Raw genomic sequence first — 54819 nt, forward strand, 5'->3', positions numbered from 1 at the left:
CGTCCAGCTCGGCATCGGCAATTGCCAGCGCATGCTCAACGCCGGGCGCTGCGCTGCCTTCGCCGACAGCAACGGCACCACGATCTGTTCCATGGCGGACCGCATCAACGGCACGGGCGCATCGACGGGATCCGGCACCGGCAGCGGCGGCAGCACGGGAGGGACCGGTTCCACCGGCGGCGGCTCACAACCCGTGGAGATCAGCGCGACCTGCATTCGCGACGCATCTGGCGCCTGCGTGCCGATTTCCGAGGCGCTTCGCAACGGCTTTCTGCGCGGCTCGGGCGTCAAGATGGAAACACTGCGCTTCGCCATCCAGGGCCTGACCTTCGCGATCACGCTGCTGATCATCGGCTGGATGAGTCTGGGCTTGTGGCAGGAGTACGCGGCCGGCAGGATCGTCAAGGCCGAACTGCTGATCGCCAGCAAGGGCCTTGGCGTGATCGCCATCGCTGTATTGATCGCGATGTCGCTCACGTAGGTGGGCCTCGCGTCGCCCCTACTAAACGCAAGGTATTTGCATGGACCCGCCTCTCGACGACCAGGAACTGCAAGCATGGAGCGTGACTGCCCGGCTCGCAGCTGTGCCTCATATCGTCATCGAGCAATTGCCCGAGGAAGTCCGTCTGCTGATTCAAGAAGCAAAAGATATCCACCCACAAATGGCGGCTGGTGCTGCTGCGCGAGAAGCGCCGACGATCAATGCAGTCGCACCCGCCCGCTGACGCTCCAATTCGGCCAGATGTCGGCATCCTCTCCGACATCAGAGTCCATGGTGCTGCCTTGAGCTTGAACCTTCAAACCGTTCAACAGGCCCTCGATCGTTGCATGCGTGCGCACCCGCCCTCGGGTATGGAACGACGGCTTCACGTCGATGCCAACGCCATGGCCGAACTTTGGGCTCGGATGCTGGTGACACGCACGACCTCCGTGGTGATCAACGATGTCGACCCGGATACTTTGGCCGCGCTGAATCGGTGGAGCACAGTCCAGGGGACCTGATCGAGTGCCCACACCGCCAGCGGCACAGGGCAGCCAAGGTCACAACCTTCGCCCGCCAATGCGCACCGATGGACCGTCGATCGAATCTCGGCGTTCAATCCAATGTGAGCCCGCGCCGTATGTACGCAGCGCGATGTCCAGGATGACCTTGAGCCGATGCCAGCGCTCGGGCGTTGCCTCCTCCCATTCGTTGTAGGCGGCCATGAGGCTGCCCGAGAGGTACACGACATCGGAATGCCGGGCGAGACGGATCATGTGTTGCATGGCGTTCAAGTGCCCCCAGGCGGATGAGTAGCCCCGAGTTCGCATGCGCAGCGTTTGTTGGATCCCCCGGTGCGAGTGCACGGCCTGCTGTTGCGCTGACCCGCAGTACCCGGAGCGGCTCGGGCTGGATGTTACGGCGCGCCCATAAGAAAGAACCCGCCGAAGCGGGTTTCAAGGGCAGCCCGAAGGGAGGGAGAGTCAGCGGAACGTTGGGCTGCCTGCTGCCAATGTAGCAGACGCCAGTGACGTAGGGCCATCGATTTGAGCTGCTCGCAGCGCTTTCAATCCCCCTACACCAGATTTCCATCGCATGCAACCGGAAACCGTTCGCCACGTCGCGAGCGGTTTCCGATTGAGGGCGGCGTCGGGCCAACGAACACTGCCTGCCACGGACGACGCAGTTTCGCGTTGCCGGGGTCCGGCGTGAGCACCGGGCATGTTTCTGTTGCCGAGGGAGTTCGAATGCACCTGGTCCATCGCCATCCCATCCTGCTTGCAGCGGGAGCGCTGCTGTGGGGCCTGGTCGGCCCTTTGTGGGCTCAATCGCAGTTCGACCCCATCGTTGTCGACGGCGCCGCCGCCAGGCCCGAATTGCGAATCGGCCGCTACACCACGCAGAGCGCCGAGCCGGCCGTCGATGCAAGCGATCCGCTCGCCGTGGTCGCGCAGATCAGCTTTCCGCGCGCCACCATACGCACCATCGGAGACGCCGTGCAGCACACGCTGCTGCGCACCGGCTACACCCTTGCCGACCCCACGGGTCTCTCGCCCGAGGCAAGCAGCTTCCTGAATCTGTCGCTGCCAGAGTCGCAGCGCGAGATCGGACCCTACCGGGTCAGAGCAATCCTGGACGTGCTGCTCGGAAGCACCTGGAAGTGGCAGCTTGATCCCGTACGGCGGCGCCTCTGGTTCACGGTCGATGCGGCCTATGCCGACCTGCTGCCGCCATCAACGCCGATATCTGCCAAGCCAGTCTCTTCCGACGCGGGTGAGGCCATGGTGACGCTCGAGCCTGTGCGATCCCCCTCCCCCCAATTCCAGACCGAAGCCATCGTCCCCGGGTCGTTGCCGGCGAAGCTCTCGCCGGCAACGACTGTCACCACAGCATCCGGGACAGCGCAAGCGATAACAGCCAAGGCGCCGGCGATGCCAGCTACCGCGGTCGTCGCATCGCCCGTGGTGCCGCCATCGACTGGCAGATCCGCTGCGGATTCAAACACCGAGCCTGCCACCAGCACGGTTGCGCCTTCGAACTGGACCGTCGCAGATGAGCCCACCTTGCGCGACGTGGTCTCGCGGTGGGCGTCTCTTGGCGGCATCCAGCTTCACTGGGTCAGCCCGCGAAACCTGCCCATCGACACCGAGATTCGCGGCACGTACTCGGGCAGCTTCAAGCAGGCCCTGGTTCAGTTGGCGGACAAGTTCGGTGCGCTGGAAGCGCCATTCGGTTTTCGCTTCCTGGACAACGGGACAGTGTTGAGGGTCTATGACCTGGCCGACCTCACCGCGACCGGCAAGTGATGCCGTGCGCATCGGTCATTCCTTACACGAAACGCACGGAGATTCAATGAAACAGACGCTTGCCATGCCCCTCACCGTCGGCATGTTCATGCTGATATCGGCCGCCACCGCTTTCGCCGCGCCACCGGCAAAGACGCCCACACGACAAGACGAGCCGGACGTTGTCCTCGGCAGCTCGTCCAGGGCCATGGCGATCGGCCTTAAGAACAAGGCGGCCGGCACGCCAGCGACGGCGGACGGTCCACAGCGCTGGACCGTGGAAATCAAGGACGTCAACCTGGCCAACACATTTCAGCGCTGGGCTGGTTCAGCCGGCTGGAAGGTTCGGTGGGATGCCGCCAAGCACGTCATGGTCGAGGCCCCCGACACCGTGACAGGGACCTTCGAGGAAGCCATCGAAGCGCAACTGTCCTCTCCCGGCATTGCCACGAGCAGCTACCCGCTTGAAGTCTGCTTCTACCCCAACACCCCTCCGCTGGCCCGCATCACGCGCAAGGGCGAACAAACCCAGGAATGCAAATGAACAGCAAGAACCGCCAGTTCGTCCCCCTGTCTCGACTCGGGCGTTTCGCTCTTTCGTGCGTCGGCGTGATCGCTATCCCGGTCATTGTGGCTGGCTGCGCATCGTCGGGCCAGGTCTTCAAGGAAGGCGCTGTCGTGCGCGAGCAGACATCGGCCGTCAATCGCGGGACTCGCCAGGAGCCCATGGTGTTCGATGAACGTTCCGTGGGCTCCACGGGCTACGCGGACGCCAAGGCCGCCTACGCGCAGAACATGCCCGTGGCGCGGCGCGCCAAGCGCGCCTGGATCGGCGCACGGATGATGGCAGTGCAAAGCGACGAGGTGCTGCCGCCGATCTTCTCCGAGTCGTTCAAGATGAACTTCGACGACCGGGCGAACGGCGGGCGTGTTTCCATCGCCGTCATCGCCGAGCGGCTCAGTCGAATGACGAATGTGCCGGTGCGGGTCAAGGCCGATGTCTATGCGCAGCTGCCAGGGAATAGCAATGGCGCGGCCGCGGACACACCAGGCATACAGCAACTGGGCATCGCGCCGTTGCCGGGTGCGCCACTTGCCTTGCCCCCGCCACTGCCCCTGCCTCTGGCACTGCCGCCATCGGGCGGTGGGAAAGCGCCGGCGGCCGCGTTGGGCACATCAGGTGCTCCGGGCGCCTCGCCATTGACGCCCCTGCCTCCGGGTCTACCAGGGTTTGCTGCAGCGCCCGGCACGAATCCGTTCCAGCCGAATTTCCGGCAGCCCGTCACTGACGTGAACAGCGTCGACATGCAGTGGAACGGTTCGCTGGCCTCCTTTCTGGACCATGTGACCGGGCGGCTGAATCTGAGCTGGTCCTATCGCGATGGCGCCGTGGTCATCGAACGCTACATCACCGAGAACTTCGAGCTCTCGGCGTTCGTGGGTTCCCAGGACTTCAAGATGACCATCGGCAGCACCACGTCCGGCCAGACCGGCAACGAGGGCAACAGCGGTGGCGCGAACACCGCGATGGATGTGAACGAGTCTGGAAAAATCGCCATCCTCGAATCGTTGCGCAAGTCGATCGAGGCCATGGTCAAACCCTCGGGCGGCGATGTCTTCCTGAGCGAAGGCTCCGGCCGCTTCACTGTCACAGCCACTCGCGATGTCATGGGACGCGTGCGCGAAGTACTCAAGCACGAGGACGCATCGATGATGCGCCAGGCGCACATCCAGTTCGACATTTACAGCGTCACCACGAAGAACTCGGACGAGCGAGGCGTGGACTGGGCGCTGGTCATGAACAACGTGGCCAAAACCTGGGGCGCCAGCATCAAGTCGCCGACCGCCCTGGGCGGGAACCTGGGCGGCAACATGAGCTACACGATCCTCGCACCAGCCGAAGGCACCGCGGGCTCCGACTCGCAGCGGCGCTTCGGCGGCAGCTCGGCGATGCTCAAGATGCTCCATGACCTGAGCGACACCGCACAGTACCGCCCGGTCTCGATGATCGCGTTGAACAGGCAGTGGGCGCGCAAGACCAACCTCAAGAGCGATGGCTACCTGTCGGAGACGACGCCGGCTACCGCGTCCTCCGTCGGCTCGGGGGCCCCTGGTCTGAAGACCTCTTCCATCGTCACCGGCGACAAGTTCATGGTGCAGCCGGCCATCCTGGACAACGGCGCCATCTTGCTGAAGTTCGGCATCTCGTTGACCGAGCTGCTGAGCCTGTTCGAGGTCACGGCCGGTACCGGGCAAACCTTCCAGCGCGTGCAGGTTCCCGTGACCTCCGGTACCGACGATCAGACGACTGTGCGCCTGAACCCTGGCGAGCTGATGGTGGTCACGGGCCTGTCGCGCCGCTTGTCTTCCGGCGGCACCAGAACCCTAGCGGACGGCGTGCCGATCGCCGCTGGTGGCAGTCGCACGGCGGGCTACACGCGCGAGGACTTCTTGATCGTCGTGCGCGCCGTGCAACTCTGAGCGGAACCGCAGCATGTCCAGCAACGTTGTCTACACGGCTCCGGGGGGCAAGCCGATTTTGATTGGCGGCCTCGAGTGGCGGCTGCTGCCCGCCGTGGTCAAAACCGGGGAGCTCGACGCGAGCATCCGGGAACTGGCGGGCGACATCGCGGCCCGGCACCTGGCACAAGCGGTGTCGAGCGTTCCCGAGGAGTTGCGCGAGCGTGGTAAAACCATCCTCGTCAAACGCGGCAAGGTCGGCTTCTATCTTCCGCCCGAGGGCGAATCGCTTCCCCGCGGTGCGCATTCCCTGGCAAGCGCATTCGCCACCTGGAGCGCAGAGCACAGCAAGGCGCTCCTGAGCGTGCGCCTGGCCGACGGCCGATGTGCCGTCGTAGTCGTGATCAACGGCTTGCCGGTGCTCGACAAAGTCGAGACCGACCACAACGCGGCATTCGATCTTGCATCGGCGTACCTTAAAGACGACATCTCCGTCTTCAGCGACGACGTGGTGAGATATCCGGGCGCCCTGGTCCACCAGGATCTGCTGGAGGCGATCGGCCATGCCGCCGGCAAGGACAGCGTCATCAAGGCCGTCCCCGTCAACGTGCGCAGGCTGGCCATCGCTGCATTCCTGGTCGCAGGCTTACTGGGCGGTTTGCAGTACTGGATGCAATGGAAGAAGGAACAGGAGCGCCTGGCCCTTCTCGAGCGTCAGCGCGAAGCCGATCCAGTGCCCAAGTACCTCAATGCTTTGGCGGCGGCGCGTCAGGACGTCGGCATCCAGCGCGAGGCCATCAAGGCGGGGATCGATTTCGCCATGCGCGTGCCATTGAGCCCCGAAGGGTGGAATGCCTCGCGCATTGGATGTGCGGCCCATGCTGGCTGCGAAGTTCTCTACGCCCGCACCACCGGAACCTTTGAGGGTTTGGCCAAGGCCGTCCCGTTCCTCACGCTGGTGCCGGCCGAGGCCATCGACCTGAACCAAGCACGCATGACGTGGAACCAGCCGCTGGCCACGGCCGCCCTGAATCCGGAGACGCAACTGCCGGCGATGACCGCCTTCGTGCAGGGCCCCGAGGCTTCGAAGCTGCAGGACTGGCTGGTCGCGGGTCTGTCGATCCAGCTCACACCGCAGCAGTTGTGGCCACAGGCCGAAGGGGTGCCGGCGAGTTTCAAGCACCCCGCTGCTCTCGCCACGGGCAAGTTCGATCTCGATGCGATCCCCCTGCCCCAACTTCAGGAAGCCGTGGCAACGGCGCCCACCAACGTGAGCTGGACGGCCTGGAGCATCGAGATCGGCGATGCCAAGCAAGAACCTCTCGCGCGTGCCAAGGGGCGCATGACCGGAAACTACTATGTCACCAGCAATTAACCAGCACCACGATAACCCTCACCGGGTGCCATCGGGCGTCATTGCCACGATCGCTGCGGCCATGGCCTGCGCGGCACTGCTCGCATGCCCCGCCGCCGGCGCGCAAACGCTCGGCGAACTCGCGGCCGTGCAACGCGCCAAGCAACAGGCCGAGTTGCTCAAGAGCCAGAAGGACCTGGCCGACGCCCAGGCCGCCGCGACCCCGAAACCCGAACGGCTCGAGCCGACGAAGGTGGAAGCAGAGGAGACGAAAGCCGCGACACGTCGCGCGGCGCTTGCCGCGAGACCCAAGATCGTCCTGCACGCGCTGTACGCGCGCAACGGAGTCTGGGTCGCGGAACTTGCGTCGGGCCAAGGACTTGCGCTCGCACTCGTCGGCATGCAGGTCTATGGCAATCGCATCTCCGCGATCGACCAACGCGGATTGGTACTGTTCAAGCCCTGCACCGCGCAAGACGCGAGCGAGAAGTCGCGTTGCGGCCAGCGCATCCTTGTCCTTGGCGAAGCCGTCTGATCATGCGCTGGTTCTCTAGAAGAGACTCTTCCCCACACTCGCACGACGAGGCCAGGGGCGATGCACGCAGCGTGCCCGCTACGAAAGTACGCGCGCATGCCAAGGCCCCGCCTCCCGCGAATCGCGATGCCCCTGGCGAAAGTCTTGCTGCTGACGTCGATCATCGCGTCGTGCAACTGCGTGAATCGCGCGGACCCGGCGAACCATCCGATGCTGCTCGCGCGATAGCCAAAGGGAAAGCCGATGAGGCGCCCGGAAGTTATCGCACTTACGCCGATGTCCCCAAGTTCCTCGGCGTGATGACGCTCGGGGAGCGACCTGTCGTGCAACTGGTCAAGGCCGATCACGATCAGGTGGTCGTGATCGAGCTGGCCGGTCGCAGCGCGGTGATCGTGCACGCCGGCGCGCAGCAGGCACTGCTGGAATCCATCAAGGGAACGCTGCGGGGCAAGGCCTATACGGTGGCGTTGCGTTCCGCGCCCGCATCCGTGATCAAGGAAATCCATGTGGCCGGCGGCAAGGCGACAAGCGTACCCGCGGCCGCGCGCCATTTGAGCCCGTACATGCAGGCGGCCGACGAGTGGATCCGCTACGCCGTGGACAACCGCGCATCCGACATCCACCTGGAGACGCACGGCTCCAATGGCGAAGTGCGGTTTCGGATCGACGGCGAGGTGGAGCCCATGCGCACGGCCAACGGTGGCCACTATCCGGCCAACTTCATCCTGGAGTGCATGGCCTCGCTCTACAACAACGATCAGGAAAAGAAGTCGGGTTCGGATTCACTCTTCGACGCGGAGAAAAACCTGTACTGCATGGTGCCCTACAAAGAGATCCCAGGGCATTCCCTCAAGCTGCGATTCCAGTCCACCAAGGGCAACGAAGGTCCCAAGGCGGTGCTTCGGATTCTTCCCGTGGGAGACGATCAACCCACACGAACGTTCGTGGAACTGGGCTTCGCGCCCTCCCAGATCGCGTTGCTGGAAAGCGCGATGGAGACGCCCAGCGGCCTGATCTGCGTGGCCGGCGTCACGAACTCGGGAAAGACCACGATGTTCAAGAGCTTCATCGAGCTCAATCCCGCCACGCCGACAAGCAATGTGATGACGATCGAGGATCCGGTCGAGTATCCCATCCGGGGCGCGCACCAGTATCCGATCCAGCGCGATCTGTCCAACCCGCAGGAATCCGCCAAGCGCTTCTCCGAAGTCATCTCGGCGTACATGCGCATGGACCCCGATGTGGTGATGGTGGGCGAGATCCGCGACAGGCACTCGGCGAACGCCGCCCGCCAGATAGCCCAGAGCGGGCACATGGGCTTGGGCACCGTCCACGCGCACTTGCTCTCAGGGATCGTTCCGCGTCTTGTCGATCCGGAGATCGGCATGACCCGCTCGGTCCTCACCGCCCCCAACATGTTGACGCTGCTGGTCTACCAGGCCCTGGTGCCGCTGCTGTGCCCGCATTGCGCGATGACCAGCGTCGAGGTCGAGAAGGATCGACGCGTCACGCAGATCATGGCGAACGTGCGAACGCTGGGTCAGAGCGCGGGTGCGCTTCGCTGGAAGAGACCGGGTGGATGCCCCGCATGTCAGGGCAGGGGGACTCTCGGACGCACGGTGGTCGCGGAGATGCTGATGCCCGACGAAGACTGGCTCAAGCACATCCGCGAGGAGCGGGACACCGAGGCGATGGAGGTCTACCGCGCCAGTCGCACCAGCCGCGACCTGATGGACCCCGACATGACCGGCAAGACCATCTTCGAGCACACGCTGCACAAGGCCCTTCACGGCCTGGTCGACGCCCGCAATTGCTCTGCATTCGATACATGGCCTCGCGTGATGTCCAGACACGAAGTGAACGTGCGTCGTTTAGGCACGTAAGGACAAGAAGCATCATGAACTTCAACCGACTGCTCTTCAGGCTCTATTGTTTTCTCTGGTCTTTCGAGCGGGCCAATTTTTACCGTGACCTGGCCGACGCCCTGAAACGAAAGGTCGGCATCCGCGACTTCTTCGAGCGCCAGGCCTCCAATGCACGTTTGCTGCGAAACACGACATCGTTGCGCGTCTATCAGGCCATGTCCAAGCGTCTGGCCAGCGGCCAAGGCAGCTCGCTCTCGGACCTGATGCGCGGCATCGCTCCGGCATCGGACCAGCTGCTCATGCGGGCCGTCGACGATGCGGGTGCCAGGAAGGTCGAGGCCCTGAACGTCAGTGCCGATGCCGTGGAGTTTCAGCTGCGTACCCTCAAGACCGTTCGCTTCGAACTGATGGTTCCCCTCATCGCCATTCCGCTCGTCGGCGCCCTGTGCGGCACCACCTCGACCATCGTGGTCGGCATCGCAAAAGAATCGCCCCCCGAGATCTGGCACGGCTACAACGGACTCGTCCGCTGGCTGGCCGAGACCATCAACGCGTATGCGCTAGTCATCGGCATCGCGACAGTCGCGGCCGTTGCAGTGTTCATGAACATGCTGCCGCGGTGGATCGGAAGCGGGCGACTGCGAGTGGAGTCGTGGCCTGGATTTTCTCTCTACCGCGACTACAACGCGGCGGTCGTCCTCACTTCGATGTCCATGATGATCCGATCGGGCAAGACGCTGCGCGAAGCGCTGGAGGCCATGCGCGCGAGCGCCAGTCCTTGGTTGAGATGGCATCTCGCGCGGATCGTCCGCTCGATCGAAGACAACCCGACGGACTACATCGCGGCATTCGGTCGTGGGCTGATGCCACCGACCGTGAGGGCCAGGCTGGCGAGCCTGCTCGACTCATCGAGTTCGTTTGGCGAAGCCCTCGTGATGCTGGGAACCAGCGAGATCGCGACGCTCGAAAACCGTGTCTCCGTCTCCGCCAAAACCGTGAACTGGTCGCTCACGGGCTTCTTCCTGTCCATCGCTGTGGTTCTCTCCCTCGGGACGATGACCATAGCTTCGGCGCTTTCCGAAGAAGCCTCGCCCACGCGCATGTTGCAGCGAAGTACGCAGCACTGATCCTTGATTCATACAGCTTTCTTTTTGTTCATGCCGATCGGGGAATCGTCCCCATTTTTTAACCTAGTGGAGTCATCCCAATGTTCTCGAAGACCAAATCCTCTGCTCAAAACAAGCAGCCACCCACTCGCCAATTCGCCCGCCGCATCGGCTCGGCCGCCCGCCAACGCGGCGCCAGCATCATCGGGGTGTTGCTGGGCCTGGTCATCACGGCCGCCGTCTCGGCCGTGCTCTACAACCTGTACACCGATTCACAGCGCAAGGCCCGCATCGAAGCCGCCCAGGCCGAGATGACATCCATGATCGCCGGCTCGCAAAAGCTCTACGGCAATGCCAACCAGTACGGCGCGGTCACGACGGCCATCGCGATTCAGTCCGGCGTGGTGCCCGGGCGCCTGCGCGTGCCGGGAACCAACACGGCGCAGAACCGCTACAACGGCGCCATCACCTTCACCCCGACCACGATCACGACCGCCAATGACGGGCTGATCCTCGGGTATGCAAACGTGAACCGCGAGGATTGCCAGGACCTGGTGCTCGGCATCGACACCCTCGCCCGTCGGATCGCCGTGGGCGCAACGACGGTCAAGCCCAACGACGCGCCAGTGAACGTCGCCACGATGTCGACCGCGTGCGATGCCACCGCAACCGTGGCGCTGAACATCGCCTTCGGCCGCGGTCAGTAACTTCACGACTGCTCACTGCGCAACCGCTTCAATCTGGACCGATCCATGAAAAAACTCCGTGTCCCGCGCGCGAGAGCCAGGCAGTCGGGTGTTTCCATCCTCTCGGTCCTGCTCTCGCTGGTCATCATTGCGACCATCACGGCCGGCCAGATCGAAGCGAGGCAACTGGAGCAGCGCGTGACCAGCGGCCGGCTCCAGGGCGATGTCCTGAACCTGATCAAGGACGCCGTCAACAACTACACGATGGAGAACTACCCGGCACTGCAGATGAACCTGCCCGTCGCCAAGGCGGGCACGACGCTCGCCGCCGGCGCGACCAACGGCCAGAGCTTCGCGCCGACCATCGCGAACCTGGTCTCGATGGAGTACCTGCCAGCTGGTACGAGCGCGGTTGCGCAGCTCAACAGCGGGGTGTACCGAATTGTGCTTTCGCGGATCCCCGCGGGCTGCACCGGTACGGCATGCAACATCTCCGGCGCCGTCTACATCGATCAACCCATCCGGACTCCAGGAACCACGAACATCGCTGGCGTGCCGGTAGGGGCCATCATCGAGAAGGTGGGCGGCGACGTACTCGTTGCAATGGCCACGAATCCCGGCAATCTGGTGGGGATCAACGGCATGACATTGCCGAACCCGTTGGGCACATCCGAGGGTGTCGTGGGGGCGCGCGTGGGCTTTGGCGCCAGCGGCTTCGGACGCTTCCTGGTCCTCAACGATCCGCGCGACCCGAATTTCCAGGGCAACCTCACCCTTCGACAGAACCTGACCATCGGCGGTGCCTCGACCTTCAACGGGCCTGTGACGGTCAACAACACGCTCAAGACGACGGGCGCGGTCGACGTCAACAACTGCATCCGGCTGCAGCCCGATGGTCGCGGCGGGTTCAACTGCCTGGACCCCAACGATTTGCCGCCAGGCTGGGCCGGCGGCGTGCGGGCCACCGATGTCGTGGCCAGCGGCAGCGTCATGGCCTCCGACAATCCGGCCGGCTGGTCGCCCACCGCGCCCGGCAAATGGACGGTGATCACGCGGGATGCGACCGAGGCCTATGTCCAGACCTCCGGCCGGGTGGCCGCGAACCGCCTCATCCCGACGGGCATCTATGTGCCGGGCTCCGCATGCAGCGAGCCTGGCGCGGTCGGCCGCTCCAGCACCGGTGCGACCGGCGTCATGTGCTCGAACTCGATCTGGACACCGCTGGCCACCGTTGCGGCCGCGGGCGGCACATGCCCTGTCGATGGACAAGGCGCTGTCGATGCGCAAGGCCGGCAGCTCTACTGCTTCAACGGCACCTGGAACCTCATGCAGGACTTCCTGCCGCCGGCAACGCCCGGCGCTGCCTGCATCCAAGCGGGCGCGCTCGGTTACCAGATCCCGATCATCGGCTCGGGCTCCACGGCCAGCGTCTGCCGCGCGAACCCCACGGGGGGCGGCCTGCGGTGGTTCCGCATTCAGGACATCACGACGCACCTGACCTTCGTGACTGCCTATGAGGTGACCCACGGATCGGATGTGCAAAAGCCCACTTGCGCTGCGGCGCCAGGTCAGACATCGACACCGATCCCATATCTGCAAGCGAAGGTCGAGTCCAGCCCGGACGGCGGCTTCGCGCGCTTCACGATCGACCAAGGCGCCTCCTGGCTGGTCCAGCTCACCAACGGCGCCGGCGGCGCGCTCTCGGCCACGCCCTCGGCCAGCGCAATCCTGCAGATCTATTGCAACGTCCTTTGAAACCAGAACCCAAGGAGTGAATCGAGATGAAATCAAACCGCGCATCGAACAGAGCCGCGCCGCGCCGCGCCCTCGTGCTCGCCGTAGCATCGTGCTTTGTAGTCGGCAGCACCTTCGCCCAGAGCCTTCCGGCCAACTCGAGTGATTCCGGTCGACGCGCCGTCGTTGCGATCGACCAAACCTCGATCAACAACAACATCAAGAATGTTCAAAACACCGCGAACCATGCGGTCAATCTGACAAACGGTGCATCGGGCACAGCGGCTCAGGCCTTGAGCGTGGCCAACCAGGCACTGAGCGCTGCAAACAACAACGCGGGCGGCCGAGTCGTAGGTCAGTTCGATTGGAACAACTGCTCCATTTATGCCACGGGTTGCTCAAGAGCAAAGGGGCTTTGCATCACTGGTTTCCCCATTCCACCGTGGCCGTTTATCCCGACCGATCTATGCCCTCCTGGATCCGGTTACTACGGCAATTGGGGTCATACCGATGGAGAGGCGCCTGGCGGTCCCATCTAGACGGTGGCGATTCTGGCTGCCAAGCCTCGTGTCGATCGCGTACACGAAGCTGGCCACGCGTGTCGGCGTGCATCAGGAGCGGATCGTCTGGTCGACAGCCCGCAGACCGACTCCATGCGCTACAGCGGTTTCGAGGGTCCCTTCGCACGCTCGATGAGCCTTCGAAGCCAGGGCATGCCGAACTCCTCGATCTTCTTCCAATGCGCCGGCTTCAGGCGCATCGCGCGAAGTTCCAGCTTTTCCTCCGGTGGCGTGGGCGGACGTCCTCGTTGTTTCTTGTCTGGTTCCATGTGCATCAGTATATGTTCTACAAAAACAGCTTGCATCGCTGTATTTGTTGTTCTACATTATTTGAACCGGCAACGGTCATCGGGCAACCCATCAGTCTTTCAATCCCTGTTTCAACAACCACTCAATCGGAGGATCGCATCATGCAAAAGAACCTGGAAAAAATCGTGACTCGGGGTTCCCGCCATCGCGGGCTTTTCTCCTCATACTGGTCCTTGGTCACGGCAACGATGTGCGCCATCGCAGTGACCGCGTGCGGTGGTGGAGGTGGCGGGGGAGGCGCGGGCGGGATGCCTGTTCTCCCACTGCCCGTCACTCCGGTGGCGACACCGACACCGACACCGGATACGCCCTCATCGACACCGAGCACGATCGTGGCCAGTGTCCCCGCGGCAACCTACTCGGCTGGCTCCGAGGAAGACGCGGCGTTCAAGCTGTTGAACGCCGAGCGCGCACGGTGCGGTTTTGGCAAGCTTGCTCAGAACGGCGGACTCGATGCCGCCGCGAAGGGCCACGCCGACTGGTTGATCAACAACAACTACGTCGGGCACAACCAGGTCGCCGGCACGCCGGGCTTCACGGGCGTCACCCCTGCGGATCGCGCGGCCGCAGCCGGCTACAAGGCGGCCAGCGTGACTGAGGAGCAAACGCTCATGTCCGGTTCGGCTTCACTTGCGGGCCGGGGCGTCTTCAGTGTGAGATCCTTGCTGTCGGCGCCGTACCACCTGCTGGGCATGGCGGGCGGATACCGCGATGTCGGGATCTCGATCCGCGGCAGCGACGATCTGGGAACGACCGCCACGCAAGGCGCCCGGACTGTCGAGCAGTTCGAGCTGGGCTTCACAGAGATAGCCGGCGCGCAGGAGCCCTCAGGCGATCAGGTGTTGACCTACCCCTGCGCCGGTACATCGGGCACTTTCTTCGAGTTGGTGAACGAGACGCCGAGTCCGGTGCCAGGTCGGGACCTGATGGCAAGCCCGCTCGGACATCCCATCCTGGTAGCTGTCCGTTCGGGAAGCGCACTCGCGGTGACGTCGGCAAGCCTTGTGACTGCCAGCGGCAACACGCCCGTGACGTTGCGAGCGACGGTGACAAAGGCCAACGATGTCAACGCGCGCCTGGCCGGGCATCAGGCCCTGCTGATTCCCGATGCCGCACTGACGCCGAACACCGAGTACACGGTGAAGATCACCGGCAAGAACGGCGCGCAGGAGTTCTCGAAGACGTTCAACTTCACCACCGGCGAAGGCACGGGCCGCACCCGCTGAGGGTGCGTCCCAGTTTGCACAACAGAGAGGTGATCCGGATGTGCAAGGAGATCGCCCCCAAAACTCCACAAGCGCCGACAAGCGTTTTGGACTTGATGCAGTTGGCTGACGGCTACGCCAGCGCCCACCGATCGCTGGAGTGCGCGACTGACAACAGCACCAGCGATACCGAGCGCTCCGCTCTCGAAGCGGCGCTCACCACCGCCCTTTCCGCTCCACCTGCAAACAGCGAGGGCGAGGCGCTGGTGTGGGAGCCCGCTCCACTCGAATCCATCCCAAACTGCCTTGATAACAGCCTGAAGCGCGCGGCATACCTGCTTCGCTCCAACAAGCATGCTGGAGATGCCATCGACGCAAGCAGGCTTGAATACCTGCGCAATACTCTTGCCGCCAAGGATGGTGCTGCAGAGATGGACAACTCTGGCTGCTTGCACAGCAGCAGCACCGCAATGCCACAGACAACCGACCGCATTGCAATAGGTCGCCTCGTGCTGGAAGCGAGTACGGGCGTTCACGGCAATGTCGCAAAGACTCTTGCCTTGGAACTTTGCACAGCACTTGATGCCATCAAGTACTCGGCCAATTCCAAGATGCCACAAGCAGAGACTGGTGGTGTCGTATGAGCATGAACGGCCACCAACCTCATGTGTCGGCAACGCCTCATGCGAAAACCTTACCTTTCGCGAACCTCGTCAAGGCGGTGATGGGCGATCCACTGCCCGTGCCGACAGGCCCGCACGGCACCAGGCACTCACCCGACCAACTACCCCGAGGCTTCAACGACGCCGATCTTGCGTTGATTCGAAAGATCGGTGCCTTCATGCCGGCACCGAAGCTGCTTGGCGTCCTGAACGACCGACTGGTTTCTGATCTTGGACCCGATGAGGAGCCGTACACCCTGGAGCAACTCAATACGACCATCAAGGAAGTTCATGGCGGCAGCAATCCCGCATTGCTGGGACGCGATTGGCCCAGCGTGCGCAAGCTGCTTGCACATGCGCGCCGCGCCGGCGTGCTGGAGCAGATCAATGAGCAGGTGATCAACGATTTCGCCGTGGTCTTCCAGCTCAATGCGAAACAGGTGGTCGAGCTCAAAGACATCGTGCTCGGCGCGAAGGAGGACTGAACCCATGACCAGCGAAACGAAGCACTCACTGATTCGGCGCGACGAGATGTTGAAGGCCGTTCTCGAGATCGGTGGTCAACCCCTTGACCTGTCCGAGTACGCGACAACCGGTCTGGTGGCTGTGGGCGTGGGCCCTCGCGGATGCGGCAAGACCAACGTCGGGCAGCTGATCGGCGAGCAACTCGCCGAACAGGGCTGGGTCACAGTCATCTTCGATCCCGAAGGCGAGATGGAACTGATGTACGGCGATGCTGTGAAGGACGAGGAAGAGCTGTACCAGTGCCTGGAAAGGCGGGACAGGAAGATTGTCGTGGTCCGGGCCACCGATGCGGCCGAGTTCGTGCCCTACGGGCAGGTCATCCTGGATGCCGCAGACCGCTTCCGAAAGCCGCTCTTCGTTGTCATCGATGAAGGTCAACTCTTCAGCGCATCCCGCAAACGCTCCGAGAGCATCGGCGAAGCCGCCGACATCATCAACGAGTTCGTCGGCCGCGGGCGCAAGCGCGCACTCGACCTCTACGTCACCGCGTTGCGCTACACCGGCAGTATTCACCGCCTCATCTTCGCAAACAAGAACCTCACGTTCATCGGGTGCCAGGAAGACGCCGCCGCATGGTCGGCGCTGGCGCCGCAGTTCAAGGACTCCGGCATCGACTTCGGCGATCTCAGCGCACTGGCACCGGGCGAGTTCTTCTGCATCAGCCGCCGCGGTATTGAGAAAGTCAAGACGCCGATGGCCGAAGCACTCAAGTGCGTTGCGCCGGCAGCCAAAGCGGCCAGGCGGGCGCTGCCCGCAACCTTCAGCCAGTGGGATCGCGCCATGCGCGGCATCTCCACGGAACGTCTGGGCGCACTGAGCGAGCCAGTGATGACGCTCTTGGGCAAGGTGGCGGGTTTGTCCCAGACACAGATGCTGGCAGGCCAGTCCGCGCTGCAGGACGAACTCGAGGTTCGCTGACGGTGGCCAAGATGCGCGAAAGCCTGGGCCTCCAGAGCCAGTCAATTCAAGAAGGCGCCGATGCAGCGAGCGCAACCCTCGCCTGGCAACGCTTCGTGCTCAAGCACGGCAAGGGGGTGCGCAATCGCGACTTGGCTGCGGTGCTGGGGCGCAGCGTCTCGGAGATCGAAGCGACCAAGCGCGCACTGGTCGGCAGCGGCCGCCAAGTAGCACGCAAGCGAAAGAACGCTTTCGAAGAACTCTACGAGTTGTGGCATGGCCGTCCGCCGATGGACGATGAATGGCCGGCGCCGGCCTTCAATCACGGCATGCAGTCTTACGAATGGATGTCGCCCGAAGTGGCGCTGTTGGCCACACTGGTTGGGCAGATGGGGGCGAAGGAGATTGCCCAGGTCCTCAGCGTGCGTCTGCAGAAAATCACCGGCAATGCCGCTGCGACCCGCAACCCAATGGCCGTGCAGAACCAAATCGCCCGCATGGGACTGACATCTTCCGATGTCCTGGGCGGAATCACCGTTGCCGCGGCCGGCCGAGAGATGGGCTCCTACAACATCGTGCACCAGGCCATTCGCAGTGGCCTACTGAAGGCACGGCGAGTCGGACGCCACCTGGTCATCTCTCACCAGGCCTGGAGCGCCTGGAAGGCAAAGATCCAAGCACCGCCCAAAGGATGCGTGCAGCTGAGCACCCTCAAGGCTCCTCTGGGTATCGCCTCCGACAAACTCAGCGAATTCGCGCGCATGGGCTATGTGCCAGGCGCGCTGCAGGTGAAGCCCTATGGCGTCAAGAACCTGCACACCACGCAGTTCGGCAGCTGGTATGTGCCCAAGGAAATGGCGGAACGGCTGTTGGCGGACCGGCGGAGCGGCCGCCCGATGCCCTGGCACGGGAAACCTTTGCTGGACAACCTCAAGGCTACTTTCCGGCTCTGGAAGGAACGCCAGCACCCGAGAGCCTGTGCGACGTGCGCGCAGATCTGGGGTGCGGCCGGTGCGCCGCGCGATTTCGAGGACTACATCGCGCGATACCCCACCCTGGACCAAGGCGCCAAGCGGCACCTGACAATGGTCTGGAGTCCAGGTTTGAAGATCGCTGAGACGGCGCTGAAGGCCGAACGGTCTGTTCCATTCGTGCGGCGCGCGATCGCCAACGGTATGTTGGCCACCTCGATGATGGGTGGCGTGGCTTACATCGCACGTAGCGATGCAACCCGCTGGATTGCGCGCGGCTGCCCGTCGGGAGACAGCGAGAAGTCGTGGATCTCGATCGACACAGCGGTCAAGCAGTACCTCTTTTCTCGCGACGAGTTGGATGCCTTCTGCGATCGGGAGGTGCTCAAGAGCAAGGTCGGCACCGACGGTGCTATGCGTGGTGTGCGGTACGTGTCACGCCACCAATGCGCTCAACTGCGAGAGAAGCTGGGCTTCAGCGAGGAACAGGCGGCGGCGCGCGCCATGGTGACTGTGCCGCAGCTGCAGGAACTGCTCAAGGGGGTGAACTGGCGCGGTGCCGCGGGCATCCCGCTCTCGACCTTGCAAGCAGTGATCAAGCGCATCCAGAGTCGGCAAGGACACACCTTCGACGAGGCCGCCGAAGCACTGGGGACGACGGCCGAATGGATTACCGAGTGCGTCAACAACGGCACGGTCACCGCCAAGCGAAACAAATGGGACGACCGGCTGTATCTCAGTGCACCAATGCTCGGGCGACTGCGCAAGGCCCTGCTCCTCCCCGCACCCCGTGCAAGGCTTTCGGCGGATTGGGTTCGACAGACCGAAGCCGCCGGGGTGGCAGGCGTCTCATCGTCCACGCTGATCCACTGGGCGGAGGCAGGCGACATTCACCGCATCAAGGAGACCAGCGGTTGGCACTATCACCTGGACGAAGTGCGCGCGAGGGCGCGCATGCATTGGTCGACCGTGCGGCTCAAACGTGCGAAGGCGCCGGCATGGCTGCGCGCCGAGCAGCAGGTCGAAGCCAGTGCGCCCGACGACGATGTGCGTCCGCATACGCGCCCGCCCGCCAATCCGTGGTCCGCATCGGATCGCGTGTCACTCGGCCCGCTGATTTCATTGCGCCAGCACGCACGACAGGCGCGGGGCCTCGCCTGCGACTCTCCACGTCAGATCGCAGCTCTGTTCGCCAACGATTTCATTCGCATCAAGGATATGGAGTTCGTGGCCTTCGAGGATCTGGACGAGCTGGGCTTGCGTGAGTTGTCTCGCCTGGCCACTGCGTTCGCCGGGATCCTCGTGGAAGTGCGTGGACCGAACCAGAGTCGCTCCGACGGAACGACCGAAACATTACTTCTCGAACACGGAGGACTGCAATGACGACGAGAACGAAGAGCGAGGGCTTTGTCTCCTTCCTCTTAGGCTTGGGGCCTGCCTTCATTTTCTTTCTTCTTGGCCTCCTGCTCTTGATGTCCGTATCGGTGTACATGGGGTGGCTCGACTGGCGCAACTCGCGAGCAGTGTCGCCTTCGGACCTCGCACAAGCTCCTACAGGTTGCGTCGTAGAAGGAGTGCGCGTGGAGATTCAGAAGGGGTTGACGCCGTTGACATATGGCGACTATCGAGACATCAAGACGAAGTGCGCGGAGGACGAGAGAACGGCGAATCGCAAGATGAAATCTCAGCTGTTCCTGAAGGAACAAGGTGAGGCAGTAGGTTCAAGATAAATGGCTGAAAAGGATCAGCGTGTTGGTCGCTTGACCAGCCAACCTCACTACAGACGCGCCTTTGTCATTGGCGGCCTGGCCACCCTCGCGGGCGTGTTGCCTCGAAAGTCAAACGCGCTGGGCAATGTCGTGACGCCGGCACACACGGATCCCACGCTCTGGCTTCAACCCCGTGCTGTCGCGGTGCGCAACATGGACACCGGGCAGCGCGGTGATTTTGTCTACTGGCGCGACGGCGAGTTTGTGATGGCCGAGTACTACGCGCTGTGCGCGCTCGGCCTGGATCATCGCGAGCACAAGGCCATCCAGATCGACCCCCGTGTCTTCGACCTGATGTTCGCAACGCAGGCCTGGTACTTCGGAGCGACCGGCAAGCGAACTCATCACGAGATGACGTCCCTCTACCGCACCCCGAAAACGAATCGCATCGTCGGAGGCGCGCCTGGTGGCGGCCACCCGCGTGGCTTGGCCGGCGACGGCCGCTTGAATGGCGTGTCCGTTTCGGTCTACGCAGCAATGCTCAGACGGTTCCAGGCCGGAGGTGTTGGTCTATATGCGAACCACGTCCATTGGGACGTGGGGCGCAAGCCGGCCTTCTGGCGCGGCGGCTCGATCGAGCGCTGATCCATGACGGCCTTCTTGGCTAGGGTATGGATGATGGTGGCGATCACTTTCCTGGCCATGTCCGGAATTCAAGCTACCGCCCAGCCGGCGGGCGTCGTGGGAACGGGCACGCTAAGCAGTGACAGTTGCCTGCAAGGCGCGGCTCGATTCCACGGCGTGAATCCGATGATTCTTCGGGCCATCGTGTTCCACGAATCTCGCGACAACCCGAACCTGGTGCTGCGCAATGTGAACGGCTCCGAGGACCTGGGTCTCTCGGGCCTGAACTCCGTACACCTCCCCGAACTGGCCCGCTACGGAATTCGCCGAGAACAACTGCTCGATGGCTGTATCAACGTCTATGTCGCTGCTTGGCACCTCGCCCGGCAAGTCAGGCAGTACGGCAACACGTGGGTGGCCGTCGGCTCCTACCACTCGAAGACGCCAGTACATCGCGACCGCTATGCGAAGCAGATCCACGCCGTGCTGCAGAAATGGAGAGTCGTCCCGTGACACTCGATTTGAACGCCTATCACAGGGTCGCGCTTCGTACCGTGCGCGTCGCGACGCTCTCCATGAGATCCTCGTGCAAACTATCGGAAGGTGCCGAGGCTTCGTTCTAACTCTTAGTCGTCGAGCAATTGCTGCAGCTCGTTCTATGCAGCTATGCGGAGAGCAAAAATGTTGGTTTCGTTGTTCTTGATAGTCACCTTCTTTGGCCTCGTCTACGCGATTGGCTACCTCGGTATGTCCTTGGACCAAATGAATACCGTAATGCTGAGTTGGGCGGTCCCGCTCACTGTTGTTGTCGGAGCGGTTGTTGGCGTCTACGTCGCTTTCCGCATTTGGCATAGCCGCCGAGCAACGAAGTAGTCCCGCTGAACATCTGGTCTCAGCGCCCCACGGAACATCGCGCAGATGATTGCGCTCTCAGCTGCTCGGCCACCTGCCTGAGGGCCGCTTCGGGCGAATCGGCGATGGCGACCACGGATCGGGCCAGCATGAGATTCAGGCGCTGGTCGAACTCCTCGACCATCATGCCGGTGGCGCGGTCGCGCATCGCACCATGTGCGTCGCGAACGCTTCCGAGCGCTGCGCATACCCTTGCGCCGTAGGTTGTTGCTGGCACGCCATAGGCAACGACCGGCAAGCCCAGCGCATGCGCGAAGCCGACCTCGAACACCGTGCCCGAATCGGGCTCCAGACCTCGGAACGCCTGCAGGTTCGCGACGACTGCGTCGGCGCGACGCAGCATGTCGATGTTCGCCTCGAAGAAGCACTGGGCCTTCTGCTCGCCGGTGGTCGTCGCGCCGCCGCCCTTGAGCTTTTCGTGCGCGCTGTCCGAAGGCACCAAGGCCTCCAATCCGAATCGTTCACAGTCCGCGATCAGGCCTGCGAATATGTCATCCGAGTTCGGATGAAAGACGTCAGGGCCAGCCAGGTAGACGCGCGGCCGCGCAAGGGTGCTGGGAGTGTTCATGGCGAGTGCGGTCGTTGTTGTCCCGACGATACCGCACCGATCGCGCAGCCCATGGTGAACGGGCAGTGATCGGTGGGCAGATGCATCTAATCCGGCACTGCCGGTGCAGACATTGCACTCAAGGGAAAACGATCATCCTCCAATGCTTCGCGCACCTTGTACACACGCAGAGAACGTGATTTCATCAGCTCGAATTCGGTCTTTGGATTCGGCATCCAACAGGGAGACAACAAGAAGACAGCGTGAAGGAGACCTTCGCGATGAACTACTTCGACCGACGCTCGCGCATGCTCGCGAGCCTGGTGTTGTTGACCCCCTGCATGGCATCGGTCGATGCGCGTGCAGCCGACGGCACCATTCATTTCATCGGCGCGATCGTTGCCGCCCCCTACGAGATGCGTCTGGCGGCGCACGCGTTGGCGCCGGCGCCAGCGGTAACCCAACGCACGAGCGGCTCTGACCTCGTCGCCGAGGTCGTTTTTCTGCGCCAGCAAGTAGACCGCCCCAGCGGCACGGTGCGCGTCGACGGGCACGGCGCCCTGCCCCTGAAGACGTCCTTCACCGACGCCCAGGGGGTGCGGCACGATTTCGGACCTGCAACGAGCCAGGCCCTCGGCCAGGACGGCGGCACGCTGTCGATCGCCGCGCAATCCAGGCCTTCGGCCGGTCGCGGGGCCGCCGCGCTGGTGACGGTCAGCTACAACTGAGCGCGCCGCGACGGCCTCGTGGTGACCCACGAACGCTGGTGCCCAACGCCCAGCGGGCCACCGCGCTGCTCAGTTTTTTGCCCGCACCTGTCGGGTCTTTGACGCGGTCGTCCTCGATGACCGTGTGAGCCGCCAGCCGCTGGAGCGTGCGCAACTTGCGCTCGCGGTAGCTCGCATCCTCCCTGCCCATTGTCTCGATGACCACGCAAGGTTTCGGGTCCTGGCGATGCGAGACCACGAAGTCCGGTCTCGCACCTGTTGCGTTCCAGGAGAACAGAGGTTTGAGCATCTCCAGCAACACCTGCTTGTCATCCTGCAGCCAGTTCATCACCGACAAGAGATCACGCACCGCTTGGCGTTCCAGGTTCGAATCCACAGGCAACCACCACTTGATCGCTTGAATCGGATGGGCATAGGCCTGCATGATTCGAACTGCCCCATCGGGCAGTCTGGCGACCAGGGCGCACATGAGCATCGGGTAGCGTGCGGGCGAGCCGTCACCACCGTAGATGGCAAGACGCCCGTCAATATCCACTTGACGCCCATCGCCCACCAGGTGCACCCACTTTGCCTTCTGGCAGGCGTCCTCGATCTCACAGAGCCACCAAACCTGTGGTTTCAGTCCCTGTCCCTCGCACTTGTCGAACCCGGTATCCATCTTGTTTTCCCACCAGTCCCATGGATGGCAGTACAGGACGTCCCAAAGGACAAGGCCCTGTGTCAACTCGATTTTCTTGGCCAACTCCAGCAAGGCGACCTGGTCGGTTGTTGTGTACGGCTGTGGCCAACGATTGGTGCCAGCTTCGTGCAGCAACCAGAACATCCGCCTTGCCAAGAGGTGAATGGTGGTCCCGCGATCGCTGCCGACGCGCTCCAGCGCAGCCTCCTGACGCTGGGCTCGTGCGCTGCGAGCCACCGCGAAAACAAAATTCGGCTGTAGGGGTTCACCTGCAGCGACTGTTTCATCCCCTCCCCCATCGTCAGGGTCGCCACCCCAATCGGTATCGTCGGCGCCTTCACCTTCGTCCTGTAACGGCTCACGCATCTCAGACGCATAACGGCAATCGCTGCGATGTGCGGGGCGGTCCGGCAGGCGGCGAAGAGACAACCCTTGGGTCATGGAGTTTCGCGCGACCGCCATCAGCGGCGGATCGTCGTCATTGCCTGTGCAGGCACATGCCAGCCATGCACTACCCGTGTGCAGGCGGTCGAGCAATGTAAGGACGCAAGCGTGGTCTGCGACCGATGCCTTGCCATCCCACCAGCGATTCAGGGCCGAGATCTCCGACTCGCTCAACGGCGTCATGCTCTGCGTTTTTGCCTTGCCAGAGGGATGTTTGGGAATAGTTGCCAGGGTCATCCGCAGATTTTGCGGCAATGACAGGGAAGCTAAGCCCAGGCACCGTCGGCGATTCAGGACATTGGTCGACGAATGAAACGCGAATCCCGATCGGCCCTTTGCCACTACGAACACGCGTGACACGAGTTTCAATGGAGGGGAGGGAATACAACGCCCAAAAAGCAAGCCCGGCCGTACCGAAGTACGCCGGGCTTGACGATGATGGCGGCGAATGCCGGCCACCTGGGTTCAAACGCGCTGGACTCAATCCGCACGTTGTCTGTCAGGCACGTGCACGCTGCTTGAGCAACGCATCGCTGCGACGCTGACGTACTGGGCAACGGTGCAGCTGCAAGATCCCCGCCGAGTTCGTCTCACCTGTGTCTTTCGACATTGTCTTCGACGACTCGGGCCGGAGGCGCTTTGCCAATGACCCCGCCGCCTGCCGACACTTGCACCAGCACCACTGCATGGCCACGCCCGCACGACTGATCGACTGAAGAGTCAACAGCGCCGTGCCACGGCCGACAAAGGCCGCCAGGCGCCCCCAGTCGCGTGCCTTGGCATAGCGGATCTGTGCGCGCTTGACGGTCTCTGTGGCTTGCAGATAGCCGCCCGGGTACCGATCGCGTTGCGCCGGATTCGCATCCAAGTAGGCCAGCACCAGGCGCGCGACGACGGGATCGTTCAGGCGACTCATCATGTGCCGCCATTGGGTGGCGTCCATGCTGTGCGCGCTGCCCTGCGGCTCTGGCGCCCGGGTGCGTGCGTTCGCCTGACTTTGGCCCTGACCTTGAGCTTGTTGTTGATTCATGACGTTCATCTCCGAAAGAAATGCGGGGAACGTCGATCCCCCTGGGACGACGTTGGTCCCGCGGGGGTTAAAAAGATGGGTGGATGAAGTCCAACCCGAGATCGCAAAGGCACCTTGCGCCGGCCTTGGGGGCCTGCGGTGCGGTTTTCAAAGGCTGAACCGCCGCATGTGCTCTTGCGAGCAGACACAGCGTCAATTTACCAGAGCTGCAACAGACGGATCGAAAGCGTCTTCGTACGGCTACGGGCGGGCGATTCCGTGCAACAGATCGCACGCTCGGGGTGCTTCGGTAGCACCCACTATCGTTTATGTTCCCAATCATGATCCAGGCCGCCCTGCTACCCAGCCCAGCCGCGACTGCGGCACACGCCAGGCGCGATACCGTACAGAGAGTGCGGCCGCACTTCGACGCGCAACAGAGTGCAGTTGCCGCTGCCGTGTTGCCTGCAGCGTGATGCCACGCTGGCTGCGTCGCTTGCTGTATGCCGTGCTTCTATGGCCGTCGCTCAGGGGCGCCGAGCCTGCGCCCCGTGAGCAACGGCGGCGTCCGGATGGCCGTGTTGTTCGGCGCTTTGTGATCCTGTACGTGCAGATCGGCGAGCTCGGGCACGTCAAGATCGCGAACGTGAAGATCAGCTGCGGCGACGCAGCGTTGGACCAGCAAGCCGTGCTCGAGACCAAGGCACAGGTGCATCCAGTGCCGCGCGTGGGCCGTAAAGCCGTTGCCCGATGGCACATGATCCGTTGGGAGGTGCCACAGGATCGAAGGCCTAGATAACGCGACCTCTGCGGGTCTCGGCGCCTTGCCTTTGCGCACAAGACGATGGCGATTCTGGTGGCGCTGAAGCCGGCGACGGACGGCAATCGCGAGAGCCAGGAAAAACGGACCCGCTGGGGGTCCGTTTGGAGGTGCAAGAAGAGCCTCCGGCATCAAGGCCGAGGCTGGTGTCGCAGGTCAGCACTGCGCGGGAAAGATCGCTTCTACAGCGAATGCCCTGCGGCAGTGCGGGCAGCCCGCCAGTTCGGGTTCGCCGAACACGATCAACCAGGCGCTGTACTCGACTGTGTGCCCACAACCCGGGCAATTTGCCTGCAAATTCGCTTCCTCGAGCAGTTGCAAGACCATCTCATCGCTCATATGATGCGCACCGTCCTGCGCACCTGGTGGCTGGACGTGCATATGCACCCGACCTTGAACTTGATGTTGATTCATGACGTTCATCTCCGTAAGGAATGCGAGGAACGCCGACCCCCACTGGGGACGACGTTGGTCCCGCGGGGGTTGAAAAAAGGGGATGGATGCAATCCGCCCCAAGCATGCACATACGCCCTGTGCAGGCCTTGGGGGCCTGCGGTGCGGTTTTCAAAGGCTGAACCGCTGCATGCGCTCTTGCGAGCAGACATGACACCAATCTACCAGAGCTGCAGCGCAGCAGCACTACGACGAAAGCCGAGCCTCACTGTTCACCGCTCGAGCTGGTGGATCACATCCAGTCGCCATCTTCGTGACCACCAAAGCAAAACGGACCCGCTAGGGGTCCGTTTGGAGGTACAAGAAAAGCCGCCGGTACGAATACCGAGGCTGGTGTCGCAGGTCAGAGGACGCGGCCGAAGGCTTCGATCGACAGCTGATCAAGTTCCTTCATGTCCCGATATCCAGACCAAATGGCATGGATCGCAAAACCAATAGGAATCGACATCGCGAAGATGCCCATGGCCCAGATCACTACAGGATCGCTCATGTTCATGATGTTCTCCTTGAACGTTGGAACAATTTTAGTCCACCTTGCCGAGCGCCGCCAGATTGCGCCGCGCCAAACCGATGAGGCCCAGCGCATTCAATCGGATCATGCCCCAAGTGAGGACGGACACCGCGAAGGCGATGATGTCGACGCCCATGCGTGCGTCTGAAGTGAGTTGCAGCACGTTCATGAACCAAGCCGTGATCGAGAACATCGAGACCGCGATCGGCAAGGCCGCCTTCTCTCGAAAGTCGCCACGCTTTTCTCGTATCTCGAACTCCACTTTCAGTCTGCGCTTGTAAAGCATCGCATGCTCCTTGAGGTTGGCGCGTTGCGCCTCGCTCAGGGTCATGCTCTCCATCTCCTCCAGCGCATCGAGGGAGATGCCCTCGAAGTCTGAAGCGATGGCCTTTCGACGCTCTGTTCGCCGCACCAGCGCCTGGGCTGCGATTTCGGTTAACTGTGTCATGCATCGATTCTCCTTTACAGAAAAAAGCGGGCATGACACGGCCCTCGCGGGCAATGCTTTTGCCCACAGGGGTTGATAAAAGTACACGTGTGACGCGGCCATGCCTTGGGAGCACGGCGTTCGGATGCCAGCGTCTGATCCGACTCGTTTCGCCCGAAGGCAGGAACGAGTGGAAACATACCATGTGCGAACTCGGCGCGCACCCGCGGCTCGTGGTCAAGCCGACCGCTCGAAAAGAAAGCCCCCGCCCAGCGAACCAGGAGGGGGCAACAGATACGACACTTACAAAATGGACCCCGTCAAGGATCCGCGGGCATCATGGCGCCGGCGTTATACCGCGAGCAGCTGCCTGGCCAACGCCACCTCCAGGCTGTCGCCGGTGCTTTCGTTGAGCACATCCAGGCCCGACTCCGGCATCTCGCCCGAAGTCGACTGCGACACCGCAATCTTCTTGCCCATGAGCCTCAAGCAGTCCATCTGCGTGGTGCCGGCGTATCCCAGGAAGATCACCCGCACATCGCGCTTCTGCCCGATGCGCCACGAGCGGCGAGCCGCCTGCTGCACGGTATAGACGTTGAAGCCCGACTGGAGGAACACGATCGTCGGAAACTCCAGCAGATCGAGCCCGGTTTTCACGAGCTCGGGGTTGCAAATCAGCACGTCGATGCCGCGCTCCACCTGGTCAGCCACCCAGTCTTCCCGTTTGGCCGCATCCACGCTCGCGCGCAACACCGCCACCTTGAATCCGCGCATCTCCAGCTGGGCCTTGAGCCTGGCTGTCGTGTCGCGGGTTCCCGAGTAGATCGAGTAGGCCAGCACCTTGCGTCCCTGCGCCTTCTCTTGCGCGCAGATCTCCAGCAGCTTGGCTTCCTTCGGCATGACCTCCGATTCCGTGAAAACCGCAGGCTGCAGGTGCAGCAGCGCCTTCGATCGCGGATGCCTGACGGTCTCCGCACGGAAGCAGCACTCCGGCCAGGCCAGCAGGACATTCATCACCACGCCCAGCAAGGTGCTGTCCTTCATGGCCAAGGCCTGCTTGAGGATCTGCACGAGCGTTCTGGACATGGCCTCGTAGGCCTTGCCCTGCGCCTGGGTCATCGCGATTTCCACGAACTGCTCTTCATAGCCCGGAAGCACGTTCTGCCCAATTTCTCGCAGCTTCAGGAACACGGTGATCGGCAGCACGTACCGAAGAATGCCCACGGGCCCGAAGCCCGGTGCCTTGCTGGTGCGCACAGCCACCTGCTTGCCCTTGGCCGTGCGGTGTGAGGTTGAGCTTGTTTCCTTGTAGATGTCTTTGAGCACGCCGTGCTCGCGCATGAAGCCCATCGTCGCGCCGGCCATGGAGCCGGACTTGGAGGGCTTGAAGCCGTCGGCGATCATGGCCGATGGGTCCAGGCGCCAAAGCAGGTGAAACAGGTCGTCCGCGTAGCCGCCCATCAAGGTGCCGGTGAGCAGCAAGGTCTTGCGACATTGGCTCGCCAGCACGCCCATGGCCTGGCCTTGCGCCGATCCCTCGTTCTTGTACTCATGGCCCTCATCGACCACCAACAAGCCAAAGTAGTTCTTGGGCAGGTATCTCTTCACGAACTCGGTCGGCTGGTAGCCGCCCTCGCCGATCGAGAACTCGAAGTTGGCCAGCGAGCGCTCCATGCGAGCCGCCTGCCGATCGCTGAAGACCAGGTTGCCCTGCTCGTCCATCAGGTTGAGAAACTCGTAGACGTTGTCTTCAAGCATGGAGCCCAGCAGATCCTCGCCGAAGCTGTGGAGCAGACGCTTGGCCGTGTTCGGACCGATGGTGGGCAACTGCTGCAAGGCACCCAGCACCAGGTCGTGCATGGATTCGATGGGCCGCCCGGGCCGCATGAGCGACCATAGCGGACTGTGGCAGTGCGCGCACTTCATGCGCCGGTCGCTGAGCACCGCCTTGGCGAACTCCGCGGACACGGGCAATGGATTGCCCTCGGCGTCCGGGCGCTCGATCGGGCGCATGCAATCGGGACATGCCGCGACATTCAGGCGTTGTCCCTCGAGCCACTGACCGCGCACCACGAATGCGGGCCGCCAGTGAAAACCCATGCGCATGCGCACGCGGCCGAGCACGAAGAACTCCGGTCGGGTCGATTTGAGGCCGAGCGCCTGGCGCACCATGAGCAGCTTGCGCAAGGTGTCAGGCCCGTTGAGCACCCAGACCTTGGCATCGGGCACGGTCTCCAGGATCTCGCGGCGCCATTTGTAGACCAGGTGCGGCGGCGAGATGATCAACGTCCTTGGATGCGTGCGCTGCATGACAGCGGCAGCACAGATGGCCATCATCGTCTTGCCAGTGCCCATCTCCGCGTTGAGCACCGCCGCCGGTTGGTCGTGGTCGACCAGCAGCTTGACAATGGCCTGGACGGCTTCTGATTGGGCCTCGAAAGGCTTGCGCAGGAGCGCATTCATGATCGACTGGCGTGCGGCCCAGTCGGGTGTATGACGATCGCGGACCAAGTCGTAGACGGGGGGGTTCTGCGAGCGGACCTGCGCGAGCAGATCGCCGCCGAATTCCTGGATGAAGTCGGACAGCGCGATCGTCTCGCCGATCACGTCCGAGCCGACCGTCGCGCCGGTACCAATGTCGGGCTGCCCCGATTTGTCGTGGGTATCGACTGCGGTACCACCGACGCCGGCGTCCATGGCATCGACATCTTGTTCAACGGTTTGCATGGAATATCTCCTGGAAAGAAAAGCGCGGCGAGCCAGCACAGAGCCGACTCGCCGCACAGGGTTGAAATGAAGGTAGGTAGTGAAGGTGAAGCAGCCCGTCTCAGAGCCGCAAGAGGCCATCGCGCACGCAGGCGCTGACGTGTTTCACGAAGTGGTCGCCGATGCTCACGCGGATGGCTTGCACATCGCCGATCGCCGGATAGCGCTCGTCGCCCAGAGGCTCCACCGCGCGTTTCTCCAGGCACCAATCGACCAGTGGCTCGCGCCAGTGATCGAGCAGCGCAATGGGTGACAGGCGTTGAATCAGCGGCCAGGACCGCGCACCCAGGTCCGAGCCGCTCGGTCCCTGTACGCCTCGCCCATCGGCCAGTCGGTAAACAACCCAGCCGATCCGGTTGACCCGATCGATCTGCTGCAGGTTTTTGTCGTAGATCCACATCTGGCTCAAGGGACCGAACAGGTTCTGCCTCGGAAGGCGCCCCGCGTGCTTGCTCAGCCGAGCCGTGGTGCCTGCGTACACCGGATGGCGTTCGCCCGCGCCGTCGACCAGGTGAAAGCACTGGATGCCACCATCCTTCTGGCCGAGCTCCATCGCCGCCATGAATTGCATGACAGCGCCGTCCCGCCCATAGAGCGACAAGAACTTAAATTCGCCCTCGCTGTTGCGCAGACAGGTGTCCACCCACAGTTCGGAAAACTCCTCGATGCGAAAGAGCCTCGAGGAATTGGTTGATGAAGTCGGCGTTGCCCGACCAATGGTTGACATGGTGCGCTCCTTGAAGTGCGGGAGCGACCCATGCGGGACGCATCCCGCGGGGGTGGTGAAAAAGGGCCGGCAGTGCCGGCCATGGGAGTCGGGAGGGCCGATGCGAGATCGACACACAGGCCGGCCCACGCCGGTCCTGTAATCCCGTGAATCGCCGAGATTCAGCCCGCGTGCTCGGCGGGCAAGATCTCCGCGCCGAAGGCCAATGCCGCGTTGTCCCTGCTGGCTGGCCCGTTCTGACGGACCCACCAGTCGGGTGGATTGAACGGCACAGTGAGGACACCGAGGTAGCCCGATTCCGTGGCGTAGCCAACGACTTGTGCGCGGCCGATGCGGTTGATGCGCATGACGACGACGTCGCCAACGGCAGGCACCTCGAAATCGCCCGACCACTTGATCTGGTCGGTCGACGCGAGGTCGCGGGTGTAGGACGGCACGGCGTCCAGAAGCTGAAAGTTGGAAGTCATATCAAGCCTTGTGGAGTGAGCGCAGCACCGGGCTGCAGGAAAAGAGAAAGGACGCGGCGTCACATCAGCAATGCCGATGTGCCGCCTGTCGGGTGGAATGCGAAAGCCGGCCGCGCCGGTCTTTCGCGAGAGGTTCAAGCCCGGTACGTCAGGTCGGGGACCCGACCCACACCCAGGCTCCGATGAAACAACCGACAAGCTCGCCGCCGCCCTCATCCGGCGCGCCCGGGCTGATCAGCGGTTCGTCGTCGATCTCGCAGTTGTCGTTCGCCCACAGGTCGCGCGCGGCTTCAATGCGCGCGGCATGGTCAGTGCGCCAGGTGGCCAGCTCCTGCAGGTGTGCATCGAGCGCACGCACAGCACCGGCCAGGTCACCACTGTCCCAACGGGCCACGACGTCCTTGGCAAGCCGCTCCAGCTTCAGCATGGCGCGGCCACCAGGGTTTCCTGGTCCATGTCGAACATCAGCTCCAGGCTCACGCCATGCTGATTGGTGACACCGAGTACACGATGCATCTGAAGCAGCATCTCCAACTGACCTTCGGGAAGGTCCGCGCCGGTGACCTCCAAATCGTCGGGTTCGCCGACGGTCTGGATGACGATGCCTCTCTGTGGAGCGCTCAGCACGGCGAGGCCTCTGCGGCCACGCGCGCATCCGGCTGCGATGCGATGACAGATTCGATCGCCTTCGCGTTCAGGGTCGAAGTGTTGGCGTAGTGGCGTTCCACGCCCTGTGTGATGAGCGCGATGTTGGCCAAGGCCTTCTCGTGCTGCTCGCGCACCACCTTCTCGGTGACGCGAGCCGGCGAGGTGACGACGACGCGCTGGCTGAAGTCGCCGCCCGCGGTGCCGAACCCCATGACATGAACGCTGTATCCATCCTTGAGCGTCGAGACGTTCGCGGAGGTGACCAGCTGGCCGCCGGCGGCGGTCAAGCGTCTGGTGACGATCGACAGCTCCCGGTTGTTTTCAAGTGGGACCGACGTGGAAGCCTTGCAGCCATCGCGGTCGCGGTAGTAACGTGTTTGCATGGATCGCTCTCCTTGTTGAAGAAAAGAGCGAGGTCTCCCCCAGCGGGGTGGACCCCGCTGGGTTGATGAGATGTCAAAGAATTCCCGAGCCCGTTGAAGGGCCCGACGTGCTTGCAGGGATGAGCACGTCTCGAAACCGTTGTGTAGTGGTTCAAACGGTTTCCCGCAGTCCCCTGGTTTCAAGAGGCTGCAGGAAGCCGTCGCTTCCAGGTTGGATGGGGCCGGTCAGGGCCAGGGTCACATCGCCGGCGCGATGCCCGAGAAGGCACTGCGTCGGCGTAGGAGCCGCAGTCCGGCTCGAGGTTTAAGAAGTCAGCGGCTCAGCCCCAACGCTCGACGGTTCCGAAGCGGCACCGTACTTCGCATTGAGCTTGCCTTGAATTTCCTTTGCCACCGACACCCAGCGCTCACCGCTGATGAACCCGTGGTCGAGGATCCTCGGATCGGCTGCTGCAACACGGTCGGCGTGCTTCTGCAGGGCGTCAATGACGAAGACCTGGGACAGAGCGCCGTGCTGGCTGAACTCCATGAGATCGACGACGAATTCGACGTTGGTCATGTGCATGGACGGCTCCTCAATACTCGGAAGGAAGCAACAGCGTTGTCACGCTGCGGTCCCATTCGGTGATGATCCACAAGGTTTGCTTGTCGTCCAGTTTGTACGAGGACATCAGGCGCCCGCGCTGCTTGAGTGCCGCTTCATTGCTGGACCGGTCCTCTTCGCACAGATCGCCCCAGTCTCCGCTTGCGTGCCGAAGAATGAAGGGAAGCGGCGTCAATTTTCCTGTCGCGATGAGACTGCATACCCCGCGCGTCAGTGCTGTCGTGCCGAGCTCGAACTTCTGCTGCGCGGCGAATGTCCCCGTCAAGGTGTTGATGTCGGTCGTGACATCGATGGCGATGGTGGTCATGGTTGGTCTTCTCCAGAAAATTTGGGGACGACCGCCCCAATGGGGACATGTCCCCATCGGGTTGATAAAAACGCCAGCAGTTGCTGACGCGTAGGTGCCTGGTCTTGCGATCAGGCGATCTTCACGATCTGGCCCAGCCGGTGATCCGGCGTGAACTCGATCGCATTGATGACGGGAACGAAACGGTCCAGCATCACAGTGGTTTGACTGACCTCGCCCTTGTCGTTGACGTCGGTCGTGATCGAGCGCTCCTTGCGCTTGTAGGTATCGCCCTTGATGACGAAGATCCGTCCGCCAGGCGACGCGAGCTTGCCGGTCACCTGCCCGGCCGCGAGGGCCAGGGCGAGATGCCATTGCGTGAGATCGCGCAGCGGTGGCCGGCAAGCGCCCTTCACCTGGTTGAAATGACTGTCCATGTGCCCCCACAGCAGGCTGGGCTTGTACTTGTCAAGCTCGTCCTGCAGCTGCTCGGCATCCACCCGCACCGCATGAAAACCGAACTCAAGGTCCGGCTGGATCGCCGGGATCTCGTAGCGCTCTTCATTCCACGATTCGGGCAAGGTGTCCGCGCCTTCCTCAGAACCCTGTGCCCGCGCGAGCAGGTCCAGAACCTCCTTGGTGGCGCGGCCGGCGCGCTGTCGCACGCCAACGATCACGCATTGCTTGAACGCCCGCTCCGGCGCCATGTAGACACGCAGATCCCGAAAATTCCGGGCCAGGTAGCCGCGCATGTCGTCGTCGAGCGCATAGTGCGGCACGATGAAGACCAGCACGCCGCCGTAGGCCAGGTACGGCACCGTCTTTTTCAGGAAGGTGCGTTCCAGGCGCTCGGCCTTGTCATGGTCGAGCTCGGCCGCACGCCGGTTCGCGTTGTCGGAAACACCGAAGCCGTAGGGCGGGTTCAGGTACAGCAGGCCGACCGAGCGCGCCTTGACGACGACATCGTGAATGTCGGCGTGCAGGACGCGGTCCAGCAGCTCCTTGGCGTGCCAGGCACGCTCCTTGTCGAATTCGACGCCGAAGGCTTCGGCCGCGAGGACCTGGTCTTCGTTGTCGGTGTCGTGGTCCAGCGCGTGCCGGTCAACCAGCGACTTGCGCAGGTCGGCCAGTGCCGTGCCCTCACCGCAGCAGGGATCGAGCATGCGGCAGTTGCCTTGAGGACTGAGCCGCAGCATGTCGATGATCCTGGCCAGGGTGATTTCGTCGGTCGGGTAGTAGCCGTTCTTCACGAAGTTGCGCGCCAGGCGCGCGAACATCAGTGCCATGTTGAATGACCTCCATGAATGCGTCCGTGCCTTCGAAGAGGCACGGACATGTGGTTGAAAATCACCGCCTCGAGCGTCGAGGCGGATCAGTTGGAGCGATCGACTGGTAGGCCGTTCTCTTGCCGGGCCCAGGCGTTGATCGTCGTCATGCGTTCGTGCATCACTTCATCGGCCAGGGCGGCCGGTTGGTCAATGCCCTCCCACCTGATCGACCCGGCACCGCCGTTGTCCTCGCTGGCGTAGGCATAGGCCATGCTCAGCATCGCGCAGACCTCCACAGCCTTGGCCAGCTGCTCGCCGCTGTAGCCATGGTCGGAAACGGTGTAGACAAGCCCGGGTTCGACCCGCCGCTCCACCAGGCGGCGCAGCAGGCCTAGCGGCACCACGCAGTCCTGGTGATTGGGGAAGGCCACGAACCTCGCGATCGATTCGGTGGAGGTGATGTGGATCTTGCTCATGACTTCTCGTCGGGTTGAAGGGCAGATGGTTCGGTGGCAAGCATGTCGTCGTGGCCTCGCTCCTTCTTCCGAAAAAAGGTCGCGATGCGCTCGCGCGCTTCCAGCCGAACGGTGTGGCCCGGGCCGTTGTCCAGCGGCACCTGCAGGTTGCCCCGCAGCCACGCGCCCAGCGGCTCGCTGACCTCGTAGTCGAAGACACCTGGGAAGTCGGTGTCCGGATCGGCGAGCATGAAGCTGCCGTATTCGTCGACCAGTATTTCGGCCGCGTCCGCAACGTACATGGCAGCGTGGATCTGGCCGCCATGGTTTTCTGCATCGCCGTCGAGCCACTGGATCTCGCTCCCCGACCGGGTCAGGAAGCCGGTCCACATGAACATGGCGGCCGTCAAGGTATTGGTTCCGAGCATTCGGTTTCTCCGTATGAATGGGTGTGCCGCTGTGGGACACGAGAGATACCACCAGGATGCACCAGGTCCGGATGGACCTGATGCACCGCGGCGGAGGGTTGAACTTCTGGTTGCGCAGCAAGGCATGCCAAACTACCGGCATGAAAGAGTCACCTCCCCGCCAGCACCTCACGCTGGTCCAGGGCGGCCGCAGCGACCCTGGACCGGCTGAACTGGCACACATCCTGGAAGACATGCCGTTCGAGGAAGCAATGCCGCTGATCAGACAGATGCGGCGTCAGCGCCGTGCGGCTGCCAATTCCGTTCTCGAAGCAGTGCCGTCAGACTCTCCGGCAGCAACGTAGCCTGGTCAGGCTGCGCGCTGCAGCGCAGAACAAGACTGTGCATCGAGCAGACCTGGCCCGGGGCCACGCGCTCGCGCGCTTGCTCCAGCAGGTTGCAGTCCGATTCGCTGGCTTGGGACAGCCAGTCGGCGAAGGCGGCATGAAACAGCTTGCGCTGTGCCTCTTCGTCGCCCTTGCCCCTGTCGCCCACGACGGTGAACGCGATGTGGTTATGCATGGTTGTCGCTCCATAAAAAATGGGGACAACACACCCTCTCGGAGATGTTGATCCCCGGTGGGTTGAAATGAAAAAATCAATACGACCCGCATAGGTCGCTCGAAGGTTGCCGAATGCCGGCAAGAATGCTTCAGCGGCTTTCGCCGCCGGCCACGTTTGCAAAGCTGAACGTGTCTGGAAACCATCGTCTGATGGTGGGATGGTTTCCCTCAGGGTCCGGGGCGCTGTTGACCACCGCCAGGCACTGAAGGAACCCATCGGGTTCCGGGTTTAAAAGGCCGCAAAGACGATCGCTGCGGACAGCGAACTGTCCAACGGTGCCTCATGGGCCGTCGTGTTGCGACCATTCCCCTGTCTCCAGGGCCGCGATCGCCAGCGCTTCGCTGCCGAAGTACTCGCACGATTCACGAGAGACCGGACCATCTTCGTTGGCCGTGCCGATGTAGTGACCGGCTGCGCTCTTTAGGACCTGCAGTTTCAGGCGATGGCCGCAATAGATCAATGCGAGCTGCCCATTGGGGGCGTGTGGTCGAGATTGAGAACCAAGGCTCACGGTATTTCCTTTGGTTTGCGCTGCGCCAACGCACGCCCCTTCGGGGCAACGTTGTCCCGCGGGGATTGAATGGAAGAAGAGGAATGCTTCAACAGCTTTCGCTGCCGGGCTCGTTTGCAAAGCTGAACGAGCCTGGAAACCATCGTCTGATGGCGGAATGGTTTCCCTCAGGGTCCGGGAGCGGGGTCGGTGCGAAGCCGACGTACTACCAGGCACTGGGGGAACCCATCGGGTTCCGGGTGGAGACGGAAAAGTTTGAGCACTACCCCTGGTCGCGGTCCTCGAAAGCAAGCTTTCATCAAGAGGTCAGCGGCCGGCCGCCGGCATGGGGTCTGGGCGACCAATGAAAGGCGCGGTGGTCGACACCGCAACGACGAATCGCTGCCGTGCAGCCGGAGCCGCAAAGCCGCGGCACATGAGGTTGCCGCCACCCAGGTTGGAGAAGAACACGCTGGTGAGAGCGGGCTGACCGATGGCCACGAGACACGCAACATTTGATGTGCATGTGGGCATCGGGCAACCCGCTATGCGGGTTGTGGTTCATCGAAGCCGACGAAGCTCGTAGAGGGATGGCTCAGGCCGTGAGCGCCTCTTCCTTGGCATTCCAGGTCTGTGCCTTCGGATCGAACACATAGCCCAGGTTGTGCATTTCGGCCGCCTGCATGCGCAGCTTGCTGCGTTCTACCGTCGGATCGAGCTTGAGGCTCTCGCGCGCCTCGATAGCGCGCCAGATCTCTGCGTTGAATAAGGTCTGCTGCGTGGAGGTCTCCTTCGTCGAGCTCTGAGCCTCCCTCGCTGTCGATGGTGAATCCTGTGTCGCTTTGGACACATCGTTCAAGCCGCCAGCCATCCCCGGCGAAATTGCCTTGGAGGCCTTTCCGATGCCCGTGAGCTTGCGCTTGAAAAGCTCAAGCGCCGAGCGTGGCGCAGGTGACGATGCCGGCGAGGGCTTTTCCTCGGTGGGCAATGGAAGAACACGCGGTACGTCGATGCGCGTCGTTGGAAGCTCATCCAACGGATCGGGCTCGGCTTGTTCCTGGTGCGTTGGCTCGAGCTGTGCCGAAGCGTTGACCTGCAGGTCATGCAGCCGAGCGCGGATCTCGGTCACGGCTTTTCCGTAAGCGATGTACTGGGCAAGGAAAACTTCGCTGATCCAGACTGTTGCCTGGTACTCGCCCTCATCGAACTGGTCCAGGATGGTGTCCTTGACCTTGAATTCACCGATGCCGGTACTCAGGTCCGCAACGCAGAATGCGCCGTTGCGGCTTTGGCGGATCTTCTTCACGCGAAGGGTTGCGTTGTCGATACGGATCATGGGTTCGCTCCTGGAAAAAAACCGGGAGCACAAGCCGTACGTCATCACGACCTCGGGAGCTTGGTCCCGACGGGTTGATGAAAAGGAAACCCGGCTTGCTACCTGGCTGCTTGCGCAGTGGTGAAGCCGTAGGCTGGAAATGAATTGCACCCGCCTGGCGAAACCAGAACGAGTGCAAGGGAGGTCAACAGACTGCTGGGCTTTCCGTGCCTGGCAGTGGGCGCGCTCGGAACGAAGTGTGCATCAACGGGGGAGCGCGTGTTCAGATGAACCCCAGCCCGAAGGCGTGCATGCTTCAGGGGTTGACATGCCTCAGCCAGCGAACTGGCACACCGGTTTGTGTGATTCCGGCAAACACGTGGAGAGTTTTAAGCATAGCGGATTTCAACGGTTCTCGCGAGCCCTTGTTGTCGTGGCCTCGCTGCTTCTTTCGAGCATCAATGCTGCAACAAAATTGCGCCTGCAGAAACAGGCTCGCCGAGAGGCTTGAGCCCAGCCGGCATATTCAAGATGTCAAGCACGCCTGGGTCTTGAGCCAGAACAGCTCCCAAAAAGCTGGATGCATGCCGCGCGCGCCAGTCTCCCATTGCTGCCAGGGCCTGCGCTTCGTGTGCACAGCGCGGGCGCACCAGTCTTGCGCTGCCGTAATGCCCAGGCCCAACTTGGCCTGGACGGCCTCACGCGCCGCCAGAATGTCGGCAGGCGTCGGGGTTAGAGGTTGTGCTGGTGCCATGTTTCGGCCTCCTTCATCAGTCGCTTCACGCGCTCAACAAGCTGATGCACGGGCACCCCGCGTGAGGTCTCCCTAGCCTGGAAGATGGCCATGCTGGCGTCATCGGTCTCCAGATCGGTGAAGCCCTCACTGCGCACCACCAGGACGCGCAGGCCGCTGGTGTGCACAAGGTGGCCGTCCTGGCCTCTCGACCAGGACTTGTGCCAATTGAAGTGTTTACTCGTCATTCACCGTTTCGACGTCGAAACCGTCCGTGGTGACGGTCACCACTTCGGGGCGACCAGTGACGCTGTCCCAGCTCTTGATCTCAAAGCACATGCCGTTGCCATTGGCGAAGGATTCTTCGGCTTCTGCAGCCCAGGCGCCCAGCATGGCGGCTGTGAAGTGGTCGTGACCCAGCTTATGGAAGAGGCCCAGGGCGGCCGCAATTTGGTTCAGGCCGTTGGTGTTGATGTGTGCTGCTTGCATTTGAAATCTCCTTGGAGAACCACCTGCCGGGTGGCGTCGGATGAACTGCTTTGTTGCTGTCCATGTATTGAATAATACGCGCAATGCGCGTAGCGTCAAGCGTGAACCCCTGCCGCTCGCGCGAGAGGGGTTCATGAATTTTCATGAAATTTCTCCTGAGTAAGGGAGGATGAGTTCAAAGTAAAGAAACCCCCTGCCGCTTGCGCGAGAGGGGGTTTCCTGAGGTGAAGTCCGATTTAGAACGGAATGCTGTCGTCAAAGTCATCGAAGCCCGACGATGACATGGCCAGCTCTTTGCGCGGCGCGGCCGAAGGCGCGCTGGGTACCGCGCTGCTGCCGGTGCCTGCAGGTTGTTGCTTCAGCGAGTTGTCCTCGCCAACGCCGTCCCCTGGCAGGTCATCGTTGCCGGGCTGCTCTTGCTCTGCCTCTCGGGTGTAGACCCGATCGCCATCAATAGTGACACTATTGATGACGAGCAGGCGGCCCTTGATCAGAACAGCCATTTCCTTCCGGCCAGTCGGTTTACCTTCGCTGTCACGCACGTCGCGCTCGTAGAGATGCGGGTAGAGATCGCCGGCACGGAAGGTCACGAAGACCTTGCGACGCTCGGTAACCGCCTTTTCCAGATCGCCCACGATCGCGATTGCCTCTTCACCACTGACCCGGAAGTCGAAGTAGGTATAGGCAGGGTCGTCCGAATTTCCACGCAAGGCAGCAACGCTGCATGCAAGGAACGGCTCGGAGCGACGACCACCCCGAGAGTTCGGCGTGACCCAGCGAACGCGGTTGAGATAACCAACGCCGCTGACGTGCAGGTTGAAGAACTTCGTTTCGGAAGCTTGCTGATTTTGCGTGGATGCCATGATTCGTTACTCCAATAAAAAAGATTGAAGAACGAGAAACGCACATACCCACGCCGGGCCGTAAGGCCTGAACAGGGAATGCGTATTCCCCGTCCGGGTTGCTTACAAAGATACTCTGAACCTTGCCTTGGGAGCTTGGTCGTTCGCCTTTCAAGAGCTGAGGCGATGCGTGTTGCCTTTCGGCTGATCACGCAGAAAGAGTAAGACCTATTGTTTTCGGTGTCAACAAGAATTTGCCCCGCTTATGAAGCCATTCGGCCTTTGTAATGCCCAATTCAAATCCATCGATGCGATGGCACTTTTGGGTACTGAAATATCTCAAGACTTCTGGGAACGCGACGAGGGGTCGCTAAGCAGCGAGCCGGTGCTCGTAGTACGGCCGCTCCCGTTCATCCAGGATCGCTTCCTGCTCCTCGAGGTGCCGCGGATCTGGATTGACCCAGGCATCGACGTTCGCCGGATCGATGGGGATGATGCAGCGATCATGGCCCGCGGCAGCGACTTCGGCCGGCGGTTCGTCGGTGATCGCCGCGAAGGAAAGCAGATCCGGCTCGCCTGGTGCAGTCCACCGGGACCACAGGCAAGCCACGAACATTTCCTGTTCGGGCTGCGGCCGGAATTCGAGCACCATGTCGACTTCCTTTTCGCCGGCCTCGAGTTCGCGCCCCTCTTTGCGGTGCTGCTTGACATGCTCGAAGAACGCGGTCGAAAGAATCAGGCCATGGGACTGACCCCAGAGGCCCTTCCAGTAGCCATTGAGGCTGTTGCGCCGCGCGTTGTACGTGCCGGGGTATCTCTCGTCGTAGGAGGCCGGCTTCCCGGCCGGCCGGCACAGGTAGCGCATCGGCATGATCTTTCTCTCGCCCTCTTCCACCACCATGACCATTGCGTACGAGCTCGGGTAGATGCGCGAATCCCGCAACTTCGGCTCGCGCCGGCGCAGATCCGCGAGCTTGATCTTCGCGTCCTCGATCTTGTCGCCGGCGATGCGCTTGCTCTCGGTCGCGCCCTTCGTGAACTTGACCTCGAGCTTGCGCTCCGCGTCGACCAGGCGCGTGCGCTGCGCGAAGAGCAGCTCTTCGAGCCGAGTCGACTCGCTGGCCAGGTGCTCGCGAATCAAATCGCGAATCTCCCCCAGCGAGGGGTCTGACGAGGCCAGGAAGGCCTCGTCCATACCTTTTGGGACCAGGACCCGCTCACCGCGTTGCCGGCGCTGATACAGCGCCAGGAACTCCTTGGTACTGAGCTTCGCCCCGAAGGTCCGCATGAGACGGTTGAAGTCCTGGCTGACTTGTTGGCTGTAGCACATGGGCCGATGGTAGGGCCGCCCGGCCATTTTTTGGCAGCTCGGCATATACTGGATGCATGTACAGTATCGCCGACTCGTTTCCCAGCGAGGCGGATCTCATGGACCCGCCTCTGTTGCCGCTGATCCCTCTCCCAATGGTCGAGGGAAAAATCGCCGCGGGCTTCCCCAGCCCAGCAGAGGACTTCGCGGTCAAGCGCCATGATCTGAACGAGTTGCTGATCACCCATCCGGCCGCCACGTTCTTCTGGACCGTGAGCGGCGATTCGATGCTGCAGGCCGGCATCGAATCGGGCTGCATCCTGGTCGTGAACCGCGCGCTGCGCCCCGAGCATCGAAGCATCGTGGTCGCCCAGATCGACGGCGGCGAGTTCACCGTGAAGTACCTGCACAAGCGGGCCGACCGCATCAAGCTGGTGCCGGCGAACCCGACCTATCCCGAGCTCGTCTTTCGTGACGGACAGCAACTGGTGATTTGTGGCGTGGTCACCGCCGCGATCAAGCGCTTCACTCGCTGACGGAGATCGCCGTGTACGCCCTGGCGGACATGAACAACGCATACGTCTCGATCGAGCGCGTCTTCCGGCCGAGCCTCGAGGGGCATCCCGTCGTGGTTCTTTCGAACAACGATGGGTGCTGCGTGGCGCGCAGCAACGAAGCCAAGGACCTCGGCATCGCCATGGGCGAGCCGATCTTCCAGGTGCGCCGTCGCCTTCCCAACGCCGGCGTCATCGCGCTCAGCGCGAACTTCACGTTGTACGGCGACATGAGCAACCGGTTCATGTCGATCGTCAGCGGCCTGGGCCCGGACGCCGAGCCTTACAGCATCGATGAAATCTTCGTCGGCATGGCCGGCGTGCGCGGCGACCTGGTCCAGCGCGGCCACCTGGTGCGCGATCGCGTGCAGCAGTGGCTTGGCATCCCCTGCTGCATCGGCCTGGCGCCGACGAAGACGTTGGCCAAGCTGGCCAACCACATCGCCAAGACGGCCGAGCGCAAGCCCGGCAGCTATCCAGCAGATCTCGCGCGCGTTTGCAACCTCGCCGCGCTGCCGGCGTCGGACCTCGATGCACTGCTGGCGACCACCGGCCTGCAGGAGGTCTGGGGCATCGGGCCGCGCATTGGCAAGCAGCTGCAGGAGGCTGGGCTGCACAGCGTGCTCGACGTGATGCAGCTGGACCCGGCGACGGTGCGCCGGCGCTGGTCTGTCGTGCTCGAGCGCACGGTTCGCGAGCTGCAGGGGCAGCCCTGCATCGCGCTCGAGGACTCGCCCTCCCCGAAAAAAGAAATCGCCTGTACGCGCAGCTTCGGCCAGGTCGTCACCGAGCTGAAGGATCTGGAGGAAGCGGTCAGCGAATTCGTCGGCCGCGCGGCCGAGAAATTGCGCAAGCAGGACGGACAGGCTGGCCAGGTCCTGGTCTTCATCCACACCTCACCTTTTCGCAAGGACGACAAGCAGTATTCCCGCTCGGTGACCGTGCCGCTGCGCCGGCCGACGGCCGACACGTCGGTGATCGCGACGATGGCGCTGCACGGCCTGCGCGCCATCTACCGGGAAGGCTTTCGCTACGCCAAGGCGGGCGTGCTGTTGCTGGACCTGCAGGACTCGTCTGTGCAACAGGGAGAGCTCGACCTGGACGACCCCGGCGCCGATCGCGGCAAGCTGATGCGTGCCGTCGACGTGCTCAACGGTCGCTTCGGCCGCGGCGCCGTGCAGCTGGCCAGCGCAGGCCTGGCCGGCGATGCGCGGCTATGGTCGATGCGCCAGGAACACAAGACGCCGAACTACACCACCAGCTGGGCGGATCTGCCGATCGCGCGGGCTTGATCGCTGGAGAAATTCAAATCTAGCTCGCCTCAGTCGCGCCGTGCATCTCCCCTTTCGCGGCGAGGGTCGCGTTAGTTCCATCCGCTCACATCGAGCCCGTTCGCTTCGACATCAGCAAGGGGGAGCGTCCGACTGACCAGTAGCTCTCCGGTCTTGATGGAACGGACAGTCTGCACCACAACGCCTTGCCCGCTATCGACAGCATTGATGCGGCTGAAGCGAACCGCCACACCGGAGTCGGGTTTTCGATCCCGCTGCGCATGCTCACGCATCGTCGTTGCGAGTTTGCCGTTCGGGTCAATCAGATCGCCCTGTAGCTTCTCATCCCAGCTCATAGACGGCGCGATCGGATGCAATTCAGCTCAGCTGCGCTGTAAGAAAAGAACGTCGTGAGTTCGAAATCGTCCAAGCCCGGCGGGACGTTGCGCAGGCCCAGATACGGTGTTCGCCAATGATCCACAGCTTGCTCCCTGTCGCCGGTCCATCTTGTTGAACTCGATTATGCGAGCAGATTCTGTGGCCGCCAGCCCCTTCGACGCTTGAGCAGTCAACTCACGCCGAGACTAATGCAGGGGAATCAGAGAACCCAGTGTTCATGCGGGTTTCCAGAGGGCATGCTCTGGAAACCCGCATGAACACTGGGGGGCGCTAACGTCCTAAACCGCACGAAGAACAAAGGGACCCCGTTGAGGTCGGCTTTCTCGCATCGTTCGAAATCATTCGCGACCTGGTGAAGGTGCAGCGCGTGCCCGCGCTCAATAGTTCGGGCACGGCATCCGATGCATAAGAAACGGCATTCGATGCACGCGATCTACGGCATTCGATGCACGTGAGCACGGCATTCGATGCACATGGACACGGCATTCGATGCACATGAGACGGCATTCGGTGCATTTGACCCACGGCATCCGATGCACACGACCCACGGCATCCGATGCACATGTGGATAACTTTTCTAGGAGAAAAAACCTTTAAAATCAATTAGTTAGGAAGATGAGTGGGAAATGCTAATCTCTTCTTAATCCTTCTTTAATCAAAGAAGGGACGAAATCGAAATTCGGGGCCGCAACATTGCCTCGACGGCCGAAACGGCCAAAAGCCAGCCATAACTTCCCCGGCACCTCATTCCCAGCCGTGACTTCGTCCCGTTGGCCGGCTGACAGAACCCACAAAAAACTTAAATTTGTGCATCGAACGCCGTGGATTTTTGTGCTTCTGCCGATGAAGGCACCAGCTTTTGCGTCTCCTACCTCTCCCACGTGGGTAAGAAATAATCAGTCCCCCCAAGGGGGGAACAGAAGAGCGCTTGCGCGCCGACCCCCCAACAACCCTTCGGCTCGCGCCCGCGCGGCCTGCGCGCTTCGCTTGCGGGCTTCGCCCCACCCCACAACAGTCCCGCAGGGAAGCACACGGCCCCTGGCAGGGCACTTCGTGTGTTGCCAGAGCCGCTGCCGTTGTTGCGCCTCAGCTCTTCGCGACGGCGGCCGCGGCATCGAGTGCAACACGGCCATCAGTGAGCTGCTTGCCGGTCAGGGATTGGAGTGCTTCCAGAGCACTCGTGTTGAACCACAGAACGATGATCCGCAGCTCGAAATTCCCGTTGCATTCCGCCAGTATTGGGGTTGAACGCGATATGGGGCCCGTCTCAACGGTGATGACTGCTGCAGAAACAGCTTCCACGCGCCCCATCAACGCGTGGAAATCCTCATCGCTTGCAGCGTCGATGGTCAGAACGGTTGTTTGAGTCACTATGTTTTTTCCTCGGATGTTGAAGTTATGCCTGGTCGTCCCACGGATTCACCAGCCGCGCCCCGGACGCTTCGAAGTGCTTGGTGTTGCGTGTCACCACGGTGGCCCCGTGCACCAGCCCTGTCGCCGCGATGAGCGGATCTCGATAGTCCTTGGCGTCGGCCCAGGGCAGCTGCGCCGCCCTCCTGGCCACGACGTGATCGACGGGCAGGATGCGCCCGGCAAAGGCCGGCAGCACCTGGCCTTCGAGCCAGCGCGTAAAGACCTGCGCCTGCAGGGCGTCGCCGCGCTGCGCGGCCTGGCTGATGCCGCGCTGGATCTCCAGCACGGTGATGGCGGAGATGTACAGCGCGTCGGTGGCCTGGGCCGACATCCAGGCAAGAACGTTCGGATGGCAGCTGCTCTTGCGGACTTCCGAAATCACATTGGTGTCCAGCAGCAGCAGCATCACGTGCCTTGCCCGCCGGCGGCACCGGTCATGTCCAGGCGTCCCAGCGTGGCCAGCATCGCGGCTTCTTCGAGCGTTGGCGCCTCGCCCTTGACCTCGAAATGCCAGCATTCCTCGTTCCACTTCGCGACTCTCGTGGCTGAAAGATTGAACGCGCCCAACCAGCTGATCCAGCGATTCTCCGTTTCCTGCCACCAGGTGAGACCGCCCATCTGGCGGCTCTCGTGTGTATATGCCTCAACTTGTGCCAGGGCCGTGGGGAAGTCGGCAGCGTCGCCGCACACGCGCACGTAGCGGCCCTCACTTACCTTTAACGTGGAACTCCAGAACACCGACTGGACACTGGTCGCGAGTCGGCCGGCCGAGCTGCGAAGATCCAGCATCCGCATGTGGGGGTCTTCGTCGACGTGCTTGTTGATGGCCGTGGCCTGATCCGTCTTGAAGCGGTCCGAGGCGAACCACTCCGACAGGCCTTCGCCCGCGATGAGGTGGCGATAGGAGGCATTCGGCTCGTCCCAGTCTACGTCCGGGCCACCATGCTGCGCGATCCACGCGAATCGTTGATCCGTGTCCTGCGCGTTCGTCATGCGTCAATCTCCTTTGCGTTGATGCGGATCGGCTCGAAGTCCAAGTCAAAGGCGTCGGCTTCAGACATGCGCAGCAGCTCGACGATGTTCTTGTCGGTCTTCATCAAGCGCCGGTATTCGGCGATCGGAATGAGCGCCAAGGACGGTTCGCCGCGGTCGGTGATGATGACGTGATCGCCCTCGGCGGCCGCGCGCTTGGCCGCGCTCACGTTGTGCACGAACTCGCGGCTCGTGACGGTCTTGACTTGTGCGTGGGCCATGGTGATGCCTTTCAATAGCCGTGCCGCTGCGCAGGCGTCTGGTCCAGCCAGGCCGGGCGCTTCTCGCCCTGCTTCATGTCCAGCGGGCCTCGTTCGCCGTCACGCCAGGCGAGGGCATGCACGTGGGCGATGTGCTGCATGAGGATTTCGCCGTCCCGGGGCGTGAGCCTGAGCCGGACCTCGGTGTTGCCCTGCTCGCCGAGTTGCGCGATCACCGACACGTCCCGGTAGCCGGGAGCATCGCCATAGGAGTGCAGCGTGGCCTCGAACGTGCCGCCCTCGTGCAGCGGCGCCGGCGTGCCCACGGGTTGCGCGGCGCGCTTGGCTTCCTCACGCACCTTGTACATGTCCTCGACGCCCCAGTCCTTGGCCAACTGCTCGAAGGCCTGGCCGCCGTTCTCGAAGTAGAGGTGTACCTCTTGGCGCGTGACGCGCGCGTCCATGCGCAGCACCGTCATGCAGTCCTCGAACAGATCGTTGTCGATCGCGCGCAGATCCGTGAGGTCGAAGGGAAACCGCATCCCGTTGTACAACCCGAGCAGGAAGCTCGCGATGTAGCGGCACTGGTCCGTGCTTCCGAGGGCGACTTTGAACAGCCGCTGCAGGGCGGCTGCGCCCCTGGTTTCGATGATGTCTTTGTCCATGCTGGCTCCCTGTTGGTGAGTGGATGACTTAATGTTAGCTACGTTGCCAACATCCGTCAACCCTCGGTTTTTTTCAGGTGCGACAACAGCAGCCGTGCGCCGGCGCTGGTGCCGCCCGCCAGCATGGCCTGGCCTCCGATCGCCAGCTGGGCCACGCCCTTGAGCACTTCACCCATCAACCGGCTTTGGCTCCCGCGAAAGTCCAGCAGCGCACCGCCCGTGCGGTTGGCGATCTCTTCGAACACCCTGAGCGTCTCGGGGTCCGCATGGTCGGCCAGCATGATGACCTTGATGCCGCGCAGGCGCATGCGATCGGCCAGCGCCAGCGCCTCGCCCTCGTCTTCCTCGAAGGCATCGCCGATGTACGACATCACGCGCACGCCGCCGGCGCCCAGCGTGCATCGCATCAACTCGCACAAGCGCGTCTCCCCGCTCTCGCAGCGCACGCGCGATGCCATGGCGCGGAAGATCTCGACCTCGCTGCCGAAAGCGCTGAAGGTGTGCAGACGGTTGCCGCCATGCACGGCCAGCGCAATGTCCAGGGCCCCGGGAATGACCTCGAACATGCGGTCGGTGATCCGTTTCGCCGACGCCCAGGTGGCTTCGCGGCTGCCGGTGGCATCCATGCCGAAGACCAACCGCGGCCGTCGGACCCCGCCGACCGCGGCGGGGGTGGCGGTCGACAGAGAGGGTGTCGCGGCACCGCCCGCGCGCACCTTGTCCAGGAAGGCTGCGCGGGCGGCTGCGGGCGTCGATCGCGAGGGCGGCGACGTGGGCGTCAATTCGCCCGGTGTGTTGTTGCGCTTGGCGGTCATGGCGATGGATTTTCCTGTTCGGCCGTCTTCACGGCTTTGATGCGTTGGTAGGCAAGGCTTGCGGCTTGGGCGAACCATGGCGGACAGGCACCCTTGTCCGGGTGCAAGGCCTGCATCGCACGCCGGTAGGCCTTGGTGATGTCGGCCAGGTCCATGGCGCGCGTCACGCCCAGAATTGCGTAAGGGTCATCCGCCACCGCGGGTGGCGCCTGCCGTTCCTGCGCATGCATCTGCGCTTGCGCACGCCAGCTCGGCGCGCTTCGATCCAGGAACGCCTCCAGCAGCTGGACATCGTCATGTTCGCCGGCACCGCCCAACCGCGCATGCAGCGCAAGAAGGGTCAGCAGCGGCACCCTGGCCAGATCGACGCCAACGGCCAGCCCGATCACCGGGGACAGCAGCCGGGCGCCGATGCGCCCGTCTCCATGCAGCGTCACGCGCAGGTAACGGCCGGCCTCGCTCAGGTCGTCCCGTTCTTCCAGATCCGCCAATGCCTTCGGACCCGGCCGCCCGCGTGGGCGCCGTATCTCTAGGTCGGGGTCCACGCCCAGCTGCTCGCAGACCTGGCGCAGGATGCCCTGTTCGATTTTCTCGGAGACGTTGCCGCTCGGACGCAGCGCGGCCACCGCCGGGGTTTCCAGCAAGCGGCCGCCGGGCGCCTCGCGCACCGCCAGGTACAGCGCGCGGGCGCGCTCCAGGTCCTCGCGCCAGGCGCCGGCCGCCTCGGCCGCCAGGGCTTCGTAGCTGGCATCCAGTTCGCCGCCGTAGAGGCCCAGCGCCAGGCGCAACGTTGTCGCGCCGATGCTGATGGTCGAGGGTTTCTCAACGCGCAGGAACTCGCCTTCCTCGCGGACCAGGCGCCCGCCGCTGGCCAGGGCCGGCAGGAAGCGCGCATCAGCCGACGTCGACGCCGGCTCCAGGAATTCCTGCGCGGTGCGCAGGCGCCACCGTCCCCGGTTCGCGGGACCTTCGCGCAGCACCAGGTCCAGCACGGTCGGTCCGGCGTGGCGCGTACCGTCGCGCCAGGGCACCTCAAGATCGCCCAGATGGCCGCACCACAGCAACTCGTCGCGCGCGAAGCGCACCAGCACGCGCTCGGCGGGGTTGGCGGCGACGAAACGTGAATGACGGGTCATGGGAGCGACAGATTCGGATGTGTGCAGGTCGACGGGACAACGCGCGACCTCGTGTGCAGGAACGCGAGAGGGAGTCTACCTCGATAAATGATATGTCATTATCTTTTATTAAAACCAGTCATAGATAACTGTACTTATCAATGCACTGTTTTTAATTGCACAAACCCGGTCTCGGGACTACCATCGGCTCAAGTCATTGATGTAAAAGAGGAATTTGGACCATGGCAACCCCACTGACCGCCCAGGAGATCGCTCACAAGGTGACCGAGATCCACCAGAAGCTGGAGAACGAGGGCCAAAAGGGGTCCGCGGATTGGCGGCTTGCCCGGGGCCTGGAAGAGGCGTTTGGCTCCAACCAGGTCATCACCGAGCAGCATCACGAAAGCGCCGCTTACCTCCTTCGCAAGTACGGCAAGTAGGGCCGCGCCATGATGGTGTTCTGCAAGTTCGAGAACGGCCGAGAAAGCGGCCTGGATGCCGGGGAGCCGGCCGAGGCCCTCGGCTTCGTGCAGGGCCTGGCCTTCGCCTCGAGCTGCCTTGGTGTGCGTGTGTGGGTCACCAGCAGCTTGCCCGACGAGGCGGGCCGGGACAACGACCGATGGTCGACGCCTCAAACGTGGCTCGAACTCAACGCATGAGGTCTGGATGACCCGTTGGGAAAACCCCCTCACCCACCGCTACTACGAGGCGCGGGTCTGCCGCGACCTGTTCGGGCAGTGGGAGATCCTGCGCACATGGGGGCGGATCGGCTCGGCGCTGGGCAGAACGCTGCGTGACCCGCAGCCTGGTGAACAGGCCTGCGACGCCGAGCTCGAGAAGATCTCCCTGCGGCGCCAGCAGCGCGGCTACGCGCGGACCCCCGCGCCGGCTTCCCAATGATGAAGCACTCGATCCGCACGACCGCACGTGCGTCCCATGCAGCAGCTGGTGGTGGTGTCGCGCCCTCCCCTGCCCTCACGCTGCGCCTGAGCCGCCAGGTGCTTGCGCACCTGCGCGCCGTCGCCGAGGGCATTTCGGTGCTCGCGGCCGCACGCACTTACCTGGTCGACGACGGCCGCGGCGCCGAGGGTGCGCACGAGGCGGCCGTGCAATCGGCCATCCTGATCGCGCAACGCGCGCAGATGGGCTCGCGCTGGCGGTTGCTGCGAATGAAGCCACTCGGGCGCCCTGAGCCCGCCGGCGCCCTCCCCTCGCCAGCACCAGACGCCGCAACCGCGAATGCCGCCGTGGTGGTGCCCAGCCTGGAGGCCTGGGCCGAGGCCGAGGGCCTGACCGACTGGTCGATCGACGAGCTGCAGGCGCTCTACGCCGAGCGCTTCGGGAGCGCGGTCGCGCCGGCGGATCCACGAGCTCTGCGCAAGGCTTCGCAGGCCGAGCGGCTGCGCCTGTCCCGCATGGCACTGCTGCAGCAGCTGGAGGCCTACGCGGTGGACACGCCCGCCCTCACCGATGGGGTGTCGGGGTGGTTTGACGAGGACCTGGTCGCTCGGCTTCAGGGGGCGGGCTTTCATACGCTGGGCGAGCTGCGGGCCGCAATCGCGCTGGGCGGGCGCTGGTGGGGCGGCCTGCCCGCTTACGGCCCCAAGAAGGCCCGTGCACTGGCCGAGCACCTGCAGGCACTGGTCGGGGTGGAACCTCCCCCACGCTGGGCAAGCGCACGCGTGGGTCCAGAGCTCGCGGGGCATCTGGGCAGCAACCGTGGAACGGCGCCGCAGATCGATGCGCGCGATGACCGCGGCGCGATCGACACCTGGGTTGCGCTGCGCTCTCAGTCGCCGCAAACCCAGCGGGCCTACCGGCGCGAGGCCGAGCGGTTTCTGCTGTGGTTGCTGACCGAGCGCGGGCGGGCGCTTTCTGGGGCCAACGCGGACGACTGCAAGGCCTACATGGGGTTCTTGGCCCGAGTGCCTCCCGAGTGGATGCGTCGGGGTGCCGCCAAGCGCCTAGCGCCCGGCTGGGCGCCCTTTGCGGCCCAGCCCGGGGTGGACAGCCAGCGCTACGCCCTGACAGTCGTCAGCGCGCTCTTTGCATGGCTGGTCGACGTGGGCTACCTAGTGGCCAATCCATGGCGCGTGGTGAACATCCGCTTGCCGGACGATGCGTCGCGCCCCGTCAGCACATCCAGGGCGTTTACGCCGGCGGCCTGGCGTGCATTGTTCGCACACCTGCAGGCGCTCTCCCCCGCGGCCAGCGCACGCATGCACTGGCTGTTGGTCTTCGCCCAAGCCACAGGCCTTCGCGCGGCCGAGCTGCTGCGCGCGCGTCAGGCAGATCTGCAACTGCGAGACGATGGCTACTGGCTTCATGTGCACGGAAAGGGCGCGCGCAATCGCTGGGTGCCTGTGCCAGCTGTGGCGCTGGAAGCCACGAGGGCGTATCTACAGGCCCGTAGCCTGCACCTAGAGGCGGTGCACCCCAACACGCCGTTGTTGGCGGTGCTGGCAATGCCGCAGAAGCCTGGCAGCTCGGATTTGCCAGAACCTGGGGCTAAGCCAGTCAATCTGCCAGATGCCAAAGAGCTTGAAGAGCGCGGCTATCTCAGCTACCCCACCTTGGCAGCTGCAATGAAACGCTTCGTCGCCGCGGCACTCGCGGCCTCCTCGCTCACTCTCGAGGATCGCGCGGCGGTACAAGGCGCTTCGTTGCACTGGCTGCGACACACCCATGCCACGCGTGCGGCCGAAGCCGATGTGCCGGTGGACGTGCTGCAGGCGAATCTTGGTCAAGCGGATCCGCGTACGACCGCCAGGTACTTCCGCGCCCAGGAGCGGCGCCGACGCGAGGCCATGGAAGCGGTGTTCACTCTGCCGATCTCGGCAATCACTTCATAACCGCTGCTCAGCGGCATGTGGAGGGTTTTCAGGGCGCTGGTGCTCCCTGAAAAGTCTCCAAACGATAGACCAAGAAAAAAGGGGTAGGACCGTCCTACCCCTGTTCTTTCCCGTCACCTCCCGGCTACACATCCTTGCTCTGCAAGAAGCCCTCCAGTAGCTTCACGAGAGATTGCCGATCTTTGGTCGTGAAGGCATTCGTGAAACGGACGATTGGTCTTCCTTTCGCGTCCGACATCAGCTTCGCCATGGGTTTGCCCCTAACTTTGATTTCTACGGTCCCTGCCGAGGAGTGCTCGTCAGCGCTCTCAAGTCCCACCAAGGCCTCGAAAATCGATTTGGGAGCCATCGCTGTCGCCTTGCCATGTAACGCTTTTGCCCGGCTCAGAAGTTTCTCAGGATCTGATTGCTGCGCATCGTTCAGAGGCTTCGCCCATCTGAATTGAAGGTCAAGCGGCCGTGCGAAGGCGTCGATGATTGGTTTGGGCAGCCTTGCAAGAGAGATGGCACGACCAACATCAGAGAGGTCGCGACCAATCGCTGAGGCCAACTGCCGATTCGAAGGATACAAACCCTCGTCAAGCGCACGGGCGTACATGACGCCCTGCTCCCAAGCAGAGAGATCGGCGCGGTTCCGGTTCTCACGTTCCATCTGAACAAAGAGATTCCGATCGTCGGTATCAGCGACGAGCGCCAGCACAGGGAGACCCAGTTCGAGGCAAGCACGGTGACGACGATGCCCAAACACGATCTCGTAGGTGAATGAAACACCCGGGGGGTTGGACGGTCCTACCCCTCCACTATTCCCACCCTCGATTCGACGAACCTTGATCGGTTGGACATTGCCACCAGCCGAAACAATTTCCTCTTTGAATTGCTCAAAATCAGGCCCGCTAAACGACGACTCATCGCGATTCGCCCACTTCGAGGGGCGGATGGTCGCCGGATCAAGTTTTCGAGTCGGCAATGCGCCGTCAAACACCTGCAGCTGCGCTTTGAGTTGCTCGTTTTCTTGAACGGCAGTCGACTGGGTCGACATAAAGCCAGCGAGCGTTCCAGGAGCCGTCTTCGGCTTTGCAGCTGCCGGAGGCGCATTGGCAGTTACAGATTCCGCGGGCGAATCTGCAGCTTTTGCTGCCGGCATCTGGATCATGGCCGTTCGACGAAGAAGATCCTTACCCATCAAACACCTCCCTTCTTAGCCCCAGCTCGCGGCGCCAGCTTGCTGACCTGTCGTTCCCAAACCGATTGAATTGAGCCTTCCACATAGGACACAAACATATCGTAAGCATCTCGGGCCCGCTTCAAAGTTTTCGCGTTTCCGTCGTACTTCGTGATGTCGTAGACCGTTCCGAACTCAGCACTTGCCGTCGCGGCGACAGCGGTCTTTGGAATCTCAACGGGCAAGACCTTGTCGGCGTAGGTTTGCCCAATCCATTGCCTAACGACTGTGCTCGCAGAATCCGCCGCGTCAACTCGAGCAAGCAGCACATGAATGAAGTCGAATTCCTTGGACAAACCGCGCTTCGTCAACATCTCTGTCGTCAGTTCGGTGAAGAGACTCCAGAACTGAGCCGCAGAGGCAAAGTCCAGAGCGTTTGGAGGTAGCGGCATGATGATGCCGTTGGAGGCCATGAATGCATTGATCGTTGTGTACGACAACGCCGGTGGCGTGTCGATGATGATGACGTCATAGTCAGAACGCACTTCATCGATCCCGAGGTCCAGCACGCGCCAAAACTCGAATCCTGGCGTCGAAGACTGACGAGCAGGCAGCACGAACTCTGCCCCGAAGAGTAGAGGAGCTGCAGCAACCAAGTCGATGCCATCCCAGTAGGTCGGCCGAATTGCGTACCGAATGCTGGTTTCGGTGCCCATGGCCAGGGGCAGAATCGTGTCCTCTTCATCGACTTCTGCATCAGGCAGTATTCCGAACAAGGTAGTCAACGAGCCCTGCGGGTCTGTGTCGATAACCAAGACTCGATGCCCACGCAAGGAAAGGCCTTGTGCCAGCGTGATTGCGGTTGTCGTTTTCGAAACACCGCCCTTGAAGTTTCCGATACTGATCGTGACGGCCTCGGCACCAGCTGGCCGCAGCTTGTCCTTCCGAAACTCTCGGACCCACTGCCGAGCTTCTCCAACAGTGAACTCTCGCCGGCTGCCGGCCTCGTTTAGATGCCCCGTCGGTAAATCACCGCGGGCAATCCTGTGGCTGATCGACCCCTTCTCGGTGTCGCACAATGCCGCAAGCTGACTTAGGTTTTGCAGCGGCGACTTTTTGCGCCCAGTAGGGTTCAGCATCGCCTGACGGATCTCGCCCATGTAAGCGGCCGCCCTTTCGGCCTGATCGGCAATGTCTTGCAACGTAACTGCCTTCGGAAGACCTATTTTGGATTTGTTCACGTATTTCTCCTGTTGCGACACACAGCGCGTTCTTTACGAAACGCGCTGAAAACACCTCGATTGTGTCAACAGCGGCGAGAAGTGAAAAGGGAAACAAGCAAGTTATCCCGAATTTTCTTGATGGTTTCATCCAAAGGAATCCTCAGAAGGGATTTACTTAATAGAAGCCCTTTGACTCCTTAAACCCCTTTACGACTGATATTCCTCAATCAAATCAATGACTTAGGTTAATTCATGGAGTGTCTTCAGGGAGTGACGGAGAGAAAGCAGGGCGTAACGGATCGATTTCAGGGACAGACGTGAGGGTCATCGGGGAGTTTGGTGAGTGGATACAGGGAGCTTGAGCAATCGGTCTAAGGAAGGCAGATTTCCTCATGGGTCATACATTCAATGCATGCCGGCGGCTCGTGAACATCCGACGATTGACTCAGACGTTAGAGTTTTCAGGGGATTCGCCGGTCACCTCTTGTCGTCAAGGTGAGAGTTTTCAGGGCCTCGAAACGCTGATGTTTGGTACGTACTTCGTGTGAGAGCGACTTTCACATGAGGATTTGATCGGCTACAGTGAAGTTATGTCGATCCTCAGAACCCAATGAAGCAGGCGTCCTCAGCACCGCGCGGGAGGCAAGCTGAACCCGTCGATAAGACGCGTGCTCTTGCTCCCGCTCAAGAGCCGGATCCTCCTCTGAGAAAGCCGGTCAACACCCTGGCGATGGTTCCAAAGAGCCAGAAGATTACAACCCTCGGGCGCAAGAGCTGGAATGTGCTGTTGCGCGAGGCCCAAAACCAGGGCCTCGAGAAGGATGTCTTTTCTGCACCATTTACCGACGTCATCAAGGGCCTCGACTACGACTCGAAAGATCACGAGCTGATAAAGAAGCACCTTCGCTCCATGGTGTCGACCACCGTCGAATGGCAGTCGCCAACGACAGGGGAGGGCGCTTTCTGGACTGTGTGCGGCCTCCTGGCACACGCGAAGCTGAGCAAAATTCGCGGCCAGGTTTGGGTCGAATGGTCCTACGCAGTCAACATGAAGCAAGAGCTTCTAGAGCCGTCGGTTTTTGCACGGCTGTCGATGGAGATCATCTCGCAGATGCGCTCGCATGCCGGGATGGCCCTCTACGAGATCTGCACGCGATACAAGGACATTGGCCGAACCTCGAGACAGTCATGGCACTGGTGGCGACCGGTTCTGATGGGACGCCCCGAAAACGAGAAGACGGCAAAGATGGAGTACCGAATCTTCAAGCGCGACTGTCTCCGCCTGGCTGTCGCAGAGGTGTGCGCGATCACCGATATCGATGTCGAGCTCGTGGAGCACAAGAGCGGTCGATTCATTGACGAGCTTCAGTTCTTGATTCGGCCGAAACCGCAACGCTCTCTGGCGCTCAGCCAACGTGATGAACCTGTGGACTTCGAGAGCGTCGCAAGAGCAGGAAAGCTTGGCGTTGATGACAAGCGTGCCGAAGCGCTGATCGACGAGTTTGGCAATGAGGCGTTCGCGGCCGGCCTCGAGGCGCTTGAAAAGCGAATCACAACCGCATTCCCAGAGCCACTCCGAGATCCCTTCCGGTACCTCAAATCTCTCATGCCAGGCGAGGCAAAGCTCGTCGTCGCGAAAAAGGAGAGGGAAGCTGAGGAGGCAGATGGAAGTAGCCTGGCAGCGCGCCAGGCCCAAGCAAAGCGACAGGCAAGATGGGCCGAAGAATGGCTTCGCAGGCGCCGCGCGACTATCGTGGAAGAGATCTCAGCGTTTTCCGATGCGGAGCAGGCCGCACTTTCGAGTCAG

Annotated in this window: 66 protein-coding genes (2 of these 66 only partly in view); 30 read left to right on the forward strand and 36 right to left on the reverse strand. The window is 62.5% G+C overall.

Annotated elements, in window-relative coordinates; translation table 11 throughout:
* The 3 genes from NU688_RS32960 to NU688_RS34135 all read left to right on the forward strand — a co-directional run.
* Positions 1-481 carry the 3' portion of a DUF3262 family protein gene (locus NU688_RS32960; protein WP_257865166.1) on the forward strand. Its footprint begins 431 nt before the window's first position, so only the last 481 of its 912 coding nucleotides appear in the window; its start codon lies off the left edge, out of view; it ends in the stop codon at positions 479-481.
* Positions 482-521: 40 nt separating this feature from the next.
* Positions 522-725 carry a hypothetical protein gene (locus tag NU688_RS32965; RefSeq protein ID WP_257865167.1) on the forward strand — a complete coding sequence of 68 codons (204 nt, stop codon included), beginning with the start codon at positions 522-524 and terminating at the stop codon, positions 723-725.
* A 103-nt stretch (positions 726-828) separates the two neighbouring features.
* Positions 829-1002 carry a DUF3717 domain-containing protein gene (locus NU688_RS34135; protein WP_374684722.1) on the forward strand — a complete coding sequence of 58 codons (174 nt, stop codon included), beginning with the start codon at positions 829-831 and terminating at the stop codon, positions 1000-1002.
* Positions 1003-1041: 39 nt separating this feature from the next.
* On the opposite strand, the gene NU688_RS32970 is transcribed toward NU688_RS34135, so the two are convergent.
* Complete coding sequence (locus NU688_RS32970; protein ID WP_257865168.1) at positions 1042-1257, reverse strand: hypothetical protein; 216 nt, start codon at positions 1255-1257, stop codon at positions 1042-1044.
* Between the two features lie 471 nt (positions 1258-1728).
* Between NU688_RS32970 and NU688_RS32975 the strand changes: the two genes are divergently transcribed.
* The 10 genes from NU688_RS32975 (at position 1729) to NU688_RS33020 (ending at position 13045) form a co-directional block, all read left to right on the forward strand.
* Positions 1729-2787 carry a TcpQ domain-containing protein gene (locus NU688_RS32975; RefSeq protein ID WP_257865169.1) on the forward strand — a complete coding sequence of 353 codons (1059 nt, stop codon included), beginning with the start codon at positions 1729-1731 and terminating at the stop codon, positions 2785-2787.
* Between the two features lie 46 nt (positions 2788-2833).
* Positions 2834-3310, forward strand: coding sequence for a toxin co-regulated pilus biosynthesis Q family protein (locus NU688_RS32980; protein ID WP_257865170.1), 477 nt, complete (start codon positions 2834-2836; stop codon positions 3308-3310).
* On the forward strand, positions 3307-5247 hold the full coding sequence (locus tag NU688_RS32985; RefSeq protein WP_257865171.1) for a hypothetical protein: 1941 nt from the start codon (positions 3307-3309) through the stop codon (positions 5245-5247). The genes NU688_RS32980 and NU688_RS32985 overlap by 4 nt, the downstream gene beginning before the upstream one ends.
* Positions 5248-5260: 13 nt before the next feature.
* Positions 5261-6601: a type 4b pilus protein PilO2 gene (locus NU688_RS32990; protein ID WP_257865172.1), complete on the forward strand. Its 1341-nt coding sequence runs from the start codon at positions 5261-5263 to the stop codon at positions 6599-6601.
* Positions 6602-6626: 25 nt separating this feature from the next.
* Positions 6627-7115 (forward strand): hypothetical protein, encoded by a 489-nt coding sequence (locus NU688_RS32995; RefSeq protein ID WP_257865173.1) that lies wholly within the window; start codon positions 6627-6629, stop codon positions 7113-7115.
* A gap of 170 nt (positions 7116-7285) precedes the next feature.
* Positions 7286-8998 (forward strand): GspE/PulE family protein, encoded by a 1713-nt coding sequence (locus NU688_RS33000; protein ID WP_257865176.1) that lies wholly within the window; start codon positions 7286-7288, stop codon positions 8996-8998.
* A 14-nt stretch (positions 8999-9012) separates the two neighbouring features.
* Positions 9013-10107 carry a hypothetical protein gene (locus NU688_RS33005; RefSeq protein ID WP_257865177.1) on the forward strand — a complete coding sequence of 365 codons (1095 nt, stop codon included), beginning with the start codon at positions 9013-9015 and terminating at the stop codon, positions 10105-10107.
* An 80-nt stretch (positions 10108-10187) separates the two neighbouring features.
* Positions 10188-10793, forward strand: a complete 606-nt coding sequence (locus tag NU688_RS33010; protein ID WP_257865178.1) for a type 4 pilus major pilin — start codon at positions 10188-10190, stop codon at positions 10791-10793.
* A 45-nt stretch (positions 10794-10838) separates the two neighbouring features.
* On the forward strand, positions 10839-12527 hold the full coding sequence (locus NU688_RS33015; protein ID WP_257865179.1) for a hypothetical protein: 1689 nt from the start codon (positions 10839-10841) through the stop codon (positions 12525-12527).
* Between the two features lie 26 nt (positions 12528-12553).
* Positions 12554-13045 (forward strand): hypothetical protein, encoded by a 492-nt coding sequence (locus NU688_RS33020; RefSeq protein WP_257865180.1) that lies wholly within the window; start codon positions 12554-12556, stop codon positions 13043-13045.
* Positions 13046-13164: 119 nt separating this feature from the next.
* Here NU688_RS33020 and NU688_RS33025 read toward each other — a convergent pair whose 3' ends face one another.
* Positions 13165-13371: a hypothetical protein gene (locus NU688_RS33025; protein ID WP_257865181.1), complete on the reverse strand. Its 207-nt coding sequence runs from the start codon at positions 13369-13371 to the stop codon at positions 13165-13167.
* A 105-nt stretch (positions 13372-13476) separates the two neighbouring features.
* Here NU688_RS33025 and NU688_RS33030 point away from each other — a divergent pair, with 105 nt between their 5' ends.
* The 8 genes from NU688_RS33030 to NU688_RS33065 are packed head-to-tail and all read left to right on the forward strand — an operon-like array spanning position 13477 to position 20481.
* Entirely contained in the window at positions 13477-14601 is a 1125-nt protein-coding gene (locus NU688_RS33030; protein WP_257865182.1) for an Ig-like domain-containing protein, read from the forward strand.
* Between the two features lie 38 nt (positions 14602-14639).
* Entirely contained in the window at positions 14640-15224 is a 585-nt protein-coding gene (locus tag NU688_RS33035; protein WP_257865184.1) for a hypothetical protein, read from the forward strand.
* Positions 15221-15727, forward strand: a complete 507-nt coding sequence (locus NU688_RS33040; RefSeq protein ID WP_257865186.1) for a hypothetical protein — start codon at positions 15221-15223, stop codon at positions 15725-15727. Before NU688_RS33035 ends, NU688_RS33040 begins: the two co-directional genes overlap by 4 nt.
* 4 nt (positions 15728-15731) lie before the next feature.
* Positions 15732-16685: an ATP-binding protein gene (locus NU688_RS33045; protein WP_257865187.1), complete on the forward strand. Its 954-nt coding sequence runs from the start codon at positions 15732-15734 to the stop codon at positions 16683-16685.
* 2 nt (positions 16686-16687) lie between these two features.
* Positions 16688-19018, forward strand: coding sequence for a hypothetical protein (locus NU688_RS33050; RefSeq protein ID WP_257865188.1), 2331 nt, complete (start codon positions 16688-16690; stop codon positions 19016-19018).
* A complete protein-coding gene (locus NU688_RS33055) occupies positions 19015-19365 on the forward strand; it encodes a hypothetical protein (RefSeq protein ID WP_257865189.1) in 351 nt (116 codons plus the stop codon). Before NU688_RS33050 ends, NU688_RS33055 begins: the two co-directional genes overlap by 4 nt.
* The gene (locus tag NU688_RS33060; protein ID WP_257865190.1) at positions 19366-19989 is read left to right on the forward strand and encodes a DUF882 domain-containing protein; all 624 of its coding nucleotides are present in this window, start codon (positions 19366-19368) and stop codon (positions 19987-19989) included. It abuts the gene before it with no gap.
* A gap of 3 nt (positions 19990-19992) precedes the next feature.
* A complete protein-coding gene (locus NU688_RS33065) occupies positions 19993-20481 on the forward strand; it encodes a lytic transglycosylase domain-containing protein (RefSeq protein ID WP_257865192.1) in 489 nt (162 codons plus the stop codon).
* 379 nt (positions 20482-20860) lie between these two features.
* Here NU688_RS33065 and NU688_RS33070 read toward each other — a convergent pair whose 3' ends face one another.
* Complete coding sequence (locus tag NU688_RS33070) at positions 20861-21448, reverse strand: nucleoside 2-deoxyribosyltransferase (protein ID WP_257865193.1); 588 nt, start codon at positions 21446-21448, stop codon at positions 20861-20863.
* Between the two features lie 260 nt (positions 21449-21708).
* Here NU688_RS33070 and NU688_RS33075 point away from each other — a divergent pair, with 260 nt between their 5' ends.
* Positions 21709-22155, forward strand: a complete 447-nt coding sequence (locus tag NU688_RS33075; protein WP_257865194.1) for a hypothetical protein — start codon at positions 21709-21711, stop codon at positions 22153-22155.
* Here the strand turns inward: NU688_RS33075 and NU688_RS33080 are convergent.
* A complete protein-coding gene (locus NU688_RS33080) occupies positions 22142-23515 on the reverse strand; it encodes a hypothetical protein (RefSeq protein WP_257865195.1) in 1374 nt (457 codons plus the stop codon). The genes NU688_RS33075 and NU688_RS33080 overlap by 14 nt on opposite strands.
* A 262-nt stretch (positions 23516-23777) precedes the next feature.
* Complete coding sequence (locus NU688_RS33085) at positions 23778-24308, reverse strand: hypothetical protein (protein ID WP_257865196.1); 531 nt, start codon at positions 24306-24308, stop codon at positions 23778-23780.
* Positions 24309-24762: 454 nt separating this feature from the next.
* On the opposite strand from NU688_RS33085, the gene NU688_RS33090 reads away from it, so the two are divergent.
* Positions 24763-25086 carry a hypothetical protein gene (locus NU688_RS33090; RefSeq protein WP_257865197.1) on the forward strand — a complete coding sequence of 108 codons (324 nt, stop codon included), beginning with the start codon at positions 24763-24765 and terminating at the stop codon, positions 25084-25086.
* A gap of 177 nt (positions 25087-25263) precedes the next feature.
* Here the strand turns inward: NU688_RS33090 and NU688_RS33095 are convergent, their stop codons facing one another.
* The 21 genes from NU688_RS33095 to NU688_RS33195 form a co-directional block, all read right to left on the reverse strand.
* On the reverse strand, positions 25264-25521 hold the full coding sequence (locus NU688_RS33095; protein WP_257865198.1) for a hypothetical protein: 258 nt from the start codon (positions 25519-25521) through the stop codon (positions 25264-25266).
* A 382-nt stretch (positions 25522-25903) separates the two neighbouring features.
* The gene (locus NU688_RS33100; protein ID WP_257865200.1) at positions 25904-26056 is read right to left on the reverse strand and encodes a hypothetical protein; all 153 of its coding nucleotides are present in this window, start codon (positions 26054-26056) and stop codon (positions 25904-25906) included.
* A 28-nt stretch (positions 26057-26084) separates the two neighbouring features.
* Entirely contained in the window at positions 26085-26519 is a 435-nt protein-coding gene (locus NU688_RS33105) for a hypothetical protein (RefSeq protein ID WP_257865201.1), read from the reverse strand.
* A gap of 330 nt (positions 26520-26849) precedes the next feature.
* Positions 26850-29195, reverse strand: coding sequence for a DEAD/DEAH box helicase family protein (locus NU688_RS33110; protein WP_374684723.1), 2346 nt, complete (start codon positions 29193-29195; stop codon positions 26850-26852).
* A 130-nt stretch (positions 29196-29325) separates the two neighbouring features.
* Positions 29326-29991 (reverse strand): hypothetical protein, encoded by a 666-nt coding sequence (locus NU688_RS33115; protein ID WP_257865203.1) that lies wholly within the window; start codon positions 29989-29991, stop codon positions 29326-29328.
* A gap of 161 nt (positions 29992-30152) precedes the next feature.
* On the reverse strand, positions 30153-30458 hold the full coding sequence (locus NU688_RS33120) for a hypothetical protein (RefSeq protein WP_257865205.1): 306 nt from the start codon (positions 30456-30458) through the stop codon (positions 30153-30155).
* 148 nt (positions 30459-30606) lie between these two features.
* A complete protein-coding gene (locus tag NU688_RS33125; protein ID WP_257865206.1) occupies positions 30607-30885 on the reverse strand; it encodes a hypothetical protein in 279 nt (92 codons plus the stop codon).
* Positions 30879-31085 (reverse strand): hypothetical protein, encoded by a 207-nt coding sequence (locus tag NU688_RS33130; RefSeq protein WP_257865207.1) that lies wholly within the window; start codon positions 31083-31085, stop codon positions 30879-30881. Before NU688_RS33130 ends, NU688_RS33125 begins: the two co-directional genes overlap by 7 nt.
* Positions 31079-31489, reverse strand: a complete 411-nt coding sequence (locus tag NU688_RS33135; RefSeq protein WP_257865208.1) for a hypothetical protein — start codon at positions 31487-31489, stop codon at positions 31079-31081. Before NU688_RS33135 ends, NU688_RS33130 begins: the two co-directional genes overlap by 7 nt.
* Before the next feature lie 304 nt (positions 31490-31793).
* Positions 31794-32054: a hypothetical protein gene (locus tag NU688_RS33140; protein ID WP_257865209.1), complete on the reverse strand. Its 261-nt coding sequence runs from the start codon at positions 32052-32054 to the stop codon at positions 31794-31796.
* A 10-nt stretch (positions 32055-32064) separates the two neighbouring features.
* Positions 32065-32400 (reverse strand): hypothetical protein, encoded by a 336-nt coding sequence (locus NU688_RS33145; RefSeq protein ID WP_257865210.1) that lies wholly within the window; start codon positions 32398-32400, stop codon positions 32065-32067.
* Positions 32401-32510: 110 nt separating this feature from the next.
* Complete coding sequence (locus NU688_RS33150) at positions 32511-33665, reverse strand: DUF6094 domain-containing protein (protein ID WP_257865211.1); 1155 nt, start codon at positions 33663-33665, stop codon at positions 32511-32513.
* A gap of 86 nt (positions 33666-33751) precedes the next feature.
* On the reverse strand, positions 33752-34123 hold the full coding sequence (locus NU688_RS33155) for a hypothetical protein (protein WP_257865212.1): 372 nt from the start codon (positions 34121-34123) through the stop codon (positions 33752-33754).
* Positions 34120-34530, reverse strand: a complete 411-nt coding sequence (locus tag NU688_RS33160) for a hypothetical protein (RefSeq protein ID WP_257865213.1) — start codon at positions 34528-34530, stop codon at positions 34120-34122. The genes NU688_RS33155 and NU688_RS33160 overlap by 4 nt, the downstream gene beginning before the upstream one ends.
* 261 nt (positions 34531-34791) lie before the next feature.
* Positions 34792-35091: a hypothetical protein gene (locus NU688_RS33165; RefSeq protein WP_257865214.1), complete on the reverse strand. Its 300-nt coding sequence runs from the start codon at positions 35089-35091 to the stop codon at positions 34792-34794.
* 322 nt (positions 35092-35413) lie between these two features.
* Positions 35414-35644, reverse strand: coding sequence for a hypothetical protein (locus tag NU688_RS33170; RefSeq protein ID WP_257865215.1), 231 nt, complete (start codon positions 35642-35644; stop codon positions 35414-35416).
* A 574-nt stretch (positions 35645-36218) separates the two neighbouring features.
* Entirely contained in the window at positions 36219-36959 is a 741-nt protein-coding gene (locus tag NU688_RS33175; RefSeq protein WP_257865216.1) for a DUF3275 family protein, read from the reverse strand.
* Between the two features lie 711 nt (positions 36960-37670).
* Entirely contained in the window at positions 37671-37919 is a 249-nt protein-coding gene (locus tag NU688_RS33180) for a hypothetical protein (RefSeq protein WP_257865217.1), read from the reverse strand.
* Positions 37909-38160 carry a hypothetical protein gene (locus NU688_RS33185; protein ID WP_257865218.1) on the reverse strand — a complete coding sequence of 84 codons (252 nt, stop codon included), beginning with the start codon at positions 38158-38160 and terminating at the stop codon, positions 37909-37911. Before NU688_RS33185 ends, NU688_RS33180 begins: the two co-directional genes overlap by 11 nt.
* Positions 38161-38396: 236 nt before the next feature.
* On the reverse strand, positions 38397-39023 hold the full coding sequence (locus tag NU688_RS33190; protein WP_257865219.1) for a DUF3577 domain-containing protein: 627 nt from the start codon (positions 39021-39023) through the stop codon (positions 38397-38399).
* A gap of 349 nt (positions 39024-39372) precedes the next feature.
* Positions 39373-40332, reverse strand: a complete 960-nt coding sequence (locus NU688_RS33195) for an SOS response-associated peptidase family protein (RefSeq protein WP_257865220.1) — start codon at positions 40330-40332, stop codon at positions 39373-39375.
* Between the two features lie 98 nt (positions 40333-40430).
* On the opposite strand from NU688_RS33195, the gene NU688_RS33200 reads away from it, so the two are divergent.
* Together NU688_RS33200 and NU688_RS33205 are read left to right on the forward strand one after the other, a co-directional pair.
* Complete coding sequence (locus NU688_RS33200) at positions 40431-40847, forward strand: LexA family transcriptional regulator (RefSeq protein ID WP_257865221.1); 417 nt, start codon at positions 40431-40433, stop codon at positions 40845-40847.
* 11 nt (positions 40848-40858) lie between these two features.
* A complete protein-coding gene (locus NU688_RS33205; RefSeq protein ID WP_257865222.1) occupies positions 40859-42157 on the forward strand; it encodes a Y-family DNA polymerase in 1299 nt (432 codons plus the stop codon).
* Between the two features lie 71 nt (positions 42158-42228).
* On the opposite strand, the gene NU688_RS33210 is transcribed toward NU688_RS33205, so the two are convergent.
* The 8 genes from NU688_RS33210 to NU688_RS33245 form a co-directional block, all read right to left on the reverse strand.
* Positions 42229-42513: a hypothetical protein gene (locus NU688_RS33210; protein WP_257865223.1), complete on the reverse strand. Its 285-nt coding sequence runs from the start codon at positions 42511-42513 to the stop codon at positions 42229-42231.
* A gap of 1108 nt (positions 42514-43621) precedes the next feature.
* Positions 43622-43906: a hypothetical protein gene (locus NU688_RS33215; RefSeq protein ID WP_257865225.1), complete on the reverse strand. Its 285-nt coding sequence runs from the start codon at positions 43904-43906 to the stop codon at positions 43622-43624.
* A 25-nt stretch (positions 43907-43931) separates the two neighbouring features.
* Positions 43932-44354 carry a type II toxin-antitoxin system VapC family toxin gene (locus NU688_RS33220; protein ID WP_257865226.1) on the reverse strand — a complete coding sequence of 141 codons (423 nt, stop codon included), beginning with the start codon at positions 44352-44354 and terminating at the stop codon, positions 43932-43934.
* Positions 44354-44941, reverse strand: a complete 588-nt coding sequence (locus NU688_RS33225; RefSeq protein ID WP_257865228.1) for a hypothetical protein — start codon at positions 44939-44941, stop codon at positions 44354-44356. The genes NU688_RS33220 and NU688_RS33225 overlap by 1 nt, the downstream gene beginning before the upstream one ends.
* Positions 44938-45201 carry a type II toxin-antitoxin system Phd/YefM family antitoxin gene (locus NU688_RS33230; protein WP_257865229.1) on the reverse strand — a complete coding sequence of 88 codons (264 nt, stop codon included), beginning with the start codon at positions 45199-45201 and terminating at the stop codon, positions 44938-44940. The genes NU688_RS33225 and NU688_RS33230 overlap by 4 nt, the downstream gene beginning before the upstream one ends.
* A gap of 11 nt (positions 45202-45212) precedes the next feature.
* Positions 45213-45845 (reverse strand): hypothetical protein, encoded by a 633-nt coding sequence (locus NU688_RS33235; RefSeq protein WP_257865230.1) that lies wholly within the window; start codon positions 45843-45845, stop codon positions 45213-45215.
* A 56-nt stretch (positions 45846-45901) separates the two neighbouring features.
* Complete coding sequence (locus NU688_RS33240; protein ID WP_257865231.1) at positions 45902-46660, reverse strand: hypothetical protein; 759 nt, start codon at positions 46658-46660, stop codon at positions 45902-45904.
* A complete protein-coding gene (locus NU688_RS33245) occupies positions 46657-47796 on the reverse strand; it encodes a J domain-containing protein (protein ID WP_257865233.1) in 1140 nt (379 codons plus the stop codon). The genes NU688_RS33240 and NU688_RS33245 overlap by 4 nt, the downstream gene beginning before the upstream one ends.
* A gap of 221 nt (positions 47797-48017) precedes the next feature.
* On the opposite strand from NU688_RS33245, the gene NU688_RS33250 reads away from it, so the two are divergent.
* The 4 genes from NU688_RS33250 to NU688_RS33265 are packed head-to-tail and all read left to right on the forward strand — an operon-like array spanning position 48018 to position 50627.
* On the forward strand, positions 48018-48215 hold the full coding sequence (locus tag NU688_RS33250) for a hypothetical protein (protein WP_257865235.1): 198 nt from the start codon (positions 48018-48020) through the stop codon (positions 48213-48215).
* Between the two features lie 9 nt (positions 48216-48224).
* Positions 48225-48434 (forward strand): hypothetical protein, encoded by a 210-nt coding sequence (locus NU688_RS33255; RefSeq protein ID WP_257865237.1) that lies wholly within the window; start codon positions 48225-48227, stop codon positions 48432-48434.
* 7 nt (positions 48435-48441) lie between these two features.
* Entirely contained in the window at positions 48442-48675 is a 234-nt protein-coding gene (locus NU688_RS33260; protein ID WP_257865239.1) for a WGR domain-containing protein, read from the forward strand.
* On the forward strand, positions 48672-50627 hold the full coding sequence (locus NU688_RS33265; RefSeq protein ID WP_257865240.1) for a tyrosine-type recombinase/integrase: 1956 nt from the start codon (positions 48672-48674) through the stop codon (positions 50625-50627). The genes NU688_RS33260 and NU688_RS33265 overlap by 4 nt, the downstream gene beginning before the upstream one ends.
* A gap of 124 nt (positions 50628-50751) precedes the next feature.
* On the opposite strand, the gene NU688_RS33270 is transcribed toward NU688_RS33265, so the two are convergent.
* Both NU688_RS33270 and NU688_RS33275 read right to left on the reverse strand, forming a co-directional pair.
* Positions 50752-51780, reverse strand: a complete 1029-nt coding sequence (locus tag NU688_RS33270; RefSeq protein WP_257865241.1) for a ParB/RepB/Spo0J family partition protein — start codon at positions 51778-51780, stop codon at positions 50752-50754.
* Positions 51781-51809: 29 nt separating this feature from the next.
* Positions 51810-53030 carry a ParA family protein gene (locus NU688_RS33275; protein ID WP_257865242.1) on the reverse strand — a complete coding sequence of 407 codons (1221 nt, stop codon included), beginning with the start codon at positions 53028-53030 and terminating at the stop codon, positions 51810-51812.
* A 592-nt stretch (positions 53031-53622) separates the two neighbouring features.
* On the opposite strand from NU688_RS33275, the gene NU688_RS33280 reads away from it, so the two are divergent.
* A protein-coding gene (locus NU688_RS33280) for a replication initiation protein (RefSeq protein WP_257865243.1) crosses the window boundary here: on the forward strand, positions 53623-54819 show its 5' portion. It continues 189 nt past the right edge of the window; the window shows 1197 of its 1386 coding nt (coding positions 1-1197); it begins with the start codon at positions 53623-53625; its stop codon lies off the right edge, out of view.

Origin of the sequence: Variovorax sp. ZS18.2.2, from assembly GCF_024701975.1 — a bacterium.
Classification (GTDB): domain Bacteria; phylum Pseudomonadota; class Gammaproteobacteria; order Burkholderiales; family Burkholderiaceae_C; genus Variovorax.

Bases quoted from the DNA above. Each gene is read 5' to 3' on its own strand.
- NU688_RS32980 (WP_257865170.1), top strand. From the start codon at position 2,834: ATGAAACAGACGCTTGCCATGCCCCTCACCGTCGGCATGTTCATGCTG.
- NU688_RS33010 (WP_257865178.1), top strand. From the start codon at position 10,188: ATGTTCTCGAAGACCAAATCCTCTGCTCAAAACAAGCAGCCACCCACT.
- NU688_RS33070 (WP_257865193.1), bottom strand. From the start codon at position 21,448: ATGAACACTCCCAGCACCCTTGCGCGGCCGCGCGTCTACCTGGCTGGC.
- NU688_RS33190 (WP_257865219.1), bottom strand. From the start codon at position 39,023: ATGGCATCCACGCAAAATCAGCAAGCTTCCGAAACGAAGTTCTTCAAC.
- NU688_RS32985 (WP_257865171.1), top strand. From the start codon at position 3,307: ATGAACAGCAAGAACCGCCAGTTCGTCCCCCTGTCTCGACTCGGGCGT.
- NU688_RS33060 (WP_257865190.1), top strand. From the start codon at position 19,366: ATGGCTGAAAAGGATCAGCGTGTTGGTCGCTTGACCAGCCAACCTCAC.
- NU688_RS33100 (WP_257865200.1), bottom strand. From the start codon at position 26,056: ATGAACATGAGCGATCCTGTAGTGATCTGGGCCATGGGCATCTTCGCG.
- NU688_RS33155 (WP_257865212.1), bottom strand. From the start codon at position 34,123: ATGAGCAAGATCCACATCACCTCCACCGAATCGATCGCGAGGTTCGTG.
- NU688_RS33085 (WP_257865196.1), bottom strand. From the start codon at position 24,308: ATGAATCAACAACAAGCTCAAGGTCAGGGCCAAAGTCAGGCGAACGCA.
- NU688_RS33105 (WP_257865201.1), bottom strand. From the start codon at position 26,519: ATGACACAGTTAACCGAAATCGCAGCCCAGGCGCTGGTGCGGCGAACA.
- NU688_RS33240 (WP_257865231.1), bottom strand. From the start codon at position 46,660: ATGACCGCCAAGCGCAACAACACACCGGGCGAATTGACGCCCACGTCG.
- NU688_RS33165 (WP_257865214.1), bottom strand. From the start codon at position 35,091: ATGCATAACCACATCGCGTTCACCGTCGTGGGCGACAGGGGCAAGGGC.
- NU688_RS33095 (WP_257865198.1), bottom strand. From the start codon at position 25,521: ATGAATCAACATCAAGTTCAAGGTCGGGTGCATATGCACGTCCAGCCA.
- NU688_RS33270 (WP_257865241.1), bottom strand. From the start codon at position 51,780: ATGATCCAGATGCCGGCAGCAAAAGCTGCAGATTCGCCCGCGGAATCT.
- NU688_RS33200 (WP_257865221.1), top strand. From the start codon at position 40,431: ATGGACCCGCCTCTGTTGCCGCTGATCCCTCTCCCAATGGTCGAGGGA.
- NU688_RS33075 (WP_257865194.1), top strand. From the start codon at position 21,709: ATGAACTACTTCGACCGACGCTCGCGCATGCTCGCGAGCCTGGTGTTG.
- NU688_RS33015 (WP_257865179.1), top strand. From the start codon at position 10,839: ATGAAAAAACTCCGTGTCCCGCGCGCGAGAGCCAGGCAGTCGGGTGTT.
- NU688_RS33175 (WP_257865216.1), bottom strand. From the start codon at position 36,959: ATGATCCGTATCGACAACGCAACCCTTCGCGTGAAGAAGATCCGCCAA.
- NU688_RS33225 (WP_257865228.1), bottom strand. From the start codon at position 44,941: ATGACGAACGCGCAGGACACGGATCAACGATTCGCGTGGATCGCGCAG.
- NU688_RS33145 (WP_257865210.1), bottom strand. From the start codon at position 32,400: ATGACCACCATCGCCATCGATGTCACGACCGACATCAACACCTTGACG.
- NU688_RS32975 (WP_257865169.1), top strand. From the start codon at position 1,729: ATGCACCTGGTCCATCGCCATCCCATCCTGCTTGCAGCGGGAGCGCTG.
- NU688_RS32990 (WP_257865172.1), top strand. From the start codon at position 5,261: ATGTCCAGCAACGTTGTCTACACGGCTCCGGGGGGCAAGCCGATTTTG.
- NU688_RS33150 (WP_257865211.1), bottom strand. From the start codon at position 33,665: ATGGCACTGATGTTCGCGCGCCTGGCGCGCAACTTCGTGAAGAACGGC.
- NU688_RS33035 (WP_257865184.1), top strand. From the start codon at position 14,640: ATGTGCAAGGAGATCGCCCCCAAAACTCCACAAGCGCCGACAAGCGTT.
- NU688_RS33090 (WP_257865197.1), top strand. From the start codon at position 24,763: ATGCCACGCTGGCTGCGTCGCTTGCTGTATGCCGTGCTTCTATGGCCG.
- NU688_RS33125 (WP_257865206.1), bottom strand. From the start codon at position 30,885: ATGCTGAAGCTGGAGCGGCTTGCCAAGGACGTCGTGGCCCGTTGGGAC.
- NU688_RS34135 (WP_374684722.1), top strand. From the start codon at position 829: ATGCGTGCGCACCCGCCCTCGGGTATGGAACGACGGCTTCACGTCGAT.
- NU688_RS33045 (WP_257865187.1), top strand. From the start codon at position 15,732: ATGACCAGCGAAACGAAGCACTCACTGATTCGGCGCGACGAGATGTTG.
- NU688_RS33180 (WP_257865217.1), bottom strand. From the start codon at position 37,919: ATGACGAGTAAACACTTCAATTGGCACAAGTCCTGGTCGAGAGGCCAG.
- NU688_RS33245 (WP_257865233.1), bottom strand. From the start codon at position 47,796: ATGACCCGTCATTCACGTTTCGTCGCCGCCAACCCCGCCGAGCGCGTG.
- NU688_RS33040 (WP_257865186.1), top strand. From the start codon at position 15,221: ATGAGCATGAACGGCCACCAACCTCATGTGTCGGCAACGCCTCATGCG.
- NU688_RS33120 (WP_257865205.1), bottom strand. From the start codon at position 30,458: ATGACTTCCAACTTTCAGCTTCTGGACGCCGTGCCGTCCTACACCCGC.
- NU688_RS33135 (WP_257865208.1), bottom strand. From the start codon at position 31,489: ATGCAAACACGTTACTACCGCGACCGCGATGGCTGCAAGGCTTCCACG.
- NU688_RS33115 (WP_257865203.1), bottom strand. From the start codon at position 29,991: ATGTCAACCATTGGTCGGGCAACGCCGACTTCATCAACCAATTCCTCG.
- NU688_RS33160 (WP_257865213.1), bottom strand. From the start codon at position 34,530: ATGCTCGGAACCAATACCTTGACGGCCGCCATGTTCATGTGGACCGGC.
- NU688_RS32970 (WP_257865168.1), bottom strand. From the start codon at position 1,257: ATGATCCGTCTCGCCCGGCATTCCGATGTCGTGTACCTCTCGGGCAGC.
- NU688_RS33220 (WP_257865226.1), bottom strand. From the start codon at position 44,354: ATGCTGCTGCTGCTGGACACCAATGTGATTTCGGAAGTCCGCAAGAGC.
- NU688_RS33025 (WP_257865181.1), bottom strand. From the start codon at position 13,371: ATGCAAGCTGTTTTTGTAGAACATATACTGATGCACATGGAACCAGAC.
- NU688_RS33260 (WP_257865239.1), top strand. From the start codon at position 48,442: ATGACCCGTTGGGAAAACCCCCTCACCCACCGCTACTACGAGGCGCGG.
- NU688_RS33055 (WP_257865189.1), top strand. From the start codon at position 19,015: ATGACGACGAGAACGAAGAGCGAGGGCTTTGTCTCCTTCCTCTTAGGC.
- NU688_RS33235 (WP_257865230.1), bottom strand. From the start codon at position 45,845: ATGGACAAAGACATCATCGAAACCAGGGGCGCAGCCGCCCTGCAGCGG.
- NU688_RS33230 (WP_257865229.1), bottom strand. From the start codon at position 45,201: ATGGCCCACGCACAAGTCAAGACCGTCACGAGCCGCGAGTTCGTGCAC.
- NU688_RS33020 (WP_257865180.1), top strand. From the start codon at position 12,554: ATGAAATCAAACCGCGCATCGAACAGAGCCGCGCCGCGCCGCGCCCTC.
- NU688_RS33195 (WP_257865220.1), bottom strand. From the start codon at position 40,332: ATGTGCTACAGCCAACAAGTCAGCCAGGACTTCAACCGTCTCATGCGG.
- NU688_RS33065 (WP_257865192.1), top strand. From the start codon at position 19,993: ATGACGGCCTTCTTGGCTAGGGTATGGATGATGGTGGCGATCACTTTC.
- NU688_RS33185 (WP_257865218.1), bottom strand. From the start codon at position 38,160: ATGCAAGCAGCACACATCAACACCAACGGCCTGAACCAAATTGCGGCC.
- NU688_RS33250 (WP_257865235.1), top strand. From the start codon at position 48,018: ATGGCAACCCCACTGACCGCCCAGGAGATCGCTCACAAGGTGACCGAG.
- NU688_RS33265 (WP_257865240.1), top strand. From the start codon at position 48,672: ATGATGAAGCACTCGATCCGCACGACCGCACGTGCGTCCCATGCAGCA.
- NU688_RS33080 (WP_257865195.1), bottom strand. From the start codon at position 23,515: ATGACCCTGGCAACTATTCCCAAACATCCCTCTGGCAAGGCAAAAACG.
- NU688_RS33005 (WP_257865177.1), top strand. From the start codon at position 9,013: ATGAACTTCAACCGACTGCTCTTCAGGCTCTATTGTTTTCTCTGGTCT.
- NU688_RS33255 (WP_257865237.1), top strand. From the start codon at position 48,225: ATGATGGTGTTCTGCAAGTTCGAGAACGGCCGAGAAAGCGGCCTGGAT.
- NU688_RS32965 (WP_257865167.1), top strand. From the start codon at position 522: ATGGACCCGCCTCTCGACGACCAGGAACTGCAAGCATGGAGCGTGACT.
- NU688_RS33030 (WP_257865182.1), top strand. From the start codon at position 13,477: ATGCAAAAGAACCTGGAAAAAATCGTGACTCGGGGTTCCCGCCATCGC.
- NU688_RS33110 (WP_374684723.1), bottom strand. From the start codon at position 29,195: ATGGACGCCGGCGTCGGTGGTACCGCAGTCGATACCCACGACAAATCG.
- NU688_RS33140 (WP_257865209.1), bottom strand. From the start codon at position 32,054: ATGCACATGACCAACGTCGAATTCGTCGTCGATCTCATGGAGTTCAGC.